The 57,671-nt window shown below is 40.0% G+C and carries 41 protein-coding genes and 1 tRNA gene (2 of these 42 only partly in view); 22 read left to right on the plus strand and 20 right to left on the minus strand.

The genetic code is table 11. The features are described from left to right. The 3 genes in view from ligA to smc are tightly spaced (at most 49 nt apart) and all read right to left on the minus strand, a layout consistent with a single transcriptional unit that may run on beyond the window. On the minus strand, positions 1–590 hold the start of the coding sequence (ligA, locus tag ACNKW3_RS01560; protein WP_427397528.1) for an NAD-dependent DNA ligase LigA. The gene continues 1,435 nt to the left of window position 1, outside the view; 590 of the gene's 2,025 nt are visible here — the first part of the coding sequence; the start codon lies at positions 588–590; the stop codon falls past the left edge of the window. A 22-nt stretch (positions 591–612) separates the two neighbouring features. Then, positions 613–1,965 (minus strand): cell division protein ZipA, encoded by a 1,353-nt coding sequence (gene zipA / locus ACNKW3_RS01565; protein WP_427397529.1) that lies wholly within the window; start codon positions 1,963–1,965, stop codon positions 613–615. 49 nt (positions 1,966–2,014) lie between these two features. Next, positions 2,015–5,488: a chromosome segregation protein SMC gene (gene smc / locus ACNKW3_RS01570; RefSeq protein ID WP_427397530.1), complete on the minus strand. Its 3,474-nt coding sequence runs from the start codon at positions 5,486–5,488 to the stop codon at positions 2,015–2,017. Positions 5,489–5,674: 186 nt separating this feature from the next. Here smc and cysZ point away from each other — a divergent pair, with 186 nt between their 5' ends. Continuing rightward, positions 5,675–6,439 (plus strand): sulfate transporter CysZ, encoded by a 765-nt coding sequence (gene cysZ, locus ACNKW3_RS01575; protein WP_427397531.1) that lies wholly within the window; start codon positions 5,675–5,677, stop codon positions 6,437–6,439. A gap of 212 nt (positions 6,440–6,651) precedes the next feature. Here cysZ and ACNKW3_RS01580 read toward each other — a convergent pair whose 3' ends face one another. From ACNKW3_RS01580 to ftsH, 11 genes are all read right to left on the minus strand, one after another. Beyond that, positions 6,652–7,407 (minus strand): hypothetical protein, encoded by a 756-nt coding sequence (locus tag ACNKW3_RS01580; protein WP_427397532.1) that lies wholly within the window; start codon positions 7,405–7,407, stop codon positions 6,652–6,654. A gap of 277 nt (positions 7,408–7,684) precedes the next feature. Continuing rightward, positions 7,685–9,088: a hypothetical protein gene (locus ACNKW3_RS01585; RefSeq protein WP_427397533.1), complete on the minus strand. Its 1,404-nt coding sequence runs from the start codon at positions 9,086–9,088 to the stop codon at positions 7,685–7,687. A 9-nt stretch (positions 9,089–9,097) separates the two neighbouring features. Next, the gene (gene nlpI, locus ACNKW3_RS01590) at positions 9,098–9,994 is read right to left on the minus strand and encodes a lipoprotein NlpI (protein WP_427397534.1); all 897 of its coding nucleotides are present in this window, start codon (positions 9,992–9,994) and stop codon (positions 9,098–9,100) included. Between the two features lie 142 nt (positions 9,995–10,136). Next, positions 10,137–12,251 carry a polyribonucleotide nucleotidyltransferase gene (gene pnp / locus ACNKW3_RS01595; RefSeq protein ID WP_427397535.1) on the minus strand — a complete coding sequence of 705 codons (2,115 nt, stop codon included), beginning with the start codon at positions 12,249–12,251 and terminating at the stop codon, positions 10,137–10,139. A 200-nt stretch (positions 12,252–12,451) separates the two neighbouring features. After that, positions 12,452–13,402: a cation diffusion facilitator family transporter gene (locus tag ACNKW3_RS01600; protein WP_427397536.1), complete on the minus strand. Its 951-nt coding sequence runs from the start codon at positions 13,400–13,402 to the stop codon at positions 12,452–12,454. A 160-nt stretch (positions 13,403–13,562) separates the two neighbouring features. Then, positions 13,563–13,648 (minus strand) — tRNA-Leu (locus tag ACNKW3_RS01605). A 19-nt stretch (positions 13,649–13,667) separates the two neighbouring features. Beyond that, positions 13,668–14,048 carry a preprotein translocase subunit SecG gene (gene secG, locus ACNKW3_RS01610; protein WP_427397537.1) on the minus strand — a complete coding sequence of 127 codons (381 nt, stop codon included), beginning with the start codon at positions 14,046–14,048 and terminating at the stop codon, positions 13,668–13,670. Further along, positions 14,049–14,792 (minus strand): triose-phosphate isomerase, encoded by a 744-nt coding sequence (gene tpiA / locus ACNKW3_RS01615; RefSeq protein WP_427397538.1) that lies wholly within the window; start codon positions 14,790–14,792, stop codon positions 14,049–14,051. 92 nt (positions 14,793–14,884) lie between these two features. After that, the gene (gene glmM / locus ACNKW3_RS01620) at positions 14,885–16,228 is read right to left on the minus strand and encodes a phosphoglucosamine mutase (RefSeq protein WP_427397539.1); all 1,344 of its coding nucleotides are present in this window, start codon (positions 16,226–16,228) and stop codon (positions 14,885–14,887) included. Positions 16,229–16,242: 14 nt separating this feature from the next. Next, on the minus strand, positions 16,243–17,076 hold the full coding sequence (folP, locus tag ACNKW3_RS01625; protein ID WP_427397707.1) for a dihydropteroate synthase: 834 nt from the start codon (positions 17,074–17,076) through the stop codon (positions 16,243–16,245). A gap of 119 nt (positions 17,077–17,195) precedes the next feature. Continuing rightward, positions 17,196–19,127 (minus strand): ATP-dependent zinc metalloprotease FtsH, encoded by a 1,932-nt coding sequence (gene ftsH / locus ACNKW3_RS01630; RefSeq protein WP_427397540.1) that lies wholly within the window; start codon positions 19,125–19,127, stop codon positions 17,196–17,198. Between the two features lie 638 nt (positions 19,128–19,765). Here ftsH and yhbY point away from each other — a divergent pair. Beyond that, the gene (gene yhbY / locus ACNKW3_RS01635; RefSeq protein ID WP_427397541.1) at positions 19,766–20,062 is read left to right on the plus strand and encodes a ribosome assembly RNA-binding protein YhbY; all 297 of its coding nucleotides are present in this window, start codon (positions 19,766–19,768) and stop codon (positions 20,060–20,062) included. Positions 20,063–20,129: 67 nt separating this feature from the next. Further along, the gene (locus tag ACNKW3_RS01640) at positions 20,130–20,909 is read left to right on the plus strand and encodes a 3-hydroxyacyl-CoA dehydrogenase (RefSeq protein WP_427397542.1); all 780 of its coding nucleotides are present in this window, start codon (positions 20,130–20,132) and stop codon (positions 20,907–20,909) included. A 9-nt stretch (positions 20,910–20,918) separates the two neighbouring features. On the opposite strand, the gene ACNKW3_RS01645 is transcribed toward ACNKW3_RS01640, so the two are convergent. Beyond that, the gene (locus ACNKW3_RS01645; RefSeq protein WP_427397543.1) at positions 20,919–23,291 is read right to left on the minus strand and encodes a Lon protease family protein; all 2,373 of its coding nucleotides are present in this window, start codon (positions 23,289–23,291) and stop codon (positions 20,919–20,921) included. A gap of 171 nt (positions 23,292–23,462) precedes the next feature. Between ACNKW3_RS01645 and leuS the strand changes: the two genes are divergently transcribed. The 13 genes from leuS (at position 23,463) to pckA (ending at position 37,550) form a co-directional block, all read left to right on the plus strand. Continuing rightward, on the plus strand, positions 23,463–26,087 hold the full coding sequence (leuS, locus tag ACNKW3_RS01650) for a leucine--tRNA ligase (RefSeq protein WP_427397544.1): 2,625 nt from the start codon (positions 23,463–23,465) through the stop codon (positions 26,085–26,087). Further along, positions 26,088–26,621, plus strand: coding sequence for an LPS assembly lipoprotein LptE (gene lptE, locus ACNKW3_RS01655; RefSeq protein WP_427397545.1), 534 nt, complete (start codon positions 26,088–26,090; stop codon positions 26,619–26,621). Positions 26,622–26,627: 6 nt separating this feature from the next. Next, positions 26,628–27,650 carry a DNA polymerase III subunit delta gene (gene holA / locus ACNKW3_RS01660; RefSeq protein WP_427397546.1) on the plus strand — a complete coding sequence of 341 codons (1,023 nt, stop codon included), beginning with the start codon at positions 26,628–26,630 and terminating at the stop codon, positions 27,648–27,650. 73 nt (positions 27,651–27,723) lie between these two features. Continuing rightward, on the plus strand, positions 27,724–28,041 hold the full coding sequence (gene rsfS / locus ACNKW3_RS01665; protein ID WP_427397547.1) for a ribosome silencing factor: 318 nt from the start codon (positions 27,724–27,726) through the stop codon (positions 28,039–28,041). A gap of 28 nt (positions 28,042–28,069) precedes the next feature. Further along, the gene (gene rlmH, locus ACNKW3_RS01670; RefSeq protein WP_427397548.1) at positions 28,070–28,540 is read left to right on the plus strand and encodes a 23S rRNA (pseudouridine(1915)-N(3))-methyltransferase RlmH; all 471 of its coding nucleotides are present in this window, start codon (positions 28,070–28,072) and stop codon (positions 28,538–28,540) included. Position 28,541: 1 nt separating this feature from the next. Then, on the plus strand, positions 28,542–30,449 hold the full coding sequence (gene mrdA / locus ACNKW3_RS01675; RefSeq protein WP_427397549.1) for a penicillin-binding protein 2: 1,908 nt from the start codon (positions 28,542–28,544) through the stop codon (positions 30,447–30,449). A 2-nt stretch (positions 30,450–30,451) separates the two neighbouring features. Next, a complete protein-coding gene (gene rodA / locus ACNKW3_RS01680) occupies positions 30,452–31,561 on the plus strand; it encodes a rod shape-determining protein RodA (protein WP_427397550.1) in 1,110 nt (369 codons plus the stop codon). Positions 31,562–31,598: 37 nt separating this feature from the next. Then, entirely contained in the window at positions 31,599–32,510 is a 912-nt protein-coding gene (locus ACNKW3_RS01685) for a septal ring lytic transglycosylase RlpA family protein (protein WP_427397551.1), read from the plus strand. 133 nt (positions 32,511–32,643) lie between these two features. Then, a complete protein-coding gene (locus tag ACNKW3_RS01690; protein ID WP_427397552.1) occupies positions 32,644–33,801 on the plus strand; it encodes a serine hydrolase in 1,158 nt (385 codons plus the stop codon). Further along, positions 33,801–34,064 (plus strand): DUF493 family protein YbeD, encoded by a 264-nt coding sequence (gene ybeD, locus ACNKW3_RS01695; RefSeq protein ID WP_427397553.1) that lies wholly within the window; start codon positions 33,801–33,803, stop codon positions 34,062–34,064. The genes ACNKW3_RS01690 and ybeD overlap by 1 nt, the downstream gene beginning before the upstream one ends. Positions 34,065–34,080: 16 nt before the next feature. Next, positions 34,081–34,728: a lipoyl(octanoyl) transferase LipB gene (lipB, locus tag ACNKW3_RS01700; RefSeq protein ID WP_427397554.1), complete on the plus strand. Its 648-nt coding sequence runs from the start codon at positions 34,081–34,083 to the stop codon at positions 34,726–34,728. Then, the gene (gene lipA, locus ACNKW3_RS01705) at positions 34,721–35,683 is read left to right on the plus strand and encodes a lipoyl synthase (protein WP_427397555.1); all 963 of its coding nucleotides are present in this window, start codon (positions 34,721–34,723) and stop codon (positions 35,681–35,683) included. Before lipB ends, lipA begins: the two co-directional genes overlap by 8 nt. Positions 35,684–35,939: 256 nt before the next feature. Beyond that, the gene (gene pckA, locus ACNKW3_RS01710) at positions 35,940–37,550 is read left to right on the plus strand and encodes a phosphoenolpyruvate carboxykinase (ATP) (RefSeq protein WP_427397556.1); all 1,611 of its coding nucleotides are present in this window, start codon (positions 35,940–35,942) and stop codon (positions 37,548–37,550) included. Between the two features lie 61 nt (positions 37,551–37,611). On the opposite strand, the gene ACNKW3_RS01715 is transcribed toward pckA, so the two are convergent. Next, a complete protein-coding gene (locus tag ACNKW3_RS01715; RefSeq protein WP_427397557.1) occupies positions 37,612–38,838 on the minus strand; it encodes a threonine/serine ThrE exporter family protein in 1,227 nt (408 codons plus the stop codon). A gap of 291 nt (positions 38,839–39,129) precedes the next feature. On the opposite strand from ACNKW3_RS01715, the gene ACNKW3_RS01720 reads away from it, so the two are divergent. Genes ACNKW3_RS01720 through ACNKW3_RS01730 form a run of 3 tightly spaced genes read left to right on the plus strand, consistent with a single transcriptional unit; the run spans position 39,130 to position 42,740 of the window. After that, positions 39,130–40,575, plus strand: a complete 1,446-nt coding sequence (locus ACNKW3_RS01720; protein WP_427397558.1) for a glutamate-cysteine ligase family protein — start codon at positions 39,130–39,132, stop codon at positions 40,573–40,575. Between the two features lie 10 nt (positions 40,576–40,585). Further along, positions 40,586–41,605, plus strand: a complete 1,020-nt coding sequence (locus ACNKW3_RS01725) for a hypothetical protein (protein WP_427397559.1) — start codon at positions 40,586–40,588, stop codon at positions 41,603–41,605. Continuing rightward, entirely contained in the window at positions 41,595–42,740 is a 1,146-nt protein-coding gene (locus tag ACNKW3_RS01730) for a cupin domain-containing protein (protein ID WP_427397560.1), read from the plus strand. The genes ACNKW3_RS01725 and ACNKW3_RS01730 overlap by 11 nt, the downstream gene beginning before the upstream one ends. Positions 42,741–42,786: 46 nt before the next feature. On the opposite strand, the gene ACNKW3_RS01735 is transcribed toward ACNKW3_RS01730, so the two are convergent. The 3 genes from ACNKW3_RS01735 to ACNKW3_RS01745 all read right to left on the minus strand — a co-directional run bounded on the left by ACNKW3_RS01735 (position 42,787) and on the right by ACNKW3_RS01745 (position 47,749). After that, the gene (locus ACNKW3_RS01735) at positions 42,787–44,823 is read right to left on the minus strand and encodes a prolyl oligopeptidase family serine peptidase (protein ID WP_427397561.1); all 2,037 of its coding nucleotides are present in this window, start codon (positions 44,821–44,823) and stop codon (positions 42,787–42,789) included. 101 nt (positions 44,824–44,924) lie between these two features. After that, entirely contained in the window at positions 44,925–46,058 is a 1,134-nt protein-coding gene (locus ACNKW3_RS01740; protein WP_427397562.1) for an alanine racemase, read from the minus strand. Between the two features lie 44 nt (positions 46,059–46,102). After that, positions 46,103–47,749, minus strand: a complete 1,647-nt coding sequence (locus ACNKW3_RS01745; RefSeq protein ID WP_427397563.1) for a DUF342 domain-containing protein — start codon at positions 47,747–47,749, stop codon at positions 46,103–46,105. A 211-nt stretch (positions 47,750–47,960) separates the two neighbouring features. On the opposite strand from ACNKW3_RS01745, the gene ACNKW3_RS01750 reads away from it, so the two are divergent. The 3 genes from ACNKW3_RS01750 (at position 47,961) to ACNKW3_RS01760 (ending at position 54,444) form a co-directional block, all read left to right on the plus strand. Further along, on the plus strand, positions 47,961–51,770 hold the full coding sequence (locus ACNKW3_RS01750; RefSeq protein ID WP_427397564.1) for a response regulator: 3,810 nt from the start codon (positions 47,961–47,963) through the stop codon (positions 51,768–51,770). Further along, on the plus strand, positions 51,767–53,584 hold the full coding sequence (locus ACNKW3_RS01755) for a two-component system response regulator (RefSeq protein WP_427397565.1): 1,818 nt from the start codon (positions 51,767–51,769) through the stop codon (positions 53,582–53,584). The genes ACNKW3_RS01750 and ACNKW3_RS01755 overlap by 4 nt, the downstream gene beginning before the upstream one ends. Positions 53,585–53,661: 77 nt before the next feature. After that, positions 53,662–54,444, plus strand: coding sequence for a lipase family protein (locus ACNKW3_RS01760; RefSeq protein WP_427397566.1), 783 nt, complete (start codon positions 53,662–53,664; stop codon positions 54,442–54,444). On the opposite strand, the gene ACNKW3_RS01765 is transcribed toward ACNKW3_RS01760, so the two are convergent. After that, on the minus strand, positions 54,441–57,671 hold the 3' portion of the coding sequence (locus ACNKW3_RS01765; RefSeq protein ID WP_427397567.1) for a DUF3109 family protein. The gene runs 129 nt beyond the window's last position; only the last 3,231 of its 3,360 coding nucleotides appear in the window; the start codon falls outside the window, past its right edge; it ends in the stop codon at positions 54,441–54,443. The genes ACNKW3_RS01760 and ACNKW3_RS01765 overlap by 4 nt on opposite strands.

Consider the following 57,671-nt stretch of genomic DNA (forward strand, 5'->3'; position numbering starts at 1 on the left):
AGTTTACCGCCCTGCTCTCTTTGTTGTTGATTAAGGGCTTCAAAGCCTTGTTTGGGCATAAAGACTTCCCCGCGCACCTCTAATTGTTTCGGTAAATCATCACCCCTTAATTTTAGCGGTACGTTAGCGATAGTTTTCACATTCTCAGTGATGTTCTCACCTACCTGACCGTCTCCGCGAGTCGCAGCCTGGATCAGGACACCGTCTTCATACATTATCGAAACAGCCAAACCATCCAGTTTTGGCTCACAGGCAAATTCGATATTTTCGGCAAAATTTAATCGATCTCTTATACGTTGTTCGAAGGCATAGATATCCTCATCCTCAAATCCATTATCCAATGACAACATGGGAATTTGATGCGTCACCTGCTCAAACTTACTTAGCGCTTTTCCTCCGACTTTTTGCGATGGAGAATCTGGTGTTTTTAAATTTGGATATTCTTTTTCTAAGCCAATCAATTGTTGCATTAAACGATCATACTCAGCATCGGGTACGCTGGGATCGTCCAACACATAATATTGATGCGCGAACTCTTCTAACTGTTGCTTAATAGCATTGTACTGATCTAATACCGCTTGATCTGTCATCTAATGTAATCTCTGTGTGTTCTTATCGTGTCAATCGACGACGTTCAAAATCTCTAATGCGTTCAGAGTATTGTTGTAAGCTTTGTTTGCTAATCGGCACCTTGTTGCCGTCTAAAATCTTGCCTTTAAACTCATCCGAAATTTTACGAGCGGCATTGTGCATCATATTAAAAACTTGCTGAGGATCCCCATCAATTGGCAACATCATAAATAAAGATACACCTTGGGTAGTAAAGTTTTCCATATTATCAATATCAAAAATTCCTGGTTTAAACATATTGGTTAAACTAAACAGAATGGGGCCTTTGCCATTCGTATTTACATGGCGATGAAAAATATCATGTTCACCAAACTTAAAACCTAGAGTCAAAAGCATAGGTAATAGTGCAGCTCCAGAAATCGGGTTATCCGCCGGTGTTTGTACATTTAGAATAATAACGTCGGTTTCCGATGGTTTGCTAGGTTTGGCAGCAGTCTCTTCTGGCTCTGTGGATAGGCTAGGTTGATCGCCAAAATCTATGCGCATTTGGTCTTCTTTATTTTTATCTGCCCCTAGCACAGGCTCTTTGCGAATTTTTTCTGCCACTGTTTTTTTGTTGCGGCGAACTAGTCGACGCGCCTGTTCAGTAAAACTAAATTCTTTTTCCTGCTTATCTTCTTTGGGCGCCGGAGTTTTGGGTTGTTTAGTTTCGGTTTGCTGAACGTCCAATGAAAAATCTGGCACTTCATCCCATTTATCTTTTATTGGTGGCTCAGTTTTGGTTGTCTTAATTGTTTCATCTGGGGGTGAAGTCACCTCTACCTGAGGTTGTAATTCAGCATCTGCCTCTGAGGACTTTTTTAACAAAAAAGCAGGCGGCTCTGGTACTTCATCTTCGTTAACAGCAATATTTTCGCGTTTCGCTTTTACGAACTCAGGTTTTGGTTGAGTAACAACACCGCTGTAGATTGGTTTTTGTTCGGTATTTTCAACAGCTTTTAGTTTCACATCATCAGTTTTAGTTTCAACTGTCTCGACCTTTTCCGCAATTTCCTCTTCAGGTACTTCAGATTTCAGATCATCAGGTAATTCATCAGCCAAATCGATGTTTTCATTTGATTCCTGATCAAGATCGATTTTAGGTTCTTCTGGTTTAGATGCGCTTTGCTTAGCGGGATCTTGTATAACTCGAGCAGGCGAAATGATCATTTCATCATATTCTAAATCCTCGTCTTCATCGACGTTGAATTTAGGCTCCCAGTTTTTTCTGGAATCGAAGTTGCGTTCAGAACTTTGCGCTTTTTGCTTTCTCGTCGTCCAAAATCCGTGCAGCAATATGCCCACAATTACTAGACCACCAATAATTATTAACGCTATTTGCAGATCTCGTTGCATGATGCCCCTTTATTTTTTTATTTTTTATCCCTGCTTATACAGGCTTTTTTTATTCTGCAATTGCCAAGGCTTCGTCCATGTCAACCGATACCATCCGAGAAACGCCCGGTTCGGCCATGGTAACACCTGTCAAATGGGTTGCCATCTCCATTGCTACCTTATTGTGGGTAATATATATAAATTGTACCGTTTTAGACATTTCAGATACCAGTTTACAGAAACGTCCCACGTTGGCATCATCCAAAGGTGCATCCACTTCGTCTAGCAAACAAAAGGGTGCTGGATTTAGCCGGAAAATAGCAAATACTAATGATAAAGCGGTTAAGGCTTTTTCACCACCAGATAATAGCTGAATTGTACTATTTTTCTTTCCCGGTGGTCTCGCCATTATTGTAACGCCCGTTTCTAATAAGTCATCATCTGTTAATGCTAAATAGGCTGAACCACCGCCAAAAACTTTTGGAAACAGGGATTTTAAATCGTCGTTAACTAAATCGAAGGTAGTTTTAAACCTTGCCCGCGTTTCTTTGTCGATTTTACGCATGGCATTTTCTAAGGTATCTAGTGCCGCTGTTAAATCCGCGTTTTGATCATCTAAATGCTGTTTTCGCACCGATTGTTCTTCAAATTCTTCAACCGCTGCTAAGTTGACCGCTCCAAGGCGTTGCAGACTAGCAGAAACTTTCTCTAATTCAGTCTGATATTCATTAGCGTCAGCTCCTTCAGGTAAGCTATCTAACACATCTTTAACTGACTGCTTCATTTCGGCAAGTTGCTCAATAAAAGATTGAGCTCTTACTCTGGCGCTTTCCCCGACTAAACGTTCACTTTCAATTTCAGCTTTTATTTCCTCAATTTTGGCATTAATACCTGCTTGGCCTTTTTCCATTTCAAGGATTTTCTCGTCTATATCTTCGACAATAGATTGCTGTTCTTTTTGCTGTTCTAATTTAGTTTCTTTATCCAGCAATAGTTGTTGCAGTTTTTCGCCTTGCTGTTCTGATGGCATCAAAAGGGTTTCTGCCTCTTCTTGCAAAATTTCAATTTTTTCTTGGCTATCTTCTAGTTGTTTATTTTGGTTTCGTTTTTGTTCGCTTAATATTTGATAGCTATTTTGGAGTTGCTGAGACTGCATTTCGTGCTTATGTAACTTGCCTTGCAACTGGTTATATTGTCCATTTACATCGCTAAGCTGTTGATTTATTGCATCACTTTCGGATTCTCTTCCTAAACGCAAATCATCTAATTCGGCAACATTGACGCTTAATATTTCTATTTCTTCATTCAGCAATGCTAAGCTTTCTTGTTCTTCTTCGAGAATAAGTTGCTGTTTTTCTAACTCTGCATGAAGCTTTTCTTTACGTGAATCTGCTTGTTGTTGCTGAAGAATTAAAAATTGCAATTTATGCTTTAATTCCTGATATTGCTGTTTATCTATTGTTAATGACTGACTCTCGCTATCCAAACTTTCTTGCTGTTGAGTCAATGCTTCATCAAAGGTTGAAATACGTTCAGATAATTCGTTGTGCTCAACATCTAAACGATATAATTGAGATTGAATCTCTCGCATTTTAGCAGCCCGTTCTACTTTATTGTCCCCGGACTCCAAATTCTGTAACACTATGCCTTTAAATAACCAACTGCCATCCTTAATCAATACACTTTGATAAGGTTGAATAGTTTCCAACAAGTTTAAACCTTGTTGTTGATTTTCTGCCACGAAAATACTGTTACAGAACGCTGGCACTTCTTGCTGCTCTATAACACTGGCTAGGGTGCCTGTTACTTTTTCTGACGTTAGTGCATCAGAAGATAAAATAGAGACTCCTTTTGACAGTATGGCGGCATCATAGGCCAATAACTCTGAAAAACTACTATTGACTACAAGCATTTCCCGCAACAGGCTGACCACAGTAGCAAAGGCTTTTTCATGCCCTGAAGTGACCGTAAATGCTTGCCAAACAAATTGTGGAGAAAAAGCGGCTAGCGAGTCGACTAAATCTTGCTGCCCTTTTGACTGACGTTGCATAGACGATAAGGCTTCTAATTGAGTTTTCAATTTCACCTGGGTATTTTCTGTACTCTGAAACTCAGTTACCACTGAATTCTTTTGGTTTTGCAATTGATTAAAATCTTGCTGTAATTGGGCAATGTTATCTTCTTGCTGCAGTATTTTTATATCTAATTCTTCTAGCTCAGCTTGCTGCAAACCAAGTGCATCCTCATCTATGCCAATGAGGTCTTTAATTTCATCATTTATTTCCGCTATTCGACCTTCTGTTCTATGTTGTAAACTTATGGTCTGCTGAAGTTTTCCATGTAAGCCTTGAAGCTTTTGTTTTTGTTGGTAATAAATATCGTCCTGTTGCTTATTATGACGAGAAATAGACTGCATTTTACTTTCAATCTCATCTCTGCGAATGAGTACATCTTCTAATTGCGCTTCGAGGGTTAACTTTTCTGGCTCTGCTTGTTCAATTTTAGTTGTTGTGTCTTGAATTTCATCATTTAAGGAAGAAATGGATTTGCTTAATTCTAGTTCTGAGCGTTGAAGCTGTTCTACTTCGTGTTGAATTTGCCCTAACCGCTTTTTAGCGAAAAGTTGAGATTGTTCTAGACGAGTGACTTCATTACCAATCTGGTAAATGTTTTGCTGTAAATCAGCGAGCTTCTGTTTTGCTACAGATTGATCATTTTTTAACGCTTGAATGCCGGATTCATCACCTTGTTTGCCAGACATTAAGGTATTAAGTTCATCTCTAAATGCATTTACTTTTTTGTCAGATTGTTTCACATGCTCGGTTTGCGCCAACCATCTAACAGTCGCTAGTTGTGCTTTTAATTCTCGCTCTTGTTGTTTTAATTCTTTATATCGAGTTGCCGCGGCTGCTTGGCGTTTGAGTTTAGCCAGTTGGTCACCGAGCTCGGAGCGGACATCGTCTAAACGCTCCAAATTTTCTTTGGTATGTTTAATTCTATTTTGAGTCTCTCGGCGTCTTTCTTTGTATTTGGAAATTCCCGCGGCTTCTTCTATGAATATTCTCAGTTCTTGAGGTTTAGATTCTATTAAACGCGAAATCATACCTTGTTCAATAATGGCGTAGCTTCGTGGTCCTAATCCTGTGCCTAAAAATAAATCCGTAATATCTTTTCGGCGGCATTTACTGCCATTGAGCTGGTAGCTCGAAATTGCTTCCTTGGTCACTATGCGTTTTACTGAGAGCTCATTGTAACCTGCATACTCCCCAGCAAGCCGACCTGAGGAGTTATCAAACACAAGTTCTACGGAGCATTGGGAAACTGGCTTTCTGGCGGTACTACCGTTGAAAATAACGTCTGTCATAGCATCACCGCGCAGGTTTTTAGCAGAGCTTTCACCTAACACCCAGCGCACAGCATCAATTACATTAGATTTACCACATCCATTTGGTCCAACAATAGCAGTCATATCCCCAGGGAAAGGAATATTGGTAGGATCTACAAAGGATTTAAATCCAGCTAATCTGATTCGTTTTAAGCGCATTTTCCGTAGCTTCTAAATTGCATAAACGGCCTTTTTTAGCAATAGCTTACACCAAAATTGCCTAGGTGTAACATAGGCTAGCGAATTTTACTCTGGTTAAATTGCTTGATTGAAAACATTGGTAACAATTGCAATAACTTTGTTACACCAGATTTGATAGACTGTTGTCCAAACAAAGGAGTTCCAATGCAACAGACTAGTGGCGCCCGATATTTTTTGAATGGCTTTCAGTTAATTAAAACCAAAGGGATAAAACGATTTGTTTTCATTCCATTTTTTGTCAATATCTTACTGTTTTCTGTCGCCTTTTATTTTCTTTTAGACTACATACAAGCTGGCGTGGATTATGTTGTTAATCTAGTGCCAGACTTTTTAGGGTGGTTAAAAGACGCTATTGCTTATGTGCTATGGCCATTAGCGGTTATTTCGGTGCTGTTAGTATTTGCGCTAATTTTTGGTACTTTGGCCAATTGGATAGCAGCGCCTTTTAATGGTCTTTTAAGTGAAAAAATTGAACGGCATTTGCGTGGCGAATCTATTGGCGATGAGGGTTGGTTTGCAGTGATAAAAGATATTCCACGTACCTTAGGTCGAGAAGCGGCAAAATTGCTCTACTTTTTACCCAGAGCTCTGGTGTTCTTGATTGCATTCTTTTTATTGCCGGTGATAGGACAAATCATTTGGTTTCTATTCAGTGCGTGGATGATGGCAATTCAATATTGCGATTATCCTTTCGACAATCACAAAATCGGCTTTAAACCTATGCGCATGCAGCTAAGAGGAAAATTAGGTAACAGTATGAGCTTTGGCATTATGGTTAATTTATTTTCCTTAATACCCATAGTCAACTTCATCGTGATGCCTGTGGCTATTTGCGGCGCTACCCAGATGTGGGTTGAACAACTTAGAGAACAAGCGCTACAGGATAAAATGAATCAAGTGCGAAAGTAAAGTCGATTTGCGGAACTTCAACAGTGTTTTAAGTAACGAAATACAGTTTTTGAATTTCATCTGAAATTTAAACCTCTGTTTAATTTTATTACTTTTTGTTAGCAGTAAATTTGTTTTCAAACGATGCAACTGCAGCACATAGACCACTCACTAGTAATTAGAGCTAGAGCATAAAAGTATTTGTATCGCAACTATGAACGAAAGATCCTTAGTCAAGAATGAGGAACAACAGTTTCTACTGTGCACTTACCGTCGATAATCCGTACGTTTTTAAGCATTGCCCTATTGCCTACTTCCTTAATCTCAGCGCGAATTTTAATTACTGCTGCTTTGTCTAATGCAGGCTTAATTTCGGCTTTGCCAGCACACTGGTGATTAGGTTTTTTACTGGGCTTGCCGTCTTCACCCAGTATCCGAAACTGAATAAACTTATGTCTTAAATAGAACACAGAAACTCCTACATCTCCCAAAGCATCAACACTGGACTCTTGCCCATTAGACATGTTCGATTCAATTTCTTGTTGTTCTCCCTGCTGATTAACTGCTTGTTCCCCGCTTGGCAAAACCTTAAACCCCGTATATGTGCAAGGCATTCGCCCTGCTACACCGAAGTGACTCTGAACGCCACTTAATTCGACGTTGGCACCCGCGTATTTTTTAATAAAAGCAATATATTCATCAGTGGTGTAACTTTCGTCTTTAATGAAAGTTCTGCACAGGCGATAGCTACTGCCGCCAAGTTCGAACTCCAGAGGATATTCGGCATCAAAGCCGAAAGCCCGCGACATATTAGCTCGCGCATTATTGTAGAATTCAGGTATGGTCGCAATATTAAAATTCGTAGGCATGATTCCACGTACCACCCCAATGTCTTCAGAGCGCTTGATACTCGTCTTATTAGCATTTGCTTGCAGAGAAAAAAGTGTGAAAAACAACACCATAGAGAACAATTTTGTTTTGTAAGTCATACTGAGCATCCTTGTTGAATTTGTATGTGTCTTATGCAACGCCATGCTATCAAGCTTTTATATAAATACAATGATTTTTATCGCGTATTTCAAGTGTAAAATGAAGTTACATTATGCCCTACTCCTCATCGCAGCACCCTTTTCGGCTAACTTAATTTTTATTTAGAGTGGTATGCCAGATGTTTGAGAATTAGCGATCATACAATGAACGAAGCTGATTCTCTATTTCTCGATATTGACAAATAAAAGAACAGACTATTTTCTCAAATCCACCAAATTAGTTTTCTCCAATGCCTAGCTTCAAATTAAACTTGTATTCGCCCGAGATTAATTGCTGGCGCCACAGTTCTAAATAAAGTGGCGGAATGTAATTGGTGTCATGATGTTCAAGAAAGGTAATTTGTGCGCTTGGTTTATAGGCAACCACATCGGTATTTTCACAGGTTCTTGCAGGACTGATAGATAAGCTTTCAGCTTCCAATGAAAATGCATCGCCTGAAATATCGGTTTGCACTTTTTGCCAAAGCGCTAGCTTATCTACACCTTGGGATGAATCTATTTCTCCAAAAATGATATTCGGCGCTACCGATTGGGTGCAATGATACTCAGCAAGTTCTGCAGATAGCCGGTATTCATCCATAAAGCCCGCGAAATGTGCTAATTCGTGAACAAACACTGAATAATCATCTAATTTATCCAGATACATTACACCTCTTTGGGTATAAGCCTTGCCCCGAGGTAGAATCACAATCAGATTTGAAATCACCTCATGATTTATTTGACCAATCACTTTTTCAAGATCACAGTACTGACGAATATCTTGTTCGTCACTTTCACATTCAAGTGAGCCTGAGGACAACCAAACAGGCGATTCCAAACATATATTTAAGCTTTTTAATCGTTGGTCATTTTTAAATTGTTTTGAAAGCTTTATCGCTTGCACTGTTGTATCAAGATCGGTAGACAGCATTTGAATGTTTTGTAAACACCCTAGGTTATTACTTTCTAAGTTTGAGATAGCACTAACATCTACAGGAGAATAACCTTTTACCGCTTCTAAATACTGCTTGGCTTTAAAACTACCTTTTACAGCGGCTACCTTGAACGCAGTAATAGCCTCTTGTTTAGCACCATTTTGATATAAATATTTCGCGTATTTAACGCCCAGACTAGCATCATACTTGGCGCCTTTAGATAACCATAGTTGTAGGTCGTCAGAGGCAACCTTGTCATCCTGCTCAAAGATGTATTTTGCATACAAAATTACCGCTGGGGCATAGTCTTTTTCAGCTGAATAAAGCAATAGTTGTCTAGCTTTATCAGTATCATCCGTTAACAGTGATAGTTCAAATAAAGCTTCAGCATTTCCCTGAGATGCAGCGATAGTAAAGTATTGTTTTTGTAGACTTTCTTTTTCAGCTTCATGCCCCATCACAATAGCGGCTGGCACATGCCCCAAGTGTGCTAGCTTATTTAACCAGTACAATTCTTCTTTAGAACCTAAGGCGAGGTCAAATAGCGTATTTGCGGCTTCAGAATGTCCAAGAGAAGCCGCGTTAAAAAGTAATAGCGGATTATTTAACTTTATGCCATCAGCGTACAATTTGTTTGCATTGTTGTTGGTGCTCGCCACGAGCAATAACGCAACACACAAAGGAATAAACTTATACACTATGGCCATAATAAGGGCTTAGTTTGGCGACACCGGTTTGGCTTGAGAAGCGCGAATATTACTTAACTCAATACGTGAATACTTGTGTTCAACAAACTCATGTACATTGGTGCTTAACGATAGTTTAAAGTAATTTGTTGCAGCTATCTGATTGCCTCTAGCCGCATGATATTTACCTAGGTAAAAATAGGCTTCACACAAACGGTTATTTAACTCTGTGTGCGAGTTAACATCGTCTAATAAACGCGCAACGACGGCTTTTTCAGATGCATTACCTAAATAAAAATCAATAATGACAGTTACCCAGTTGTCTTCATCAAGGTTTTTTCTGTGTTCAGCAAGGGCTTCAATTGCTTTGATAGGATCAACACTTGCGTCAGTGATATAAAGCCAAAGCACTCTATAAGGATCTGTCGGTTCTTTTTTCCAAAATGCAGTGGCATCTTTTACCGCTAATTCTGAGCGCCCACCATAATATAACGCAATCCCACGATTCAGTAGCGCAAAGTCATAATCAGGATTAAGTTCTAAAGTGGAATCAAATGCTTCATATGCTTGTACATAATTTCCCTGTTGAATGTGGTGAACACCAACAAAATTATGCGCACCTGCTAAATCAGGCTTTAAGCGTAGTGCCTCATTGTAATCGATGGCTGCCAAGCTGGTTAACCCAATGGCATCATAAGCAATACCGCGTTGATAAAGCAATTCTGCTCTTTCTTCATCATTCAGCGGCGCTTTGTAGAGAATATGAGTGTAACGCGCAATCACCATTTGCGTTCGCTGACTAATAGGCTCAGGTTCAGCTATTAATAAATTACTTTGCAGTGTGCGACTTTGGTCAAGCGACTGGCACCCTGATAATGTAGCGATAAACAGTAAAACGATTAGTGATATGCTGACGTCTTTGGTCACTTATACCTCGACACTTGCTCAATTATTATATTTTCCTGAAGATTATAATAAATTTAGCGCTGAAATGTTGGTTAATTTTGTTACTTTTCGTAAATACAAAAAAAGGAGCTATATAAGCTCCTTTTTGTCTATATCAGAACGATTAATCTTCGTCAGACGGTGCTTCAGCTTGAGGTTTCTCAATCAACTCTTTCATGCTTAAACGCACACGATTTTGTCGATCGATATCCATCACTTTCACGTCGACCATTTGACCTTCAGATAAATAATCCGTTACTTTGGCTACTCGCTCATGGGCGATTTGAGAAATATGTACCAAGCCTTCTTTACCAGGTAACACTTCAACAAAAGCACCAAAGTCTGCAATTCGAGTCACTTTTCCGTGATAAGTTTTTCCTACTTCAACTTCTGCAGTAACCGCTTCTATGCGACCAATAGCGATATCTGCTTTGGTTTTCTCAGTTGCAAAAATCTTAATTGTACCGTCGTCTTCGATCTCGATATTAGTGTCTGATTCTTCAGTAATAGAACGAATTGTTGCGCCACCTTTACCGATAACATCACGAATTTTGTCTTGGTCAATTTTCATGGTGTAAATACGCGGTGCAAATTCAGACATTTCATCACGGTGACCACCAATGGCTTGATCCATCACACCTAGAATATGTAAACGCGCTTCTTTAGCTTGTTTAAGTGCGATTTGCATGATTTCTTTGGTGATACCTTCAATTTTGATGTCCATTTGAAGTGCAGTAATACCCGTGGTAGTTCCCGCAACTTTAAAGTCCATATCACCTAAATGGTCTTCGTCACCAAGGATATCTGATAATACAACAAAGTTTTCATCTGATTTAACCAAGCCCATGGCAATACCCGCAACAGAGGCTTTAATTGGTACACCGGCATCCATCAACGCAAGTGACGTACCACATACAGAAGCCATAGATGACGAACCGTTTGATTCTGTAATTTCAGATACAACACGCACTACGTATGGAAATTCTTGTTCTGATGGCATTACCGCTTGAATACCACGCTTAGCCAAACGACCGTGACCAATTTCACGACGCTTAGGCGAGCCAATCATGCCAGTTTCACCCACACAATATGGAGGGAAGTTGTAATGCAACATGAAGCGGCTGTTAGAAGAACCAGATAAATCATCAATCATCTGAGAATCGCGCTCTGTACCTAAGGTGGCAACTACTAATGCTTGAGTTTCACCACGAGTAAACAATGCAGAACCGTGAGTACGAGGAAGCACACCTGTTGCAACGTGCAATGCACGAATAGTTTCAGGATCTCGACCGTCGATACGCTTCTCGCCTGCTAGGATGCGTGAACGTACAACGTCACTTTCTAATTCATGGGCTAAAGCTGAGATTTCAGCAGGATCTAAAGTTTCGTCTTCTTCGACTAACGCAGCTACAGTTTTTTCCGTTACCGCGGTTACCGCGTCTTTACGCTCCATTTTGTCAGAAATTTGATACGCACTTGTCATATCGGCTTCTGCTAATGCTTTTACTTTATCTTTAAGTGCAGTATTTACTTCTGGCGCAGTCCAATCCCATTTAGGCGTGTTAACTTCAGAAGCAAACTCATTTACTGCATTAATCACTGTTTGAGATTGCTCATGGCCATATACTACAGCACCTAACATTACGTCTTCTGACAATATTTGTGCTTCTGATTCAACCATTAATACAGCGCTTTCGGTACCAGCAACTACTAAGTCTAGTTGGCTAGTTTCCATCTCTGAAGAGCGTGTATTTAATACGAATTCGTTATCGATATAACCAACGCGGGCAGCGCCGATAGGACCATTAAATGGAATTCCTGAAATCGCTAAAGCTGCAGAAGTACCAATCATTGAAATGATATCAGTTGGAATTTCTGGATTTGCAGAAACCACTGTGATAACGATTTGCACTTCATTCATGAAACCTTCTGGGAATAAAGGTCTGATGGGGCGGTCAATTAATCGAGCTGTTAATGTTTCGTTCTCTGAAGGTCGACCTTCTCTTTTGAAAAAACCACCTGGGATTTTACCCGCTGCATAAGTTTTTTCTTGATAATTTACAGTCAACGGAAAGAAATTTTGATCGGGTTTTGCTTCTTTTTTACCTACCACAGTGACTAATACTGAAGTATCGTCCATGCTGGCAAGTACGGCGGCTGTTGCTTGGCGAGCAATCACGCCAGTTTCTAGTGTTACAGTATGCTGACCATACTGAAAAGTTTTTGTAATAGGAGTCACACTCTATCCTTTAAAATTAATGTTTTCTTTGCTTTTTAACGCGCGCATAGTATAGCGGCTAATATATGACAATGCCATGCTAATGGCGGATTTTTATGCCTAATTACTAGGAGTATTGGGTAAAAAAAATTAGTTTTTGAAAATTTCAGTCAGTTGATATCTGTTTTAAGCTTGCTTTAGTGGTGGTCAATCACAACTTATTATTCTTCATGTTTATCTCTACAGCTTTCACCAGACAATTCAAACTCAATGGTTGTATGATCAAGGGCAAAAGGCTGAAGCACAGTTGCAACTTGTTTTTTTAATGCTATTAGTCCTTCTACATCAAAAGACTTATCTAGTACAAGGTGAGCAGTTAATACGTGACTGGCGCCATCTAATGACCAAAAATGCACGTGATGTAATTCGTTGACGTTATCGATAGACAGTAAAGCTTTTTGTATTTTTTCCTGTTTTAAGCTGTCAGGATTGGCTTGTAGAAACAATTTAATGGTGTGAGTCAAATGCTTGCCAACGTTAAAAAGAATAAATAACGTAAACACCACAGACAACAAGGGGTCTAAAATCGGCCAGTTTACGAATTGCAAAACGATAGCGACAATCAACACCGCTACCCAACCAAGCATATCTTCCAACAGATGCCAGTTAAGCACTTTTTCGTTTAGGGTGTCTCCACCATGAAGTTTATAGGCGGCATAACCGTTTACCGCGACACCAAGAATCGCTAGCAGAATCATCCCTTCTGTGACTGGCATTTCCGGCGCCCATAAACGAGGGATAGCTTCAAACAACACCCATGCAGAGCCAACAACCAAAATCATACCGTTAATTAGTGCACCTAATAAACTTAGTCGTTTGAATCCGTAAGTAAATTGGTCTGTAGCATCACGTTTGCCAACCTTGCTCAGATACCAGGCCAAGCCAATGGATAATGAATCGCCCAAGTCATGCACTGCATCAGCCATTATAGCGACACTGTTTGTCAACCATCCACCAATGAATTCAATTATGGTGAAGCTAAAATTAAGCCAAAATGCCCAACTTATACGGCTTTCATCAATATCGTGATGATGATGGTGACCATGGGAATGATGGTGGCCATGACTGTGATTATGAGAGTGTTCATCAGAGTGATCATGATGATCGTGCATATGAACTCATCCTATTGATGCAAGGGAGTTAAAAACAAATAGCTATCAAAAGGAATGATATAGACTTTACGGATGTAAAGCCACATAGTTTGCAAAGTCATAGAATAAAGTAAATGCTAATAAAAGAAAAAGCCCATTTGGAAAATGGGCTTTTATTATTTGGTGCGGAAAGAGGGACTTGAACCCTCACGAGCATAGCTCACTACCCCCTCAAGATAGCGTGTCTACCAATTCCACCACTTCCGCATTTGAGTAATTAACAAATTTAGTTAGGTACGTCAGAATTATTATCGTCTGATGGCACATCTTCAGATACAGGCACATCTTCTGATACTGGCGCAGTAGCTTCTACCGGCTCTTCATCAATTAATGGTACTTCTAACGTCTCAAACTGATCTTCAGCTTTGCCTTGACCAGACGTAATACTGCCGATGATTAGACTTATAAGGAAAAATAAGGTAGCTAAGATGGCAGTCGTACGTGTCATAAAGTTACCTGATCCACTTGAACCAAAAACTGTGTTTGAACCGCCAGCGCCGAATGAAGCGCCCATATCAGCACCCTTACCTTGTTGAATTAACACAAAGCCTATAAGTGCAATAGCTACAATCAAGTATGCAACTAACAAAAATTCATATAACGACATCTATTTCCTCTCATTAGCAGCACTGCAAATGCTACTGAAACTTTCAACTTTCAAACTGGCCCCGCCTATTAATCCACCGTCAATATCGGGTTGAGCAAAAAGCTCTGCGGCATTGTCCTGATTAACACTGCCACCATATAATATTTGTACTTTGTCACTATCTTTGTGGATAGCACTCAGTTTTTTTCGAATAAACCCATGAACCTCTTGGGCTTGTTCAGGAGATGCTGTTTTACCGGTACCTATGGCCCAAATAGGCTCATAAGCAATAACGCATTTTTCGACAAAATCATCGCCGCACAGTGAAATAGCCGCGTCTAATTGTGCCCCAACAAAATCAAACACATCTCCGTTTTGTCTGACTTCTAACGGTTCACCAACACAAAATATTGGTGTTAAACCAGCTGCGATTGCGGTCTTTGTTTTTTCTGCCACAACAATATTACTTTCAGAGTGATCTTGTCGCCGTTCAGAATGCCCAAGAATGACATATTCACAACCGACTTCTTTAAGCATAGCTACAGAAATATCGCCAGTGTGCGCACCAGATTCAAACTGACTTGCGTTTTGAGCACCAAGGCAAAAGTTATTAGCTTTCCCTTGCGTAAGATAAACACTAGGTAAACACAAAACGACGGTAATATTGTCGTACTCTGATAACTGTTGTTTAAATTCTGTTAGCTTTTCAAGGCTACCGTTCATTTTCCAATTACCGGCGACCATCATGGTTCTTCGTTGCGACATAGATAACTCCCTGTGTGCACGCCCTAAAAAGCGGCGGTGATATTAACCAAGAGCGTGCGAAATAACAATAGCAATACGTAAAAAAATTTCAGTTACTTAGCCGCTTCTACCTCAAATGCGATAGTTTCAGCCCATTTTTTAGCTGTTTCAATATTTTCAGCCTCAACCATTACACGAATGAGAGGCTCAGTGCCACTTTTTCTAAGTAAAACGCGCCCTGATTCTCCCATGGCTTTTTCCGCTTCACTGACCGATTTGATAACATTATCCTTACTTAAAGGATTTCCCAGTTTACTATCAAATTTTACGTTTATCAGCTCTTGTGGGAATTTCGTGTACCCTGACGCTAATGAACTCAATGGCATTTGTGCTCTGAGCATGGCAGCAATTACTTGCAGGCCTGCAACAATACCGTCTCCAGTGGTTGCATAATTAAGGTTGAGTACATGACCAGAGTTTTCACCGCCTATCGCCCATCCGTTGCGCATTAATAGTTCCATGACGTATCGATCGCCAACATCTGCTCGTTGAAATGGAATGCCCAATTTTTCTAAGGCTAATTGCATAGCGAGATTCGACATTTTAGTTCCAACTACGCCACCTCCTTTTAAGCCGCCGTTTTTCAATGCATCACGTGCAATAATAAAGATGATTTGATCACCATCTACAACATCACCTGTTTCATCTACCATCATGATGCGATCGCCGTCACCATCTAATGCAAACCCAAAATCAGCACCATATTTTTTCACCGCGCTCACAGTAGTTTTGAGTGAGGTAGCCCCTACTTTTCGATTTATGTTTAAACCATCTGGCGCGGTACCGACTTCTATGACTTCAGCACCCAGCTCCCGCAAAACATTAGGGGCAATGTGATAAGTAGCACCGTGAGCACAATCAACCACTATCTTTAACCCACTTAAGGATAAGTCTGACGGGAATGTACCTTTACAATATTCAATATATCGCCCCGCAGCATCGTTTATGCGGGTTGCTTTGCCTAACTTATCAGAAGCGACACAAGTCATTGGCTGCTTCATTTGTTGTTCAATGGCCAATTCAATATCATCATCAAGTTTTTGACCTGAAGAAGAAAAAAACTTGATGCCATTGTCATAGTAGGGGTTATGTGAAGCACTTATTACAATGCCAGCTTCTGAACGAAATGTTTTTGTTAAATAAGCAATTGCAGGTGTTGGCATAGGGCCCAACAAGCCGATATTAATACCAGCGGCAGATAAGCCTGCTTCTAACGCTGATTCGAGCATGTAGCCTGATATCCGCGTGTCTTTGCCAATTAATACTTTGTTTGTTCCATGCCCTGCAAGTATTTTTCCAGCGGCCCATCCTAACTTTATAACAAACTCAGGGTTAATAACGCTTTCCCCTACTTTGCCTCGGATGCCATCTGTACCAAAAAACTCTCTCTTTGCCATCTTTATATCCTTGTTTAAAGACTGTCCAATTTGCTTATAATGTCCGCTGCATCTTTCATTTCTGGTACATCGTGTACTCGTAAAATATTTGCACCATAAAGAGCAGCTATTGTGTGTGTTGCGATATCACCGGCTATGCGTTGGTTCACTTCTCGATTCAACAAATTTCCAATCATAGATTTTCTCGACATTCCTGCTAATAAAGGCATATCGAATTGCTTAAAAACCGAAAATTTTTTCAGCATAGTGTAATTGTGATCAAGATTCTTGCCAAAACCAAACCCCGGATCCAAAATAATTTGTTCTCGTTTAAATCCTGCGTTCATCAATTCCTCAACCCTTTGCTTTAAAAACGCTACAACCTCTTCTAATACGGATGAATATTCTGGCTTATTTTGCATGGTTTGAGGGGTTCCTTGCATATGCATAATGCAGCAAGGAATTTGGTATTCGTGTGCCAATTTACTGGCAGCGCTTAATGCCCCGTCTTCAGATAGAGCTCTTACATCGTTTATTAGTCGAGCCCCCACTTTTGCGGCCTGTAGCATAACCTCAGCTTTACTAGTATCGACTGAAATCACACAGTCTAGATTTTGTGCGATTTTTTCCACCACAGGAATGACTCTTTCAAGCTCCTGTTCAAGGGATACTTTAGCTGCACCAGGTCGTGTTGATTCACCACCAATATCAATAAATGTGGCACCTGAATCTACCATGTATTCGGCTTGTTTTAAGGCTTTATCGACTTGATTAAACTTACCACCATCTGAAAAAGAATCAGGGGTAACGTTTAAAATGCCCATTATTTTAGGTGAGTCAAAGGTGATAGTTTTATCACCAAAAGTCATCTGTTTAAATTCGTTCACTCTCAAAGCATCCACACTTAGTTTAGATGAATGTATAAATTGCTAATTGCGCATAAATAGGAAAAGCGCCCATGCAGGCGCTTTCGTTTTTGCTAATCGAGTTAATTAGTAGTAGTGCTGGTATTTCCATCATCTGCTGGCTTGTCTTGCTTGCCAACGTCGATAGTAGCACCACCAGAAGGTTTATTATCGTCTGACTTGTTGTCTCTATCCCAATCTGCAGGAGGACGAACGTCTCTGCGTTCCATCAAATCGTCGATTTGTTTTGCATCTATAGTTTCATACTTCATCAACGCATCTTTCATCGTATGCAAAATATCCATGTTATCTTGCAAAATCTGATAAGCACGCTGATAGTTACGATCTATTATGTCTTTTATTTCTTTATCTATTGTACGAGCAGTTTCATCGGACACGTTGGCAGATTTGCTCATCGAACGTCCTAAGAAAACCTCACCTTCTTCTTCTGCGTACAATTGCGGACCTAATTTGGCACTTAAGCCCCATTGTGTCACCATTTTCTTGGCTATATCAGTGGCCCGTTCGATATCATTTGAAGCACCTGTAGTCACTGAATCTTCACCGTAAATGATTTCTTCGGCAATTCGGCCACCGAACAAACTTGATATCATGCTTTCAAGATGGCGTTTTGTATAACTAACACGATCTTGCTCAGGCAAATACATGGTCACACCTAATGCTCGTCCACGCGGGATAATTGACACCTTATATACTGGGTCATGTTCAGGCACCATTCTACCAACGATCGCGTGGCCAGCTTCGTGATACGCAGTCATGGCTTTTTCTTCCTCAGACATCACCATGGAACGACGTTCAGTTCCCATCATAATTTTGTCTTTGGCTTTTTCAAACTCTTCCATTGACACTAAGCGGCGATTTGAACGAGCAGCAAACAAGGCAGCTTCATTCACCAAGTTGGCTAAATCAGCACCAGAAAATCCAGGCGTACCTCGCGCTATTACAGATGCTACAACGTCATCCGCAATAGGTACTTTTCGCATGTGAACTTTCAGAATTTGTTCTCTTCCGCGAATATCAGGTAAGCCTACCACTACTTGACGGTCAAAACGTCCTGGACGTAGAAGTGCAGGATCTAGTACATCAGGACGGTTAGTCGCCGCAATTACTATAATACCTTCGTGACCTTCAAAGCCGTCCATTTCAACTAGCATCTGGTTCAAGGTTTGTTCACGTTCATCATGACCACCACCTAAACCTGCGCCACGTTGACGACCTACAGCATCAATCTCATCAATAAAGATGATACAGGGCGAAGATTTTTTGGCTTGTTCAAACATGTCACGAACACGAGATGCACCAACACCAACGAACATTTCTACAAAATCTGAACCAGAAATTGTAAAGAAAGGCACTTTTGCCTCACCAGCAATTGCTTTAGCAAGCAAGGTTTTACCTGTTCCTGGTGGCCCTACCATCAATACACCCTTAGGTATTTTTCCGCCTAACTTTTGGAACTTGGTTGGATCGCGTAAAAAGTCGACTAATTCCGTCACTTCTTCTTTTGCTTCATCGCAGCCTGCAACATCTGCAAAGGTGGTTTTAATTTGGTCTTCACTAAGTAAACGGGCTTTACTTTTACCAAATGACATAGCGCCTCTACCACCGCCGCCTTGCATTTGACGCATAAAGAATATCCAAACACCAATCAAAAGAAGCATAGGGAACCAAGAAATAAATATCTGAGCGAACCAGTTTGGTTGCTCTGGAGGTGTCCCGTATTGAATAACGTTATTCGTTTTTAAATCATCAATAAGTTTAGGATCTAACATCGGCATTGTTGTGGTAAACACAGTGCCGTTTTTCATTTGGCCTTTTATTTCGCGTCCTTCTATGTGCACCTGTGAAACATCACCACGCTGCACTTCGTTTAAAAACGTAGTGTAGTCCTTAGAAGCCCCCGCTGGCTCATTGCTTGTGAAGTTTTTGAATACCATCATCAACACAACAGCAATAAACAGCCATAAAATAAGATTTTTTGCCATGTCGCTCAAAGCTAATTACCCCTAAAATAAAAAATCTGGTTCACGCAATTACCGCATTTCCAACACTTAAGACTACTACACTTTACAGCCTTTAGCCACCAAATACGCCTCTCTAGAGTATGTTCATAGAGAATCCAGTGTTCTGGTCTTTACACTAGTAAATGCGGACTTTATTTCTCGAAAGAACTCATAAATCCCTTCACCATGGAAACCTTTTATTACAAAATTTCCATTTGGTTTAAGTACTGATCAGTACTTAAACCAATGCTAACTCACATTAACCATAAACATTGCCTGATGCACCTATTAATCGTCACTCGTAACACTTGCTATCTCAGACAATATAATAACTACGTTGTTCCCGCCAATTTTGTCCAATAACCTGTTTAAAACAATTTCGTTACCAAAGTTACCTTGCGAAAAATCGAGGCCTGACAAGAAGTCGTCAGACAACCTTTCATACACTACCTTACGCAATAACTGTACCACTACCGCTCACTTTTTCAGTGCAACATTGGTATTAACCATCACTTGTCACTGGCAAAATAATTCTTTTTCGTTATTCGCTTAATTCGCTAGATGCATTGTGCATAAAGTATAGGTAGAATAACGTTTTTCAAGTAACAACAACATAAAATAGTGAAATAATGCATTTAACTAATAAACAAAAACAATATTTAAAAGGACTCGCCCATAATCTAAAGCCAGTGGTACAGCTTGGTGGTAACGGTTTGACAGAAGGTGTACTCGCAGAAATAGAAAATGCATTGTCACATCACGAGCTGATAAAAGTTAAAATTCCCACTGACGATCGAGAAGAAAAAGCCTTGATCATAGATGCAATAGTAGCGGAAACCAGTAGTGAAAAAATTCAAACTATCGGCCATATATTGGTTATATACAAACCAAGTGAAGATCAGAAGATAAGCCTACCTAAAGCCTAGAAAAATATTCCCGCTATCTATATAGTTGCACTTACAACTAAAACTGTAGATTCTCAGGATTTAAAATATGACAGAAAAAACAGTCAATGTAAGCGCACTAGTCACTGGTGGAAGCTCTGGTTTAGGTAGAGCTACCGTTGAAGTTTTAATCCAATACAATTACAAAGTAATTGTGTTTGACCTTAACCTAGACGCAAAAAACGAACTTGAACAATCCTTTGGCGCCAATAATATACTCTTCTATCAAGTTGATGTTACCAATGAAGCACAAGTGCAATCTGCGCTAACGAACTTACCTGACGCATTTGCGAATCTTAGATTATGTGTTAATTGCGCAGGAATAGCGCCCGCTAAGCGCACTTTAAATAAAGAAAACCAAGCTTACGCGTTAGCTGATTTTAGTAAAGTCATTAATATAAACTTGGTAGGTTCGTTTTGTGTTGCAAAAGAAGCTGCAGCATTAATGGCAAGCAATCAACCAGATCATGATGGTCAACGAGGCTGTATTATCAATACTGCTTCTGTGGCGGCATTTGAGGGGCAGATTGGTCAAACGGCATACGCAGCTAGTAAAGGTGGAATAGCGGGACTTACCTTGCCCATGGCGCGAGATTTAGCGCCACTAGGGATTCGTGTTAACACTGTAGCACCCGGGATAATGGGTACGCCTATGCTGTTAGCAATGCCTGAAAATGTGCAGCAGGGACTCACCGCTAATGTCCAAAACCCTAAACGTTTAGGCTATCCATCAGAGTTTGGCCGATTAGTGTTACATATTGCACAAAACAATTACTTAAATGGTGAAACAATTCGCCTCGATGGCGGCTTAAGAATGCCGCCCAAGTAAGCAATAAATTTAGTCGTCTTCAGAACCATTCACTATATCGAAAATGGCTTTCAATTTTCTGACAGCCATTTCATTGATGCTGTTACGTGGGTAATTTCCTTTACTATTGAGTTTACCGGCTTTTTTGCCGGTAATTATCTCTAGTGCTTGATCGACCGTTTTCACTGCATATACATGAAAATTACCTTCCGCTACTGCAGTTAGAATTTCTTCATCCAACACTAGATTTACAATATTAGAAGCGGGAATGATGACGCCTTGTTTTCCAGTTAATCCTCGGGACTGGCAAAGTTGAAAAAATCCTTCTATTTTTTCATTTAGGCCGCCCACCGCTTGTACCTCACCTAACTGATTGATACTGCCAGTAACAGCTATGCCTTGATCTAATTTTATATTTGTTAATGCAGAAATCAGGCAGAGTAGTTCAGCTAAAGACGCACTGTCGCCATCAATGTAGCCATAGGATTGCTCTAGGGCGATATTCGCCGACAATGTTAAAGGAAATTTCTGAGCATATTTATTACCCAAATACCCTGCAAGCAACATAACGCCTTTTGAATGGATGGATTGGCCTAATTCGACTTCTCTTTCGATATCAACTATGCCATTTGCCCCAGCGTAAACGCTGGCAGTGATTCTCGCGGGAGTACCAAAAGAAGAATCACCTATATCTAATACGGTGAGACCATTTAAGGTACCTTCGGCTTTCCCTTCAGTACTGATCAACACGTGTCCCTGATGGATATCCTGAAGAAATTGATCCGCTACACGACCAGTGCGAAATTTCTTTGCGGCTAGCGCTTGTTGTACGTGGGTAACTTGAATATTTTTACTTTTTTCTTTTTCGCAGAAAAATTTTATTTCGCTTAGCAATTCTATAATTTCGGCAAATTTTGCATTAATGCGCTGCTGGTGCTCAGAGGTCCGCATGCTGTACTTAACCAGACTGATAAGCGCTTGCTCTTCAATATCATTTAACCCAATGGCGTTAACTTGTTTTTTTATTCGGTGAACGAACTGTGCTTGGGTATCTGGGGTTAAATCAATATCATCATCAAAATCTACCAACACTCTACAGAGTTCGGGAAATTCATGATCATAGTCTTGTAGGGCGTAATATAAGGATCTTGAGCCTAATAAAATCAATTTGACGCTAAGCCCCATGGGCTCAGGTGTTAACGTCATTGAATTCACCATTCCAGGCTCATATTGCTGTAAATCCAATTTGATTTCACCGAATTTTAACGCCAGTTTAAGCGCATCCCAAACATGCTTGTGACCCAATAATTTATCTGCATCCACTACCAAATAACCGCCGTTAGCCTTGTGTAAAGCGCCAGCGGTAATCATTCGATAATTGGTAAACACGCTACCTTGAATACTGGTGTATTCAATTTTTCCAAACAAGTTTTGATAGGTCGGATTAGGTTCATAAATCAATGGCGTTTTTTGATTTACTGTATGCGCAACTAACACATTTGGAACATAGAGTTGGACCAACATTTCTTTATGATCATATTCGTCCATTTTACCGTCTTTTTCGGTTTCTCCGAGATTTTCAACAATTGTCTCTATCAGATGCTTTTTCATCGAAGAGATAAAACGCTGGATCTGAATGTTATCAGCATATTTTCGTTGCAACTCTTTGATTAAAGGGCGTATCGCTTGTTCTGTGACATCTTTTTTCAGTTGCTTACTTTTATCTGTGCTCTCTCGCTGCCAACTAGGCAATTCTAATAGCGCTTCGGTCAGAGCATTTTCTAAACGATCAATTAACTCATAATAATGCTTACGTTGATCATCAGGAAATGACGTAAATTCGCTGTCTGAAACGGGTTTTCCATCAACTAAAGGTGAAAAACTTATACTGTTACCATCTTCAATCAAAGCAACATTGTTATTTAGCGCTAACGCTTCAACATCGTCTATAGCTTGATCATATTTTTGTTCGTAATGGCGAGTTATCGCAGCTTTTTTACGTTGATAGCCTGGGTTTTCAAAGGCCACAGGAAAGGTTGCCAACACTTCGTCCACCAACGCCATAAAATCTTTCACTAGACCATGACTATCCCCTGCCCTTAGTTTCAATACAACGGGTTGTCGCTCGTTCTCATAGTTGTTTAAATAGCACCAATCAAAGATTTCTTTATCATGATTCAGTTGTTGACTGATGTAATCGTTAATTAAGGTGTAACGACCTGTTGCAGGTTCACCCATCACATAGATATTGTAGCCAGGTGCATCTACCCCTAATCCAAAAGCAATGGCTTGTTTCGCTCGTTCTTGGCCAATTAACGAGGCGCTGGATGATTTTTGTTCATCTACATCCGTGATTATTATGCTTGGCGCAAGCTGTTCTACTGATAAACGAAATTCGGTCATATTTATGTTTTACATCCAAAAAAACAGTGGTGAAGGGGTAATTTAAGCGACAAGTTTATATTAATTTTTAATATATGGGTAAAAACAGTGCAAAATGATTGTTTCTGGGCCAGCTAACAAGTTATTCTATAGGGCTAATGTTCAACATTATTTGCAGAGTAACAATAAAAGATGTCCAATACTCAGGTGTCAAACCCTTCAGAAACGAATAATTACGATCCTCAAACGATTGAAGCCAAAATGCAAAAACGCTGGGAAGAAAACGGCGTTTATAATGCAGATATAGAAAGTGACAAAGAAAAATTCTATTGCCTAAGTATGTTCCCTTACCCTAGTGGACGACTACACATGGGGCACGTCCGAAACTATACCATTGGAGATGTAATTAGCCGTTTTCAACGAATGCAGGGGAAAAATGTATTACAACCTATAGGTTGGGATGCGTTTGGACTTCCGGCTGAAAATGCTGCCATTGCAAATAAGACAGCGCCTGCTAGTTGGACCATGAAAAATATCGATCACATGCGCGGTCAACTAACGGCTTTAGGTTTTGGTTATGATTGGCGACGTGAGTTGGCAACCTGTAAACCTGACTACTATCGCTGGGAACAATGGTTTTTCACCAAGTTGTTTGAAAACGGCATGGTGTATAAGAAGAATGCCACTGTAAACTGGGATCCTGTTGACCAAACTGTGCTGGCTAATGAACAAGTTATTGATGGAAAAGGTTGGCGTTCCGGTGCCACAGTTGAACGTAAAGAGATTCCTCAATGGTTTGTTAAAATTACAGACTATGCAGAAGAGTTATTGAATGATTTAGAAAAATTAGAACAATGGCCTTCACAAGTAAAACTTGCACAAAAGAATTGGATTGGACGTTCTGAAGGCGTCAATCTGCGTTTCTCTTTAGCAAATGAAATTGCCGGTTATGAAGAGTTAGAAGTTTACACTACGCGTCCTGACACTTTATTCGGCGCCACCTATGTGGCAATCGCGCCGCAACATCCTATTACTTTAGCCTTGGCCGAAAACTCACCTGAATTACAGGCCTTTATTGAAAAATGTAAGCAAACAAAGACGTCTGAAGAAGAGTTGGCAACCATGGAAAAAGAAGGTATGCCACTTAATATAGACGTTATTCATCCGTTGACTGGGGATAAATTGTCTGTTTGGACGGCTAATTTCGTGTTGATGGATTATGGTTCTGGTGCCGTTATGTCGGTACCAGCTCATGACCAAAGAGATTGGGAATTTGCAACTAAGTATAATCTTCCTATTGTACAGGTAGTCGCACCGAAAGAAGGTGAAGACTGTGACATAGCGAAAGCTGCATATACGGAAAAAAATACGCTAATTAATTCAGGAGATTTTTCTGGCTTACCATTTCAAGAGGGCTTCGACGCTATTGCTGAAGCTTTACAGCAAATGGGCAAAGGTGAAAAAACTGTCAACTTTAGATTACGCGATTGGGGTGTTTCTAGACAACGATATTGGGGAGCTCCTATTCCAATAGTGAATGATGAATTAGGTCATTCATATCCGGTAAAAAGTGAAGATTTACCCGTCTTATTACCTGAAGATGTAGTCATGGATGGGGTCACCTCACCTATCAAAGCGGATAAAGAGTGGGCTAAAACCACTTATGACGGCAAGCCTGTTTTGAGAGAAACCGATACCTTTGATACCTTTATGGAATCTTCATGGTACTACGCAAGATATGCTTCATCACCTTCGGATGCCATGTTAGATCCCAGTGAAGCAAATTATTGGCTACCCGTAGATCAATATGTGGGGGGTATTGAACACGCCACTTTGCACTTATTGTACGCTCGCTTCTTCCATAAACTGATGCGAGACCAAGGGTTAGTTGCCAGTGATGAACCTTTCGAAAGACTATTATGTCAGGGCATGGTTTTAGCTAATGCATTTAGTGCTAAAGCGGATGATGGCAAAGAAGTCTGGTTTGCCCCTAATGATGTTGAAGTAGAACGTGATGACAAAGGTCGCATCGAAAAAGCTTGGGTGAAAGAAACGGGTCAGGCGGTAGAATATGCCGGCATGATAAAAATGTCGAAATCAAAAAATAATGGTATCGACCCTCAATCAATGATCGATATTTACGGCGCTGACACTATCAGACTTTATACCATGTTCGCTGCGCCGCCGGAGCAAGACCTAGAATGGATTGAGTCTGGTGTTGAAGGTGCTAACCGCTTCTTAAGACGTTTGTGGCGTTTGGTTAATGAGCATGTTTCTCAGGGATTAACGTCAGCTCAATTAGACGTGAAAAGTTTAACCAAAGCACAAAAGCTGTTGCGAAAAGAAATTCATTCTGCTATTGAAAAAGTGACTGATGACATAGGTCGACGTCAGACGTTTAATACAGCCATCGCGCGTATGATGGAATTATTGAATGCATTAAGTAAATATGAAGTTAGCGATGCTCAAGATAAAGTGCTTTATCAACAAGGATTAACCGTTTTGGTACAAATGCTAAACCCTGTAACTCCGCATATTTGTGAAGAAATGTGGGAATTATTAGGTAACAGCGAAAATTTACAGACCTGTGACTGGCCTGAACTAGACAAATCAGCGTTAGTTGACGATGAAAAACTCATCGTTGTTCAAGTAAATGGTAAAGTGCGGGCAAAAATTACGGTTCCAGCTGATATAAGCAAAGAAGATTTAGAAAAATTAGCCACGACTCAAGAGAATGTGCAGAGTTTTATCGAAGGCAAAGCCTTGAGAAAAGTTATTGTAGTGCCAGGTAAACTGGTTAACATAGTGGCCAATTAAATGACTAGCTTGAAAGCAATTTTAATAGTCGTCATCTCACTAAGTTTAAGCGCTTGTGGATTCACCTTACGTGGTTCTCAAGCCCTTCCTGAGCAACTGACGACTGTTATAATTAAAAGTCCTTTGCAATATGCACCTATTTCACGCACTTTAAGTGAACGACTACCTGTATATCAGTTAAATGGGTATTCTATGGAACAGGCAATGACAATGTCTTTTGTTCAGGGTAGCCTTGTACAAATCACTTTGCAGCCAGAACAGTTGGAGCGTAGGTTGTTATCTATGTTCAGCAACGGTCAAGTAGCGGAATATGAGCTTTTATATACCATAGATTATCAAGTGCAGTTCCCTGATAAACAAATTATCAATCACAGCGTTACTGTTGCCCGTGAATATCAAGAAGACCCAAATAGAATTTTGGCTAAGACTCGCGAGCTGGAAGAGGTGATGCAAGAAATGCGCAATGAAACTGCTGATAGGATGATTCGTTTGCTTTCAAGTCAGTATGCCACCTCTTTACCCGCGGAAGAATAAGCACTTATGCAATTGAATGTGCAATCAAGTCTGCAAAAGATACAGTCTGAAGCTCTTCCTCCGATATTCTTGCTATTTGGTGACGAGCCTCAACAAAAACTTGATGTTATGGATGCCTTACGTAAACAAGCCGTTGAGCAAGGCTATACGGAGCGCCACAAATTTACCGCAGATAGCGATTTTAACTGGCATCAACTTGCCGAAACAGCGCAAACCATGTCTTTGTTCGCTGATCGTCAGTACATTGAATTGGAATTACCCACAGGCAAACCTGGCACAACTGGATCTAAAGCACTAATAGAATACAGTGAATCTGCATCCGAGGATGTTTTTCTGCTTATACATGGTCCACAAATTGGTCAAGATGTTAAGAACAGCAAGTGGTTTAAACAACTGAGTACGCAAAGTTGGTTTTGTCCCTGTTATCAATTAAAAGACAATCAACTTAATGCCTGGATCAGGCAGTATGCTCAACAATTATCCTTGCAACTTGGTCCTAACGAGGCCAGCATCATAGCAGAAATGAGTGAAGGCAATCTGTTAGCAACGAAACAGGAATTAGATAAACTATCTTTAGCCTATGCGAACCAAACCTTGACTGAAAAAATGATTTTGGACGCATTAGTTGAGCAGTCAAAATTTACGGTATTCCAACTGGTTGATGAAGTTTTGCTAGGGAATATTGATAAAGCTTTAAAAATTCTGCAGCAATTGGAAAGCGAAGGTGTAGAACCTAATGCAATCCTGTGGAATTTGATTAATGAAAATCAACGCTTACTGGATTGTAAACAACAAGCGGCTACCGGTAAGATACAGTTTGCCAAATTAAAAATTTGGCCTAGCCGTCAAGGGTTGTATTCAGCGGCATTAAACAGATTAGATGAAAATGCGTTAATGCTAATGCAAAAACACCTGCAACAAGCTGATGTTTTGTTAAAATCTCAAACACCGCCTAAACCTTTTGTGATTTTGGCACATCTAATGCTTTTATTCCTACCGGTAAACCTGTCATCGCTAGAGTTGTTGTGATGATTTTATGAATCGGTTAATCTGAATTTAGAAAGGGCTTCCCCTTTAATTTTTTACTTATAAAGGATAAATATTGAACCCAAAAGAATTTACCCAATTTGTCGTTGATAAACTGGAAGACATGAAAGCCCGCGACATCATCGTTATTGATGTCAGTGGAAAGTCCAGTGTTACCGATACATTAGTCATATGTTCTGGTAATTCAAAACGCCATGTTTCATCAATTGCAGACAACCTTATTGTTGAATGCAAGCACACTGAACACTCTCCCCTGTCAGTTGAAGGCAAAGATACTGGCGAGTGGGTGTTAGTTGACTTAGGCAATGTGGTTGCGCATATCATGCAAGATGAAACCAGAGACTTTTATCAATTGGAAAAACTTTGGCAATAACTCCTGTTTAGGGACAATATAATCCATTATGCAAATTCAAGTAGTCGCTGTAGGGAACAAAATGCCTGATTGGGTCGTCCAAGGCACCAACGAGTATTTAAAACGTTTTCCGAACGACTGTCATATGTATTTCACTGAAATCGCTTTAGGCAAAAGAAGTAAAACCGCTAACTTACAAAATCTCATTGATGCTGAGGGCGCTAAATGCTTAGACGCGATCCCCAAAGGAAATCGTGTTATTGCCTTAGAAGTTAAAGGCAAACAGTGGGATACGCCGACCCTAGCGAAAAAATTAGATGCGTGGAAAATGGATGGTCGCAATTTGAGTTTGCTTATTGGTGGGCCAGAAGGTCTCTCCCAGCAATGTAAGGATGCAGCAGAATCATGGTGGTCCTTATCAAACCTAACACTTCCCCATCCTATGGTAAGAGTAATGGTCACAGAAGCACTTTATCGTGCATGGTCAGTCACTCAAAACCACCCTTACCATAGAGAGTAATATGGCGCCTAAACGACAAACCATAAGAGACCATTCTGCAGAAGCAAATTTATTTGCTCGCCGAGCCTTTATTTCAGGTCTATTTGTTGTCTTTTTTATGGGATTGATTTTACTCAATCTCTACAATTTGCAAATTAATCAGTTTGAAGACTATCAAACACGCTCAAACGGCAATCGAATTAAGCTACTTCCTGTAGCGCCAAACAGAGGGTTAATTTACGATCGAAACGGCGTTATTTTAGCCGAAAACAGACCGGTATTTAGTTTAGAAGTGATCACTGAACAGGTAGATGATTTAGAAGCTACGATAAATGACTTAGCAAGCCTAATGAATCTTAGTGAAGAGGAAATACAAGAATTTCATTCCGAACGCAAAAAACTGCGCCGGTTCAAACCTGTTGCATTAAGAAAACACTTAAGCCATCAAGATGTGGCTCTTTTTTCAGCTAATCAGCATAAATTCCCCGGTGTAAGCATTGAAGCAAGGCTTTCTAGACATTACCCCTTTGAAGATTCTCTTACCCATTTATTAGGTTATGTTTCTCGCATCAACAAACGAGATCTAGAGCATTTAGAAGCCACGGATCAAGCAGCCAATTACGCAGATACACACGACATCGGTAAACAAGGCATTGAAAAATATTACGAAACAATGCTGCATGGACAAGTGGGATATCAACAAGTTGAAGTGAATAATCAAGGTCGAATTATTCGTGTTTTAGATTTTCAACCGCCAATTCCCGGACAAGATCTTGTCTTAAACGTAGATATTAAACTACAACAAAAAGTACAAGAACAACTTGAAGGGAAACGTGGCGCTATCGTCATTTCAGATCCTAGGACAGGCAGTATCTTGGCCTTGTACAGCAATCCAAGTTACGATCCAAACTTGTTCGTCGATGGCATCAGCCAAAAAGAATATTCAAAGTTGATAAACTCGCGGGCAAGTCCTTTATTAAATAGAGCGACTCAAGGCAGATATCCGCCTGCTTCGACAATAAAACCTCATTTAGCCTTACTCGGCTTGGAAAAAGGCATCATTGATAAAGATTCAACCATTCGAGATTACGGCACTTACCGTTTGCGTAATGTTGACCATGTCTGGCGAGATTGGAAAAAAGGTGGTCATGGAGTAGTTGACGTCACCAAGTCGGTTGAGGTTAGTTGTGATGTGTTTTTCTACGACCTCGCCTATAAATTGGGCATAGATAATATTCACGAAGGTATGACTAAATTCGGTTTTGGTCAATTTTCTGGCATCGATTTGAATGAAGAATCAGCAGCGCTGATGCCCTCTAGAGGATGGAAGCGCGCCCGTCATAACGAACCTTGGTATATTGGTGATACCATCCCTGTTGGCATAGGACAAAGCTTCTGGAATGTGACGCCTCTTCAACTCGTGCAGTCGCTTAACATTTTAATTAACCGAGGCATGCGTCATAACCCCCAACTGTTACGCGGGGTGCTACAAGAAAATCAACTAGTTGAGCAACCCATAAAGTCAACCCGCGCTGTTGAAGTACATAAACCTGAGAATTGGGACATAGTATTAGACTCACTCTATGGCACTGTTAATCGCAAACATGGAACAGCAAGAAACGCATTTAGAAATACAGACTACATTTCTGCGGGTAAAACGGGTACAGCTCAATTATTCTCTGTTGGCCAAGATGAAGAGTACGAAGAAGAAAATGTCTCTTTGTATCTAAGAGATAACGCCATGTATATTGGATATGCACCCTATGACAAACCTGAATTTAGCATCGCTATTGCCATCGAGAATGCAGGCGGCGGAAGTTCAAATGCAGCGCCAGTCGCTAGAAGCTTGATGGATTTTTACTTTGAGCAACAACAAGGGGTTATTGCTCAGTCGGCCAATTCACCCAATACTGCTGTAAATAGCCAATAGTCATGACTGAATTAAAAACCAACAAAGCAACTTATCTTGAACGGCTACACATAGATGCGTTTTTGCTTTTCTGCTTATTAAGTTTGATGTTTGTGGGTCTATTGACCATATATTCATCAGGTGGGCAAGAAATGGACTTGGTCTACAGACAGCTTATACGACTTGGCTTGGCACTCACTGTTATGTTTGCGTTAGCTCAAGTACCTACCTTATTTTTACGCCGTATTTCAGTATATGCATATGGCATAGGTGTCTTCATGTTAGTAGGCGTGCTTTTATTTGGTGATATGGGTAAAGGAGCGCAAAGATGGCTTGATTTAGGGTTTGTTCGCTTTCAGCCGTCGGAAATTATGAAACTAGCTGTACCTTTGATGTTGGCTGCGTATGTTAGTCGTAGAAGCCTGCCCCCGAAATTCAGTACAATTTTAATTGGTTTTGGTTTGGTGTTTATTCCAACCATATTAATTGCAAAACAACCAGACTTAGGTACCTCATTATTGATCGCTAGTTCTGGAATATTTGTTTTATTCCTCGCCGGATTATCATGGAAGCTAATCACAGTAATCGCCGGTTTAGGTGGCGCCTTCACCCCTATCATGTGGTTCTTCTTAATGAAAGATTACCAAAAACAAAGGGTGACCACATTTTTAGATCCTGAAAGTGATCCCTTAGGTTCCGGATACCACATCATTCAATCTAAAATTGCGATTGGTAGCGGTGGATTAGACGGCAAGGGTTGGTTACAGGGAACACAATCTCAATTAGAATTTTTACCTGAACGCCACACGGATTTTATTTTCGCAGTATTTAGCGAAGAATTTGGACTAATCGGTGTGATTGGGCTACTAATAATGTACTTATTTATTATTTTTAGAGGCTTGTACATTGCCAGTCGAGCTCAAGATCCCTTTAGTAAATTATTGGCCGGCAGTATCACTCTAACGTTTTTTGTGTATGTTTTTGTGAATATGGGAATGGTATCTGGACTACTACCTGTTGTAGGAGTTCCCCTACCTCTGATAAGCTATGGAGGAACGTCAATGGTGACACTCCTTGCGGGATTTGGCATATTAATGTCTATCAGTACCCAACAACGATTGTTATCGAGGTAAATACCTTAATCGTTTAAAAATAAAAATCAGGATACACATGATGAAAAACAATAAAAATGTATACCTGTCTCTTGCGCTAATAGTTTTTCTAACACAAGGCATTGTGGCTTGTTCTTCGACGTCCAATACAAGTCGCTATAGTCAAAAACAAGATTCAGCTCCTACTTTTGAATATGGAGATCTGGACTATGTGGAACCTAATCCTGTGTTTGAACCTTATAACGTATGGACAAGTCGACCTTATAAAGTTAACAACAGATACTATACGCCCCTCATGACTGGAAAAGGTTTTGAACAAGAAGGGTACGCGTCATGGTATGGACAAAAGTTTCACGGTCACAAAACTGCCAATGGTGAAACCTTTGACATGTTTCAGTTGACTGCAGCTCATACGACACTGCCATTACCTTCCTATGTAAGGGTCACTAACACTGAAAATAACAATACTGTAATTGTGAGAGTCAATGACCGTGGACCTTTTCATGATCAAAGAATTATTGATTTGTCTTACGCGGCGGCTAAAAAGTTAGGCTTTCGTAATAAAGGGGTTGCTAAGGTTAAAATTGAAGTCATTCATGTAGATGAAAGCGGTTTAGTGACTATTGGTAAGCAACCTCAAGATACACTTGTCGCGAAAAACCAAGCGCCAACCTTAAGCCCAGCAGACGTTAACGTCGAAGAGACGATTACTGAGTCAGTTACAGACGATATCAAGTTACCTCAACTATTTGTGCAGGTCCTAGCGCTAACAGATGCAAATAAAGCACAGGATTTAGCGCGTGGTTTAGCTAACTTATTACAGTTACCTACCCACATCCCTAAACTTGAAAATATCTATAAATTACAAGTAGGCCCTCTTGAAAATGAACAAAGTGCCAAAAAAGTAATCCAACATTTGAGTAATATTGGGTTTGAAAATGCCTTCACAGTGGAATTAACGCCCCAATAGTACTTATCAGCAATCTTGGCTCCAAAATGAATATAGAATGCCATATTCAAGGGTGAGATATGCCTCACAATCATGTAGAATACGCCGCATTATGCGAAATTAAAAAATAATACAAAAAGGTTAATGATAAAAAATGCGCTACGTTAAATACCTTACGCTTGTGACCGCTATGGTCGTTAGTATGCTTGCACAAGCATCCATTGTTATCCCCCCTGCTCCCGCAGTAGATGCTAGTGGTTTCTTGCTCATTGACCACAGCAATGGTCACATCATCGCATCTAAGAATGCCGAACAACAATTGCATCCTGCAAGTTTGACCAAAATTATGACTGTGTATGTGGTTGGTAAAGAGATACAAGCTGGCAATATCAGTCTTACTGATAAAGTTACAATCTCGGAAAATGCATGGGCAAAGAACTTTCCAGACTCATCTAAAATGTTTATTGAAGTGGGCACTCAAGTAACCGTAAATGAGTTATTGCAAGGTATCATAGTGCAATCTGGTAACGATGCTTGTGTGGCAATAGCTGAACATGTTGCAGGTTCAGAGTCTGCATTTGCTAGCATGATGAATGCCCATGCGGCCAATCTAGGCATGACACAAAGTCATTTCGTCAACTCTCATGGTTTACATGATCCTGACCACTACACCTCACCTCGCGACATGGGAATTTTATCTCGCGCGTTAATTGCTGAGTTACCTGACATGTATACCTATTACAGCCAAAAAGAATTCAGCTATAACGGTATTAAGCAGTTTAACCGTAATAGTCTATTATGGGACAAGAGCCTAAATGTTGACGGTATTAAAACTGGACACACATCAGATGCTGGTTATTCCTTAATAACGTCCGCGACTCAAGGCGACATGCGTTTAATTTCTGTTGTCATGGGCACTGATAGTGAGCAATCAAGAAAAACAGAGAATAAAAAGCTGTTACGTTATGGTTTTAGATTTTTTGAATCGGCCTCTCCATATAAGGCCGGTGATAGTTTCGTCGCTCACCGAATTTATATGGGTGATAAAGAAACCGTAGAGTTAGGTATTAATCAAAATGTTAATATTACTATTCCACGGGGACAGTCAAATAGCTTGAAAGCGCATTTTGAGATTAATGAACAATTAACGGCACCTTTATCCAAGGGGCAAGAAGTGGGTACGCTGGTACTTAAGTTAGACGGCGATCAAATAGCTGAATATCCACTTGTTACCCTAGAAGAAGTGCAAGAAGGTGGTCTGTGGTCTAAAGCTATGGACTATATGGTGTTGAAACTTGGTTTGGAGGATTAATGGATACGCGATTTGATGAATTGCTCGATTTTCCTTGTATGCAAACGTTCAAGGTCATGGGACTAGCGCAACCTGAATTACCTTCGCTTGTTGTTGAATGCTTACAACAACACGCGCCAGGTGATTATTCGCCTAGCATAAAACCTAGTAGTAGAGGTAACTATCATGCTGTTAGTGTTGGTGTACGAGTGACCAGCAAAGAACATATGGAAACCATTTACACAGAATTGGCCAAAATTGAAATTGTGCGAGTAGTACTTTAATTGAGCGTTGTCTGAGATGTCTTTACCCACTTATGTTCGGCAATTGGGACTAACTGAGTATCTGCCTATTTGGCATAAGATGCAGACTTTCACAGACGTAAGAGACCAAACTACGCCTGATGAAATCTGGTTATGTGAACATAAACCCGTTTTTACCCAAGGCCAAGCAGGTAAAGATGAGCACCTGTTAGCGCCTGGTGATATTCCCGTAGTGCCAGTTGACCGAGGTGGTCAAGTGACCTATCACGGTCCTGGACAACTCATGATGTACATATTACTTAACGTAAAACGGCGTAAACTGGGTGTTCGTGAGTTAGTAACTGCAATGGAAAATTGTATAGTGAACACGCTAGCAGAATTTGGTACTCAGGCTAATGCTAAACCAGACGCACCTGGTGTTTATGTTGATAATAAAAAAATTTGTTCATTAGGGTTAAGAATTCGTAAAGGTGCTTCTTTTCATGGATTGGCATTTAATGTTGATATGGATCTTTCGCCTTTTCAACGAATAAATCCATGTGGATATGCCGGTATGCAAATGATAGATTGTAACTATGTGCCGGGACCAAAAAACACCGATCAAGCTGGCGAATCTGTAGTTAAACATTTTTGTCAGATTCTTGGTATTAATAACTTAGTATTCAAAGAAGGTTTTGATGAGTAATTCACGACCACAAGCAGGGGTAAAACTGCGTGACGAGGACAAGGTAAAACATATACCTGTTACTGTGATCCCAACAGAAAAAGAGCAGATGCTGCGCAAACCTGAATGGATTAAGATCAAATTACCTCGCTCAACAGATCGCATTGATCATATAAAAAGCACGTTGCGAAAAAATAAATTACACAGCGTTTGTGAAGAAGCTAGTTGTCCTAACTTAGCAGAATGTTTCAATCATGGTACGGCTACCTTCATGATTTTAGGAGACATTTGTACCCGCAGATGCCCGTTTTGTGATGTGGCTCATGGTAAGCCATTACCGCCAAGTGCTGAAGAGCCTGAAAAGTTAGCCAAAACTATTGCAGAAATGGCCTTGCGTTACGTTGTTATCACATCGGTAGATCGAGATGATTTACGTGACGGTGGTGCGCAGCACTTTGTCGATTGTATTAATGCGATTCGTGAACATTCGCCCACTACAAAAATTGAAGTATTAGTGCCAGATTTTCGAGGTCGAATGGACAAAGCTTTAGAGATATTCAAACACGGCTTACCTGACGTGTTTAATCATAACCTTGAAACGATTCCACGTTTGTACCGTGAGTGTCGTCCTGGCGCTAACTATCAGTGGTCTTTGACACTACTGCAAAAGTTTAAACAACAACATCCTGAAATCCCAACCAAATCGGGATTGATGATGGGTATGGGTGAAACCAATGATGAGATGCAAAAAGTGTTAGAAGATCTCAGAGCCCATCAGGTAGATATGCTCACCTTAGGGCAATACTTGCAACCCAGTAAGTTTCACTTTCCAGTAAAACGTTATGTTCCCCCGGCAGAATTTGATGCCTTAGGCGAATTTGCCAAACAAATAGGCTTCACCCATGCAGCTTGCGGCCCTATGGTGAGATCAAGTTACCATGCAGACAAACAAGCCCAAGGGGTTGAAGTAAAATAAAACAAAAAGCCATCAAAATTGATGGCTTTTTACTATATTCGTTCATTATTTAACCTTATTTTGTAATTTTATTACATTTTAGCTGAAATCGTTTTCGTAATCTCACATTAATATATTCATAACATCCTATTCATACTTTGTTATAAAAAAGCAATTTTATTTGCGATTTTGGTATTAAAAACGCAAATACCCCTTGTTTATCAAGACATTTAGCACTAACATCAAATTTCCACCTACTAACGCCGAATGAAGTGAAATGAAACTGAAAGACGCCCTGAAAGATTACAATATTATTACGAATGCTGAGATTGTATATAATCCAGATTACGAAACACTTTACAAAGAAACCACGGATTTAGGTTTATCTGGCTTTGAAAAAGGAGTAGATACTGAATCTGGGGCTGTTTGTGTTCACACCGGTAAATTTACTGGCCGCTCCCCTAAAGACAAATACATTGTTAAAGACCAAACGACAGAAAATACAATATGGTGGGGAGATAAAGGCCAAAACGACAATAAACCTATTTCACAAGAGGTTTGGAATGACCTGAAACAATTAGTTACCAACCAACTTAGCGGCAAACGCTTGTTCGTGGTTGATGCTTTTTGTGGTGCAGACGTTGCCACCCGCTTAGCAGTAAGGTTTGTTACCGAAGTAGCTTGGCAGGCACATTTTGTGACCAATATGTTTATAACACCAAGCGCGGAAGAATTGGAAAACTTTACACCAGATTTCGTGGTTATGAATGGTGCTAAAACTACCAATCCAGATTGGCAAAAACATGGATTGAATTCGGAAAATTTTGTTGCTTTTAACTTAACTGAAAAAATTCAATTGATTGGCGGCACTTGGTACGGTGGAGAAATGAAAAAAGGTATGTTCTCCATGATGAATTACTACCTTCCTTTGCAAGGTATCGCCTCCATGCACTGTAGCGCAAATGTTGGTGAACAAGGTGATGTTGCTATATTCTTTGGACTATCCGGAACCGGCAAAACTACCCTATCGACTGATCCTAAACGACGCCTGATTGGTGACGATGAACACGGCTGGAATGATGAAGGCGTGTTTAATTTCGAAGGCGGATGTTACGCAAAAACGATAAAACTTAAAAAAGAAAACGAGCCTGATATCTATAACGCGATCAGACGTAATGCGCTGTTAGAAAATGTGGCGGTTGATGAGAATGGTAAGATAGATTACGACGACGGTTCTATTACTGAAAATACGCGAGTCTCCTATCCTATTGACCATATTGAGAACATTGTTAAGCCAGCATCTAAAGCTGGTCATGCTAAAAAAGTAATATTTCTCACGGCAGATGCATTTGGTGTTTTACCTGCTGTCGCTAAATTGACCCCAGAACAGGCTCAATATTACTTCTTAAGCGGTTTTACCGCTAAGTTAGCAGGTACGGAAAGAGGAATAACTGAGCCAACACCTACATTCTCTAGTTGTTTTGGCGCAGCATTCTTATCTTTGCATCCAACCCAATATGCGCAAGTTCTCGAAAGTCGCATGCAGGCGGTAGGAGCACAAGCCTATTTGGTAAATACTGGTTGGAATGGCACTGGAAAACGTATTTCAATTAAAGCGACGCGTGCCATCATAGATGCAATCCTAGATGGCAGTATTGAAAATGCAGAAAGTTTCCAACTGCCTATTTTTGATTTAGCTATTCCTAAAGCTTTGCACGACGTGCAAAGCCAATTATTAGATCCTCGTGCAACTTATGAAGAAAGTGATACTTGGTATGAAAAAGCCGAAAGTTTAGCTGAAAAGTTCATTCAGAACTTCGATAAGTTTACGGACACCACTAAAGGAAAAGAATTGGTCGCTGCTGGCCCCAAAATTCTGGTGGTATAACGAGTTAACGCATTAGTGAAAAAGCTTGTTCATTATTGGCCACTGCTATAGTGGCCTTTTTTTACAAGGCTTTTCTGGTTGGCGCCACCACGTTGGCAAAAATTAACCCTGCGACTAAAGACATTAAGATTAAAAATGTTTCTTGCCCAATGTGGTCAGCCTGAACAAAGTTTTGGCCAGAGATAAAAGCATTTAGTCCGATATAAGTTTTTGAGCCAGGAACCAACACAATCAATCCATGCATTGCAATAATAGTTGAAGGCTTGTTGACCATACGGGTAAACACATTCGCAAATACACCTAAGGCAAATGCTCCTAAAAAGGCACCTAACCCTTGTTCGAGGTATGCTGAACTCCATTTGGTTGTAGCATAGGCCAAAATAGTGGCTAATATTGCCCAAGGAATATCGCTAACCTGAGTTCGAAAAATTGTTACTAAGCCTAAGCTTAAACCTAAGACACCAAGCCACTGCACCCAAAACGGCATGGGTTGGTTAACCTGCACGGTAAATTCACCTACCAGCGCAACACTTAAATAGATACCCAAAAAAGCGCCAAAATATAGTTTAAATAGCTGCATAGCAGCATCCATAATTCTAGCTGTACCAGATACTAGATTACGCGAAGAAAGCTCTGCTAGCCCCATAGTGAGGGACAGTCCGGGGACTAGAATTATCAACGACGATAATATAATTAACCAAATATTTATCCCATGAAAATAATGATATGAGAGCATGCTAGCAATAAAGGCTACTGAGAATGAAGCTACTGGCTCTAACATTAAATTCACGCGTTTACTTTTTTGCGCCCATAGCGTCCACAAATAAACCACCAAACCCAGCACTGAGGATATCAGTACTTCGCGAATACCTGCAGCCATCAAAGTAGCAAAAGCACCTGTAGAGATAGCAAAACCAAAACCTGTCACAACACGACCGTAAGGGCTTGGCAGTGCATCAATGTGATCTAATTCAGCATCTGCTTCCGATAGATTGATTTCACCTTTGAGTAACTTCCCAGCCAGAGCGTCTGTTTTGGCCAATGCATTTAGATCTTGTTCTCCCGGATTTAAGCGCGCCGCATGTGTGTATTCGTCTTCATGACGGTCACTCCATATCACGAAAGTCAATGATGTAGGTGTTGATATAAAAGATGCACGAACGCCTAAATAACTGGCAATTTCAGTTAAGTATGCCTCTAATCGAAAAGCTGGAGTTCCATATTTATGTAGCATTTTACCCAGCTTTACAATAAAGCGTCTTATTTGTGTGAATTCAGTTTTGTCCATGCCCGTCAATTATAGTCTTTAAAAAATGTAGCTGTAAAAATATCTGCGCTATTTCTAATAGCCGCAATGATAGTCATGTTATTACGGCTGACAACAGATAATATTTATCACTTATTCATTAGTATTTCTAATCGATTAGTCACTAATTCCAACACAGTCTATTCATAAACGCGTGTTGATTTAACGCAAGCGAAAGCGATAAACACATATTAGGGGTTTATAAACCGATTCGCTAAGGATATAGTGAATAAAATCAATAAGATCATTTAACTGGACTGTTGGAATATCATTATGGGTCAACAATTTGAAAAGGATCACTTTTCAGAACAGGATTTTCTTGAGTTTAGCCAACGACTTCATAAGCAGATTTATCAATTACGGGATAAAATAGAAACCAAAGGCTTTTCCAGTGGCCCAGCTTCATTTGGTGCAGAATTAGAACTTTATCTACTTGATGAAGAATTCAACCCTAAATGCACGAATCAAAACATTTTAAAAACCGCAAATAACCCTCTGCTCACAGAAGAGTTAAATCAATATAATTTGGAAATTAATTTATCCCCAGTCGAATCAGCACCAGACGCATTGAGTCAAATGCAAACTCAATTATTACAAGAGTTAGACAAATTAGAGAATCATGCTCAAGAGCATCAAACACAATTCATGCCCATAGGTATTTTACCGACGTTAGAAGAACGGCATTTGCATATCAACCATATGACAGATCTGCCTCGCTATCGAGCTTTGACTCATCAGCTCTCTACCGGCAAAAGTGAACCTTTTCATGTGGATATTAACGGGTTTGAAAGTCTGCGAATGAGTTGTGCAGAAGTGACGTTAGAGGGAGCTAATACATCTTTTCAAGTCCATTATAAAGTGCCTGCTGATGATTTCCCGAACCTGTTTAACGCAGCACAATTGGTCACGCCATTGGTCTTAGCAATAGGCGCCAATTCCCCTTTGTTTATGGGTAAAAAGCTGTGGCAAGAAACCAGAATTGCCCTGTTTAAACAATCTATTGATAACAGAACGAAAGAGCTCACTGAATGGCGTCAACCAGCGCGAGTATCCTTTGGTCAAGGTTGGATTCGTCATAGTGCTTGGGAGCTTTTCGCCGAAAATGTAGCGCTTTATCCACCAGTGCTACCTGTGATTGACAAACAAAATAGTCCTTTCAAAGAACTTCTAATGCACCACGGTACTGTTTGGTCATGGAATCGAGCGGTTTATGATGATCACGGAGATGGTCACCTGCGCATTGAGTTTAGGGCGTTGCCAGCAGGTCCAACGGTAGTCGATATGATAGCCAACGCTGCATTGATGATTGGATTAACCAAAGCGCTTGCAAATAATATCAATGATTATTTGGTGAAACTGCCTTTTCAACATGCAGAATATAATTTTTATCGCGCCGCGAAACATGGACTAGATGCTAAAATTCTTTGGCCAAGCTTAAAACAAAGCCAACTAAAAGACTTTACTGTCGGTGAAATATTAATGCATTTACTGCCCCATGCAGTTGAAGGGCTGATAAGTCTTGGCATTAGCCCATCAGACGCAAATTATTACATAGATATTATTGAGCAACGGTTAGCTAAACGCCAAACTGGCGCGTCTTGGCAACTCGCGCAATTAGAAAAATTAGAACAAAAATACGATCGAAAAGCGGCTATTCAGCAAATGTTAAGTCGATATTTGTACAATATGAAAGCCAATATCCCGGTCAGTAAATGGTAGTATATGTCCTGTGAAATTAGTCGAATATAAAGAACAAGAGGTCCGTGAATTTGCCAAACATTTGGACTTTGTTGGTTTTGCCAAACGACTTGGAAGCGCGTGTTATTTTGACCTTAATGGGCATTTTCAAGGAATGTCATTTGCCGTTACAACCTTATTGCATGGAAACGAGCCTTCGGGTTTATTCGCGATCTACCAATTGTTAAAAACCGATTTTGCTCCCAGACACAAGGTAAGGTTTGTCATCGCATCTCTAACCGCCGCGCTTACTGAACCCTTGTTTACGCATAGAATGTTGCCCGGAAAAAAAGATCTCAATCGTTGTTTTAATCCATCTGCGCAGGGGCACAAACAAACGGATTTGCAAATTGCATTAGCTGACGCCATCAATGATAAGATTTCGCAGTTTAAACCAGATGCTATTGTAGATATTCACAATACTTCAGGCAGCGGGCCTGCATTTGGTGTTGCAGTTGAGCAGTCAGCTGAGTCCCTAAGTTTAGTCAGTTTTTTCTGTCAACGCATCATAATTACAGATATTCACTTGGGAGCAATCATGGAACAGGATTTTGGTTGTCCAATAGTGACAATTGAAGCTGGCGGCTCTCAAGACAATGATGCTAACGACACGGCATTTATGGGATTAAAAAACATATTGCTCGCCAAATCGCCGTTAAAACATCAAAGTATTTTAGAAGTTTTATTACACCCTAGGCGTTTAGAAGTAAAAGATGCTGCTAGCATCACCTACAGCCTAGAAAACAACACAGATTTTGATATTAGTATGCGCAGTGACATCGAAAGACACAACTTTGGCATCACTCCAGCGGGTACTCATCTTGGCTGGGTAAATAAGCCCATTGAGCAACTGCTTAAATTGGACAACAAGGATCAGGTAGATGCTTTTTTTTCTTTGGACGGCAATAAATTAATAGCTAAGCGAGCATTACGTTTGTTCATGGTAACCACTCGTGCAGATATAGCAGTATCAGATTGTTTGTTTTATGTAGTGAGTGCTGATGAAAACTAACCCCCTTGATAGCAAATTATTCTTAGCCGAATATTGGCAACAAAAACCCTTAGTGATTCGTGGATTTATTCAGCTCTTTAACGACCCAATAGATGAGCATGATTTAGCCGGGTTAGCCCAAGAAGAGGAAATTGATGCCCGAATAGTACGTCGCTTCAATGGGCAATGGAAAGTATTCCAAGGTCCCTTTGAGACATTTGATGACAAGTGTAAAGGCGATTGGACGTTGTTAGTGCAAGGGGTCGACAAGTATATTGACCAAGTCAAAGCCCTGTTTGAATTAGTCAGTTTTCTTCCCGCCTGGCGCACCGATGACGTGATGATCAGCTACTCGGTAAAAAATGCCGGCGTTGGAGCACATATTGATCAATACGATGTTTTTATTATTCAGGGAAAAGGCAAACGTAGATGGAAAGTAGGTGCAAAAGGCGAACATGCGCCGTTTAGCCCCACTGAAAATTTATCTTTAGTGAATGACTTTGAGCCTATTATTGATGAAGTGTTATTGCCGGGGGATGCTATTTACATTCCTCCACAATTTCCCCATTCAGGCGTCACAATCGAAGATAGTCTAAATTATTCCATAGGTTTTAGAGCCCCTAGCTTTACCGAACTCTTGCATGAAGTGACCGATCAAGCTATTGCCAGTGAGTTAGCAGTTCCCCGCTATCAAGATAATAAGAGTTTACTCAATCGTCAGCATCCATTTCATGCTGTAACACCAGCGGAAATTCAAGAGTTAAAAGCCTACTTAACATCGCAAATCAATTCATCGGCTTTTGACGATGTGTTAATGAGAGCCATAAGTCAAAGTCATTTACCAGAAACAGATGAAGAAGATTACACACTTGAGGACTTAATGGAATGTGTAAATGATGCTCAATCCCTTTATTTAAGCCCAGGGGTTAAACCCATATTTTTAACTGATGAAGATTCAACATTATCAAGGTTTTATATAAATTGCGTAGCATTTGATGTGGCGTCTGAACATCAGTCCTTGGTGCAAGATCTTATTCACGATGGATATCTCAACATGAACCCTGAACTAGAAGATATCATTTGCCAAAATGAAGCACTGCAAAGCCTTTTACTGGGTTTGCTGAATTTGGGATATATTTATATTGAAGATCAGTAACCCGATAAAAACGGCGTTTAAGCTCAACCTAAACGCCTTTTTACAACTAATCTGTTGTTAATTTTTCCGCTAAATTAAGGTCAAATGGCGGTTTCTCAGTCTCCCGCGTCGCATCTTCAGCTAAGTAGGTATTCATCCAACGCATCAACCTTAAAGAATAATCGTATCTTGCCGCTGCTTTGCGATTACCATGGCCTTCTCCGGGATAAAAAACCAAGCGCACTGGGGTGTCAGTGCGCACTTTTATTGAACGAAACAGTTCCATTGATTGACTAGGATGCACTCGAGTATCATCTTCACCATGTAGAATCAGAATTGGGGTATTGGCTTTACCAGCATGGTACACAGGAGAGCGTTCTAAAATTCGCATCCAATTGTTGTTTTCCCAAGGCCATACTAAAGAATGTACCAAATGCATTTCATTCGGAATATCGCTGGTACCAAACTTTGATATCTGGTTTGAAATGCCCACAAAAGCTACAGCAGCTTTAAAATATTCAGACTGAGCGGTCGCTGCCCACATTGATGCATAGCCACCATAGGAACCACCAGTAATCCCTACCCTGTCCTTATCTATAATTCCCGCCTCAGCTAATGCCGTCAAACCATCCACAATGTCGTTAAATTCTTTACCTGCATAATCGTTTTGATGAGCTTTAGCAAAGGCTACGCCGCGCCCCGTGGAACCTCGGTAATTAGGGTAAAATACAGCATAACCTTGAGCTGTGCCAAAATGACCAGGATTCGAATATCCAGTAAGCCAGCCATCACTGTAATGAGATTCTGGGCCTCCGTGGATCATCATTATCAGCGGCCATCCGGCAGATGGTTTTTTACCATTGGGCGTCATAAGCAGGCCCTGGATCATCTCTCCATCTCTGGCTTTATATTCAAAAGTGGTTTGTTTGCCTAGTTCTATGTCTTCTAGCCAAGTATTATGCTGGGTCAACTTAGTTACACCGTCCTTGGTAACAGCAAATAATGCGGTTGGATGAGCTGCACTGCTAGCGAGAAAGTAAATACCCTGCTTAGACACAGCCAGATAATCTAGGGCAATATCATCAGGAGTAGGAAGTGTTTTTTCGATGTTACCTTTGGTGTTATATTGAACCAGTTCGGTTTCTACACCTTTGTGCACAGCTGCAAGGATATCGCCATCCTTCCACGCTATATCCATAACGTATTGCAATTCATTTTGCGTCAACTGGGTTAGAGCGCCCGTTTTTATATCCGCAACCATGAGAACGCCGGTTGAGGTATCGTGAATGTCTGTACCTGCATACATAGCGAGTTTTTTATTATCAGGTGACACGATAAATTTGCCTAACTTTCCGGGCATATCCACTGTGGTTAACACTTTATGGTTTTTTAACGAAATGACATGCAGATCACGTTGCATGTAATAATCATCGATAAGGTTTGTAGGTGCTACAGCTGCGACAATAAATTCGTTGTTCGATGACAATGTAATGCTTGATACATCACCCTTTGAAAAAATTGACTCGGCTTCACTTTCAGGATCAGTAAAATTCCACTTCCAGAGTTTCGCCATACGAAAATCTTCTTCAAATACGTAAGCTTTGAAACCTTTGTCCTTAAGCTCATTTTTTTGCTCTTTTTCTTTAGCAACAAAATATAAAGATTCTCCATTTGCACTAATGACATAATCTTCAATATTAGTATCATAAGAAAATACTTTTTCTGCTTCACCACCAGCTAATGAAATAGCATACAAAGAAGTCGTATCATCACCTTCGCGTTTGCTAGTAAAGTAAATTTTTTCGCTTTTGGGTCCAAAACTTAATCCGCCTATACGACCTTTACCTGCAATAAATCTGATGGGTGCTTGATCTCCTTTAATAACATACAAATGCATATCAGAAGAGCCATCTTCATCACCAGCCACAATATCTCTTGGTTCTGATAAGGTATAAGCAAGCAGATTTTCAGACGGCGAAGCGACTACATCAATCACATGTTTTACTTGAGGTAGGTGTTCAATTTGAAACTTTTCTTTACTGTGAACTGTGGCGATTAATGCCAAAGAAATTAAAAAGACCTTGATAAGATGAGATCCATTCATTGTCTCTTGCTCCATTTATTGATTATCTTTTATACAATAGCAAGCCAAGTATATATTTCAAGTCGCACCCCACCTGAGACGCTCTTCTCACTTATTTTGTATTACCACCCATTGACGCGCGGCCAAGTTGCTTCGATTTGACCATCATTCAGTACTTTATATTCTTCATAAGCCGCCGCTGTCATACAGGCATGATTGGGTAAGATAAGCAATTGTGTTCCTATGGGAAATCGCGCAAAGTCTTGTGCACTTTTTAACTGAATTATCCCATGCTCCTGATTGACTTTATTAACAATCAAATTATCCATGGGCTGCATACTTTGTGCATCGAGTACTAGTCCGTACCCGTAGCTCACTTTTTGCTCTTTGGTCCCAGCATCTTTTGACATAGCCAAGGCACCTGCATCAATTATCAAACGATTATGTGACTTTTTGTGACTGATAACTGTAGTGAGTACCATGAGTGCAATATCCTCGATATTACACACACCAATATTTTTCATCACTAAATCTTGAAATACAAATACGCCTGCTCTTATTTCGGTGATGCCTTTTGGTGTTTTTAAACCGTAGGCTGTTGGCGTCGAACCGACACTTATGATCTGACAACTTATATTCTCTTTATTTAACGCATCTACCGCTTTCATCATCTCATCTACTTCTTGCTGAGCATGTAACTCAACTTCAGTCATCGACGAACAAAGATAAGAATCTCCGGCGTGGGTCATTAATCCTAAAAACTCGAAGTTTTCATGAGCATGGCAAAAATTTGCTATCTGAATAATGTCAGAATCTGAGGGGATCAATCCGGCTCTGTGACCGTCAACATCAATTTCAATTAAAATTTTGGCTACAACATCTTTTTGTTTGGCAATGATTGCAATTTGCTCAACAACAACTAAAGAATCTACCAATAATTTAAAATCAGGGTGCTCTTTTGCCAATGAAAGTGCTGCATCTATCTTGTTTGGTGCCAGGGTCACCGCATACAAAATATCGCTAACGCCCTGTTGGAAAAAATACTGCGCTTCTTTCAGAGTCGACACTGTTACCCCTGACATTGGGGATTGTGTCATATGATGTAATACATCGATGGATTTAGCAGTTTTAACGTGAGGTCGAATATTTACGTTCAAGTCAGCACAATGGGAATAAAGGCTTCTTATATTGTTTAGCATTTTCTGTTTATGCACAACTAAACAAGGGGTAATCAGATCTGAAAACGTTTTTTGCATCGCATTAAATTCTTTTTATTTTTGATAGCGGCATTTTGCCAGTGTTATGTTTTTAAGGCTTCAAGCCGCCATTCTCCACTTTGATAACTAACAATAACCTGTTTGTAATCTTTGTCTACATTAAAGCTTTGTTTATTTATTCGAACCTCCACCCCAGGAAAGATATTTTCATAGGCACTTACTTGCACCTTTTTCTTAAACTCTTTGAGTTGAGCTTCTACATTTTGCTCTGTACGCCTTAACCAATTCAGAAGCGAGCGTTCATCTTGTAATTTTTCACCAAGTTCTCGCACTTTTGGCAATAAAGCATCTCGATGTTTCTTTCTTTTTAGTTTAACGAATCTGATTTCATGTGTAGCATTTGACGACTCTAAAACTTTTCTCAGTTCCATTAGTGATTCATGTTTGTAATACAGTTTGTTATAAGCTTCAGAATAGTCTATTTCAAGCTTACTTCCTGAAATTGCACCAATTTTACCTGCGGCGACTTGCCCACTGGCTCTAATTCGACAGCCAAATAAATTACCGTCAATTTTTCCTTGATTGCCAACTATCACTTCGCCTTCACAATCTATTTCACTATGGGATAACTGCTTCATTACTCGCACATCTTTATGCGCTTGCATTTTAGTATTTTGTGCATGAAACAGGGCTATGCTGCCGCCCGCTTCTAATCTGCATTCATCGCGATTGGGTTTTCCCGTTGCGCCCTGTGTAATAATAATATCGCCTTGCGTTTTAATATAGGCAGACTCTACAAATCCATTTATGGTAACATCCCCAGTTGCGATGATTTTCATATTTTCGGTCACATCACCATTCACAATGACCGCACCATCGTAGTCGACATTCCCGGTTTTAACGTTTACACCGTTAATGCGATACACATCATCAATGTTCATTTGACCGTATTTAAACTTAGGTTGTCCCGACACAGTAGCAATAATTAAGTTAGGATCGTCGTCCAAGCACTTGGTGTTAGTGCCTAAAGAATGTTGAACCCAATCGCCTTCAGAGGCAATTATCAATTTATTTTTAACAGTGTAACCATTTCGACCTGGACGCGGTGGTATTTTCTTAGCCACCAACTGCCCCTCGTTGACACAAACGATGTCCCCAAGATTACGCATATCAACTTTATCTTTACCTGAATTCTGAGGCTGTAAAATTCTATCTAATGCATTTGGAACCATAGGAATAATTTTGGAATCTTTACCCTTGCGAGGTGGAAGGCCTTTGGCAATAACTTCAGATAAGGATTTTCCTGGAGGATGTGCGGATAATTCTTTTAAAAGCTTCTCAATACGCTTTTTACTAATGCCGCGTGAAACTTTCTGGTCTTTAAGTGCTTCATTAACCTCCTCTAGGGTGACAGAACGACCACCATAGGGATTGTACACCGTGAGCTCAACTTCCATTTCATCGGGACTAACGTCGATCAATAATTTACCGTCAAGAATTTGAGCAATCGCCATTTCGACTTGGCTATCATTGCCACTTTGATTGCGTTTAATAGCTAACTCAACAGCCGAAATCAATGCTTGATCATCAAGGTATAAATCTTTGTATTCTGATTGATAAATGTTGTATTGGACAGATTTAGATTCAAGTTTGTCGCCACAGGTTTGTGGGTCGATGTGAAGAATTAAATGTTCACCCTTATCATCAAGGTTTAAAGAAATACCATTCATCTTTTAATACTGTCTCAATGTTCACTACTACCATTATAGGCTATCGGCTTAAAACCTATATTTATTTAATGGTTTAGTACTTTTTTAATAAACCTTTGTATTTTTTAACCTTTATATTGATATATATGTTCGTATTTATGCTAATTCACTTAACATTTATCTTATTTAGCAGTAGATTAATCCTATATACACCTAAGAGGTTTAGTATCTTTTGGATCGTGAAAATCATGGAATAATCAATCAAAATGCTTTTAAAGGCATTGTGGTTGCAACAGTGCTAGTCATAACCACAGCCTTTTATTTTACTTGGTATGCGCTGAGTCAGATAAAAGAAGATGTATTAAATGAGTATGGAAAATCTCTTACGACAGTATTGGAAAGTAACTCCACCGCAATAAACTTCTGGATTCAACAACGGGCAAATATACTTTCGCGAATTGCCTCCTCGTCTGAAATCACAATGATGCACTCGGCTATTATTGCCGCAAATAACGAAGCAAACCAAAATGCCAATGATATGGCACCTATGCTTGCACAAAAACTATCTTTGTTTAGAACATTTAATCAAAATAAAGGACTTATGTTGTTTTCTGTAGACGGCAATTTTATTGCGGGTGATATTGACGAATCCATAAGTATCCGAGATTTATCTCTGTTAAAGCAGCATTATCCAGAACTCTGTAAGCGCTCTCGGGAAATTACCCAATTCATTCCCCCCGTTAGCTTTACCACCCTTTCTGGTCAGCATCTTAATCTCCTTACTTTTATTGCTCCCATTAAACAAGATGAAACTCTGCTAGGTTACATAGTGTCTGTTTATTCCCCTGAAAATGAACTTAGCCAAATTGCATCCTTAGCTCGGATTGGCAAAACCGGGGATTCGTTTTTATTTAATAAAGAGGGTTATTTATTATCGCGGACTCGTTTTGAGGACTCCCTACCCGAACTAGGTCTATTATCCGCCAATCAATCATCCATCCTGAATCTGAAGCTAGTTGACCCAGGTGTTAATCTTTACAAGGCAAGCTCAGCTTTGAACTCTGAGGAAGTGCTTACTCGAATGGCAACCTCCGCAATTAAGGGAGAAAATAGTTTTAATTTAGACGGTTATCGAGGCTTTAGAGGTGTGAACGTGATTGGGGCTTGGCAATGGATGCCTGATTTACAAATGGGGATTGCCACCGAAATTGACCTGCATGAAGCCTTAGAAAGTTATCGCAGTGCCAGCTTGGTTGTGTTGTCGCTATTAACCCTTAGTTTGATGATTTTTGGTGTGTTAGGCACTGTGGTCGTCATCACTTCCTATAAAGCAACAAGTCGCTTGCGATTGGCTGCAATTGATTTAGAGCATAGAGTTGACGAAAGAACTGAAGAATTGTCTGTTGCATTGAATAACCTCAAACATGAACAAACAATTCTTCAATGTTTGTTTGACAATATTCCCGATCCCATATTTTGCAAAGACAACGATAAACGCTACGTAAAAGGAAATGATGAGTTTTTTAAAACCTTTAATAAAACACAAGAAGAAGTCATTGGGTTCACCGACCAAGAAATCACCCATCAAAATGATAAGTCTTTCTTCGAAGATACCGATCAACAAGTATTAGATTCTGGAAAAACACTTGTATTTGAGCGCGAAGGCAATCATGAAAATTACACCGATAGAATTTTTGAAACCCGCAAGTCATTAATTCCCTTCCCTGATGGCATACCGCCGGGCATTATTGGTATTGCCAGAGATGTCACCGAACAGCGAAAAGCGGAACGCAGTTTAATTTCGGCAATCAAAACCGCAGAGGCGGCCAATCAAGCCAAAAGTGAGTTTCTGGCGCGCATGTCACATGAAATTCGCACCCCCATGAACGGTGTTATTGGAATGCTAGATTTGGTTATGGATACCACCTTATCTGATGAGCAGCGACATAAACTAGATGTCGCCAAAAGCAGTGCCAAAAGTCTATTAGGTTTAATTAACGACATTCTGGATTTCTCTAGGGTTGAAGCTGGAAAATTAGAATTAGAAGTGATTGATTTTGACTTACCTAAACAGATAGAAGAAACCACCAAAGCGCAAGCAATTCGCGCTGAAGCTAAAGGCTTAGAGCTATTGATTGACGTCACTTCTATCGATAATCCAATGGTCAAAGGCGATCCATTACGCTTGCGTCAAATTGTGACTAATTTAGTCAACAATGCGATTAAATTTACCCAACAAGGACAAATATTCATCAAAGCAAGTTCTAGCACGCACAGTGGCAAAGTCAAACTAGAGTGTTCAGTTTCAGATACGGGTATTGGCATACCTGAAGATAAGTTAGATACCCTTTTTGATTCATTTACTCAAGTTGACTCATCGACCACGCGCAACTATGGCGGTAGCGGCTTAGGCTTGGCAATTTGTAAACGATTATGTGAATTAATGGATGGCGAGATCAGAGTTACAAGTGACCTTGGTAATGGCAGTTGTTTCACTTTTACCGTAACTTTTGAAGCAAGCGCACTAAAACCGCAAAGTAAACCCTATGGCAATATTCAAAACCTCAGAACCTTAGTGGTGGATGATAATCCAATCAATTTGGAAATATTGAAAAATCAGCTCAATAAAATGTCTATCTACTGTAAACAGGCCGAAAGTGTTGACCAGGCCATCGACATATTAGAAGAGTCCGGCGGTAATTTTGATATTTTAATTACCGACATGAACATGCCAGGTAAAGACGGACTTGAACTCACCCGATTAATTCGAAAATCCCCAGATTTCAGGCATATTAAAATCATTATGCTGAGTTCTATGTCGTTTAACGCCAACAGAACAGAAATGAAGGCCATGGGTCTTGACGGATGTTTACTTAAACCTATATCCACTGATGATTTGTTAAATGTAATCAGATTAGTTGCTAATAATGCGTCGTCTGACACAGTAGTTAATGAATTAAGTCTAGTGAATTATAGCAATTCAACACCAGAGCCAGCGCCACAATGGCCAAGTTACCATCGAATTTTGATAGTAGAAGATAACCCAGTCAACATGATGGTTGCTGAAGGGCTATTGAAAAAATTAGGGTTACGATTTGCCTCTAGTTTTAACGGTCAGGAAGCTATTGATAAACTAAAATCCAGTGAAGCAAACGATACCTTTACCCTCATTTTAATGGATTGCCAGATGCCTGTCATGGATGGGTACAAAGCAACTACATTAATACGCCAAGGTTTTGCTGGTGATATTTATAAAGACATTCCTATAGTTGCAATGACCGCCAATGCCATGAAAGGCGATAAGGAAAAGTGTTTGCAAATGGGAATGGACGATCACATCGCCAAGCCTATAGACAACAAACTGTTTATCGATACCATACAAAGAGCCTTTTTAATGTCTAAAATGGCCATTGAAGGCTACGACATGCCTAATCACAGTCTGGACAATGACAATCATCAGCAACCACTGAATATCCCCCACAGAGCGCTGCGCACAATGGATTGGAACGAATTAGTTCCAAGCTTAAGTGTTGATCCAAAGATGTATTTAAAAAGCTTATCTGTATTTCAACACCAGCATGTTGGAAAACCCTTTGTATTAAGCAACACAACTGAAAGCGCAATTGATATAAAAAGAGACATTCATACGTTAAAAGGCAGCGCTGGCAACATGGGCTTTTTAACCCTATATAAGCTTTGCTTAGCCTTGGAAATAAAAATTATTGATTCGGGACTAGTTGAATCTGACATTGAAACCCTTAATCATACACTAAATGATGCATTAAGTGATGCTCAACTAATACTTGAGTCCAACACGCACTTAAATTCTCAACTTAATACTATACGTCCAAAGTTACAGGTGTATACTGATATTCAGCGGTACGTAGAGAACAGTGAACTCGTTCCTTTCGTGTTGGTTGAAGAGCTTAAAGCGATAAAAACCAATGGAAACATCGATGATGAAGAAATTGATCTGGTTGTCAACCTATTAGAGCAGTTTGATTATGAAGAGCTAAATTCGGTATTAAAAAGGATCTTATGAGTACAGAAGTTGAATTTAAACCAGTCATTTTGGCAGTTGACGATGATCCTACGAATATCAACGTCATTGTGAGTCACTTGTCTCCACTCAACCCTAAATTTTTAATCGCTAATAGCGGTAAGTCAGCATTAGACATATTGGCTAAACAGCAACCTGATCTCATCATTTTAGATATCAATATGCCTGATATTACTGGCATAGATGTTTGCAGAAAAATTAAGTCTGATACACTCAATCAAGAGACCCCCGTACTTTTCCTTACCAGTAGCGTTAATGATATTTCTGAAGCCTTTGATGTAGGTGGTGTTGATTACATATTAAAACCGGTAAAAGCTGAAGAACTTCTTGCCCGTGTAACAACGCATTTGCGTCTCAATCGTTTGGTCAAATCCCTTGACGAAGCCAATACATTGCTCGAGGGCGTAAATGAAAGCTTAGAAATCAAAGTTCAACAACGAACTATCGAACTGGTTACAGCGAATAAAAATCTAAGACGAGAAATAGATGAAAGGCGTCGTCTTCAGGACAAGCTGTCTTATCTATCAAATTATGACTTTGTGACCCGAATGTACAATCGCACATCAATGGAACACGAGCTCAAATCCAGATTAGACTTAATGATGACCTCAGATGCCATAGAGGCTCGTTGGTATCTGTTTTTTATAGATCTAGACCAGTTTAAAGTTGTCAATAACAGTTGTGGCCATGTTGCTGGGGATGAACTATTAAGGCAAATTGCTGAAATTCTAAGAGATTTATATACCGATGATTATATTTGTGCGCGTATGGGTGGGGACGAATTTGCCATCCTTCTGCAATCCGTTAACCTTGAAGACGCGATTAAAAAAGCACACATTGTGAAAAATGCGATCGAGGCCCACAAGTTTGAATGGAATAACGAAATATTCAGACACACCATTAGTATTGCGTTGGTTGAACTCGATGAAAGTGTAGATTCCGTTTCCCATTTACTCAGTATCGCTGAACGAACCTGTTTTGAAAGTAAACGCAAAGGTGGTGGGGAAATATCGATTTATAATCACACAAAAGAATACATAGATAAGTCGCAGCAACAATTAAAGGTCATTCCAATTTTGCATCACGCATTAGAAAATGACCAATTCACCCTCTTTTATCAGCGAATAATTCCGTTAAACGAAGAGCATCCTTACAAAATAGAGGTTTTACTGCGCTTAGTTGATAACAGTGGCAAGGTAAAACCACCTAGCCACTTCATACCCATTGCAGAACGCTATCATTTAATTACTGAAATCGATAAATGGGTAATCAATAAAACCCTTGAACAAATGAAAAATTTGCCTGAAGACTTGCATGTGTCGATTAATTTGTCAGGTGAGTTTATTGGAAAGAGTAACTCAGCAGAATTAATTAAATCTATGTTGAGCCAATCACAAATAGCACCACAACGCATCTGTTTTGAAATTACAGAAACATCAGCTATATCCAATGTTGAAGCAACCAATGCTTTAATTTCAGAGCTGAAAGAAATTGGTGTCCAATTCTCATTAGACGACTTCGGTACTGGTACATCGTCCTATGAATACTTAAAACAACTTCCTATCGATTTTGTCAAAATTGACGGTATTTTTGTTAGAGATATTGAGAACGACGAAATAAATCGTAAGATGGTAGAATCTATTCTTGGCATTGCCGTCGCTAAACAAGTCAGAGTTATCGCGGAATGTGTTGAAACCCCAGAAGCCCTTGCGATATTGCAAGAAATGCAATTGGATTATTATCAAGGGTATCTAGCGCATAAACCTGAGCCTCTAGCTAAGTTATTTGAGAAATAGTTGTTTGGAATGTTGTCATCAAGCTGTCACTTTTTTATGTCAGCCTAAAGGATAGTCAGTCTTGATGAACCTCAGGTTTGAAAAAACTAAAACAATACCAATACGAACGTTATGCCATCCTTTGCCAAATGGCCTATCCAGGGTCACATTTTTCCTATCCTGAGACCCTAGCTCCATTTAACGAAAGACTTATTATGGATCAACATGGGCGTATAGGCGTTCGTGTATTGTGGCGAGAGGACAAAAAAGAAGTCATTGTTGTCTTTCGTGGCTCAATTACCATGCAAGACTGGTTAGGTAATTTGTGTTTCGTACCAGTGCGCTACCAAGCAAGTGCTGGTCGTATACATTGGGGATTTAAACGACTATTGGAACAACCCATGTACTCAAGTCACAAATCCCGCGACCAGGCTATTGCATTACAAGAGCTGCTAATGCGAGTACTGACGCCCCTAGTAAAAGCTAACAAGAGATTCACCTTTATCGGACATTCTTCCGGAGGGGCTATTGCTTGTATCTTTGCCAACATATTTGAACAAAAATTCCCGCAAAAGGTAAAACGCGTTGTCACCTTCGGGCAACCAGCGTTTGGCACTTTCAGCTATAGACGTCACTATAAATTACATAATAAAACGTACCGCATTTGCTGTGATTTAGACATTGTCACTTACATGCCGTTGGTGCCTTATATGTACTGGCACATTGGAAAAATGCTCTGGCTACACGACGATCAGATTTACGAAAACACACCAACCCATGAGCGTTTTCTTCGTTCCATGAAAAGCTGGATACTTCGCCCCATTACTTATCACTACATGAAAAAATATATTCGTAATAAAACCCTATTTGACGAGCACTAATCTTCGGATTTTTTGCCAGAATTTAATTTAGCTAAAAAAATGATTTCATCTTGCAAAGTAAGTTGCCAATGTCGCCCATCTTTCCGGTTTTGAGAACAAGGCACATAGCTCGCAAATCCTGGGTATTGAATACCTAAAGCGGTCTCATCACGCTCCCCCAGCGATAGCGGCTTTTTGGCTTTATTACCTTTTTTACGGATGGGGAATAACGAACAGGATTTAGGCTTTACATCAGACACCATTAAATCTTCATCTAAAGCCAATTTATGTAAGGAACAAGCACCGTCAGTTAACGCAAAAACGCAGCGGGTTTGATTAAAATGTGACGGAAAATCTGGACTCTTATACTGATGCTCACGCACCGCGGTTTTGTCGCCGGAAAAACCTTCCCAGTCACCTTTAACAATAAACTCTTGCGGTAAATGCTCAAAGTATTGTGGAAATTTTTCTACATATGCGGTTATTGATTTAACTTCAGCATCAGTCACGTAGACCCCATCATAGCAACATCTCGCTTCACAATGGCGATAATTACAGGCTTTATAATTTTGCTCGCTATTTTGCGGACTAAATCTAGCCTGCCAACGCTTTACAAACTCGTTTTGTACGGATGTTAATTCAATGTCTGTAAGTTTATTTAGCGCCTGAAGAATAAAATTTCGACTGCCTTTTATGCCCTCGCACTGAGCCAACGCAGATATAAAATCATGAGTCGTTTGCTTGCAAATTTTATTGGTAAGCAAGGAGTAAGCGTAAGCGTAAGATTTGTATAAAGGCGATAGCTCCCTATCTGCTTCGTTTATTTGAATTTCATGGAAGATTTTGCCATAAAAAGCGACGACATATTGAAATGCTCGAGCTAAATCACAGAGATAAAAATAGCCGCCTTCTTCCGCTTCTTGTGCCATTTGAGTAAGCACTTCATATGCTTTTAGTGGATCTTCTTGATAAGTCGCCAAGCATTGATATGTCTTACCGTAAATATAGTCCCATTGATGACCAATTTTTTCTGCCAGCGCTACACCTTGAGAGTAGAGCTTTTTACTATCTTTTACTTTTCCCTGCTCAAGTCTAATGTTGGCCAAACAAATCGCAGCAATATCGATGGCGTGATCAAGTTTACTTTGCATTGCCTGATCATAGGCTTCGGATAAAATAATATCCGCTTTATCCAGCATACCAACACCCCAATAAGCATCGGCCAAGTTAACCTTGCAAATGATAAGTTGTTGGACATCACCCTTTTCGCGCTGTAATTGCACACTTTGCTGTGCGTAAAAAATGACTTGCTCATTTTTTTCTAAATCATGTAACACCAAACTGGCAGTATGATAAAAGTGACTCACTAGCCATTGAGGTAAACTGCTAGATTTGATGCTTGCTTCCATCTTGATCAGTAACGCCAAAGCTTGAGCAGATAAACCACTCGCCCAAAGGATCACAGCTTTACAAAGAGACACATTAAACCATTGCAAATTTGTGGTGCTGAGTTGTTCGGCCTTGTTAATAACGTCTAGCCCCTGCTCGCACTTGCCGGTACGCATTAAAAACCTAGATAAATAGGTATGCTGGGAAACTTTGTGTTTTGAAGCTACGGTCGGCCAATCATTTAATAGTTGCCGCTCTTTTTCTACGTCACCGCTCATGTAAGCAGAAGTCACCCTAATCTGCCAAGCTTCTTGAATCAAACTCTGCGGCAAATACGCTAGCTTTAATAGAAGTTGACAGTTCTTATCTGCATTAAAATAATCCCCAACAGAAATTCGCATCAGTGCCAGCGACCTTAACGTATTGGCCATTGGCAAATTCCAGTTTTCGCTTCCTAGTTCAAATTCTTCACTTAGATCACACAATCTTTGAATTAGACGTTGCTGAGTTTGCTCCGAAAGATCATTCCAACGCTTGTCGCTAACTAAACAATGGAGTGCCTTGGCTATTGTTTTAAGATAAACAGTAGCTTTTGGGTGGGTACGAAAAAATTCATAACTGGCTTCAAAATACTCTGCCCGTTTAAATTCCAACTCTTTATAGTTGTTATTTTCTAATCGACTGGCAACAAATCCATAAGCAGATTCAGCTTCACAAAGCTGTTCTGACACCTGCGTATTTTTATCCATTAGCGCAAGCGTTTCCAATAAACTTATTTCATCAAACTCTCGACCTTGACCACTGCCCATTACCAACAACTCTCGCATTGCGGCACCCGCGGTTCTCAATCTATTTCTTGCCATATCAAGCGCTTTCGATGGTAACGAAGTTAATTCCTGTACAGAAACTTCTAGCTGCCCCTGCTCGTTTAACCAACCTGGCGCATTTTTTAACTCGTCGACATAATCTTTTAGCATGTCGAGGTTTCCACCCGATTTTTCTATCAGGATATCTATAGCAGCAAGATCCAAATGTTGTAATGACTGCGTTACCAAATCTATCTGAAACTCTGTAGGAATTGGTTTTACCCTAATTTCACGCACATAATTTGATAAATCATCATCACTTTTTAACTCAGCAAAATAGTCATAAATCGGTTTTGAAAAATCCAATGATTTTGACTTTTCTATGGCATCATCCCAAACCGTCATAATAATCATGAGAGGCCATTTTTGTTTATGCGCTGTTTTTAGCAACTGTTTTAAGATATCTAGACTAGCCTGATCAATAAACTGCACATCGTCCACTACCAAGACAAGCGGCATATTGTGTACTTTTAACAAAGCATTAAATGCGTTGCTGGCTTCGTCCTCAATTCGTTTAGTATCTCGGTTTAGAAGTTCATCAACACTAATATTGTCTGATTTTTGAGAGCTAAACCTTTCTTTTAATGAGGCGAAAAATCCTTCCGCGGTTAGCGCATCAGAGCTGGTTTCAAGGAAGGAGTTCACTGATTCAATAATTTGTCCGCTGCCTGGCACTGCAAAGGAAGCAAGCACACTGAAGGCCGATTTTGCGAGATTCAGATTAGCTTTCTTATTTTTTGCTGAACTGATTAAATAAAATAAATGATGCCTTAATTGGCGTCTTAAAATTTCAAATGCTACAGGTTTTACTGCGTGCTCTTTGGCAGAGTCATAAGATGTGCATCTAAATCCAAGCCAAAGCCATGGCATTTGCTGAACGTTGGTATATTCCACCGAATTTATTAATGGGGCTACCGAAGAGGCTTTTCCGATATCATGTAAATTATCAGGCCAGTAATTGTCTGGGTCGTGGTGTTCAATTAAATATTGGTA

The sequence above is a fragment of the Glaciecola sp. 1036 genome, from assembly GCF_050306235.1.
Lineage (GTDB): Bacteria > Pseudomonadota > Gammaproteobacteria > Enterobacterales > Alteromonadaceae > Glaciecola.

What these genes read in the sequence shown, in the direction of transcription:
- zipA (WP_427397529.1), bottom strand. Translation starts at nt 1,965, where the DNA reads ATGCAACGAGATCTGCAAATAGCGTTAATAATTATTGGTGGTCTAGTA.
- smc (WP_427397530.1), bottom strand. Translation starts at nt 5,488, where the DNA reads ATGCGCTTAAAACGAATCAGATTAGCTGGATTTAAATCCTTTGTAGAT.
- cysZ (WP_427397531.1), top strand. Translation starts at nt 5,675, where the DNA reads ATGCAACAGACTAGTGGCGCCCGATATTTTTTGAATGGCTTTCAGTTA.
- ACNKW3_RS01580 (WP_427397532.1), bottom strand. Translation starts at nt 7,407, where the DNA reads ATGACTTACAAAACAAAATTGTTCTCTATGGTGTTGTTTTTCACACTT.
- ACNKW3_RS01585 (WP_427397533.1), bottom strand. Translation starts at nt 9,088, where the DNA reads ATGGCCATAGTGTATAAGTTTATTCCTTTGTGTGTTGCGTTATTGCTC.
- ACNKW3_RS01600 (WP_427397536.1), bottom strand. Translation starts at nt 13,402, where the DNA reads ATGCACGATCATCATGATCACTCTGATGAACACTCTCATAATCACAGT.
- secG (WP_427397537.1), bottom strand. Translation starts at nt 14,048, where the DNA reads ATGTCGTTATATGAATTTTTGTTAGTTGCATACTTGATTGTAGCTATT.
- tpiA (WP_427397538.1), bottom strand. Translation starts at nt 14,792, where the DNA reads ATGTCGCAACGAAGAACCATGATGGTCGCCGGTAATTGGAAAATGAAC.
- glmM (WP_427397539.1), bottom strand. Translation starts at nt 16,228, where the DNA reads ATGGCAAAGAGAGAGTTTTTTGGTACAGATGGCATCCGAGGCAAAGTA.
- folP (WP_427397707.1), bottom strand. Translation starts at nt 17,076, where the DNA reads ATGACTTTTGGTGATAAAACTATCACCTTTGACTCACCTAAAATAATG.
- yhbY (WP_427397541.1), top strand. Translation starts at nt 19,766, where the DNA reads ATGCATTTAACTAATAAACAAAAACAATATTTAAAAGGACTCGCCCAT.
- ACNKW3_RS01640 (WP_427397542.1), top strand. Translation starts at nt 20,130, where the DNA reads ATGACAGAAAAAACAGTCAATGTAAGCGCACTAGTCACTGGTGGAAGC.
- ACNKW3_RS01645 (WP_427397543.1), bottom strand. Translation starts at nt 23,291, where the DNA reads ATGACCGAATTTCGTTTATCAGTAGAACAGCTTGCGCCAAGCATAATA.
- leuS (WP_427397544.1), top strand. Translation starts at nt 23,463, where the DNA reads ATGTCCAATACTCAGGTGTCAAACCCTTCAGAAACGAATAATTACGAT.
- lptE (WP_427397545.1), top strand. Translation starts at nt 26,088, where the DNA reads ATGACTAGCTTGAAAGCAATTTTAATAGTCGTCATCTCACTAAGTTTA.
- holA (WP_427397546.1), top strand. Translation starts at nt 26,628, where the DNA reads ATGCAATTGAATGTGCAATCAAGTCTGCAAAAGATACAGTCTGAAGCT.
- rlmH (WP_427397548.1), top strand. Translation starts at nt 28,070, where the DNA reads ATGCAAATTCAAGTAGTCGCTGTAGGGAACAAAATGCCTGATTGGGTC.
- mrdA (WP_427397549.1), top strand. Translation starts at nt 28,542, where the DNA reads ATGGCGCCTAAACGACAAACCATAAGAGACCATTCTGCAGAAGCAAAT.
- rodA (WP_427397550.1), top strand. Translation starts at nt 30,452, where the DNA reads ATGACTGAATTAAAAACCAACAAAGCAACTTATCTTGAACGGCTACAC.
- ACNKW3_RS01685 (WP_427397551.1), top strand. Translation starts at nt 31,599, where the DNA reads ATGATGAAAAACAATAAAAATGTATACCTGTCTCTTGCGCTAATAGTT.
- ACNKW3_RS01690 (WP_427397552.1), top strand. Translation starts at nt 32,644, where the DNA reads ATGCGCTACGTTAAATACCTTACGCTTGTGACCGCTATGGTCGTTAGT.
- ybeD (WP_427397553.1), top strand. Translation starts at nt 33,801, where the DNA reads ATGGATACGCGATTTGATGAATTGCTCGATTTTCCTTGTATGCAAACG.
- lipB (WP_427397554.1), top strand. Translation starts at nt 34,081, where the DNA reads ATGTCTTTACCCACTTATGTTCGGCAATTGGGACTAACTGAGTATCTG.
- lipA (WP_427397555.1), top strand. Translation starts at nt 34,721, where the DNA reads ATGAGTAATTCACGACCACAAGCAGGGGTAAAACTGCGTGACGAGGAC.
- pckA (WP_427397556.1), top strand. Translation starts at nt 35,940, where the DNA reads ATGAAACTGAAAGACGCCCTGAAAGATTACAATATTATTACGAATGCT.
- ACNKW3_RS01715 (WP_427397557.1), bottom strand. Translation starts at nt 38,838, where the DNA reads ATGGACAAAACTGAATTCACACAAATAAGACGCTTTATTGTAAAGCTG.
- ACNKW3_RS01720 (WP_427397558.1), top strand. Translation starts at nt 39,130, where the DNA reads ATGGGTCAACAATTTGAAAAGGATCACTTTTCAGAACAGGATTTTCTT.
- ACNKW3_RS01730 (WP_427397560.1), top strand. Translation starts at nt 41,595, where the DNA reads ATGAAAACTAACCCCCTTGATAGCAAATTATTCTTAGCCGAATATTGG.
- ACNKW3_RS01735 (WP_427397561.1), bottom strand. Translation starts at nt 44,823, where the DNA reads ATGAATGGATCTCATCTTATCAAGGTCTTTTTAATTTCTTTGGCATTA.
- ACNKW3_RS01740 (WP_427397562.1), bottom strand. Translation starts at nt 46,058, where the DNA reads ATGCAAAAAACGTTTTCAGATCTGATTACCCCTTGTTTAGTTGTGCAT.
- ACNKW3_RS01745 (WP_427397563.1), bottom strand. Translation starts at nt 47,749, where the DNA reads ATGAATGGTATTTCTTTAAACCTTGATGATAAGGGTGAACATTTAATT.
- ACNKW3_RS01755 (WP_427397565.1), top strand. Translation starts at nt 51,767, where the DNA reads ATGAGTACAGAAGTTGAATTTAAACCAGTCATTTTGGCAGTTGACGAT.